A 54007-nucleotide genomic window follows, 5' to 3' on the forward strand; every position below is an offset into this window, starting at 1 on the left:
TCCATCTCGCCCTGGAGCGGTTCCAGGGCGGCGGCGAGTTCCGGGTCGAACGGTGGCGGGTCCATGGTCATGATCGTGCGCCTTCCCTCGCTCGCGGGCGATTCACCCCTTCAGGATCGGTGCGGGAGCGGTCCGGCGCGCCCCGGTCCACCGCTTGACTTCGAGAGCACTCCAATTCGTAGCGTTCCGGTATGAGCACTCCTGCACAGCACAAGATCGGTTCGGGTTTCGGGGCGGACAGCACCGCCGACGAGGTCCTGCGGGGCATCGACCTCACGGGCAGGCTGGCGATCGTCACCGGCGGCTACTCGGGTCTCGGTCTGGAGACCACCCGCGCGCTGTCCAAGGCCGGCGCCCATGTGGTCGTCCCGGCCCGGCGGCCCGACGCGGCCCGGGAGGCGCTGGCCGGGATCGACGACGTCGAGGTGGACGAGCTGGACCTCGGCGACCTGGACAGCGTGCGCGCCTTCGCCGAGCGGTTCCTGGCGTCCGGGCGCACGATCGACTTCCTCATCGACAACGCCGGGATCATGGCCTGCCCGGAGACACGGGTCGGGCCCGGCTGGGAGACGCAGTTCGCCACCAACCACCTCGGCCACTACGCCCTCGCCAACCGGCTCTGGCCGGCGCTGGCGTCCGGTGACGGAGCCCGTGTCGTCTCGGTGTCCTCGCGCGGCCACCACCTCTCGCCGATCCGCTGGGACGACGTCCAGTGGACCGAGGGCTACGACAAGTGGCAGGCGTACGGGCAGGCCAAGACGGCCAACGCGCTGTTCGCCCTCCAGCTCGACACCCTGGGCCGGGACGCCGGTGTGCGGGCCTTCTCCCTCCACCCCGGCGGCATCATGACCCCGCTCCAGCGGCATCTGCCCAAGGAGGAGATGGTCGAGCGCGGCTGGATCGACGAGCAGGGCAACCCGCTGAACCCGGCCGGTTTCAAGACCCCGGAGCAGGGCGCCGCCACCCAGGTCTGGGCCGCGACCTCGCCCCGGCTCGACGGTCTCGGCGGGCTCTACCTGGAGGACTGCGACATCGCGGAGCCCGCCCCCGAGGACGGCACCTGGGCCGGCGTCAAGGACTGGGCCACCGACCCGGAACAGGCGGCCCGCCTGTGGACCCTGTCGGCGGAGCTGACGGGTGTGGACGCCTTCGCCGAGTAGGTCCGGCACGCGCGAGAGGGCCGGGGTCCAGTGGACTCCGGCCCTCTCGGGTACGGAAGGTCAGGCGGCGATGACGTCGCCCACGGTGCCGTGGAGGCGGGAGACGACCTCGGTCAGCTGGCCGGCGACCTCGGCGTCGTCGGACGGGTGGGTCTCGGCGAAGCGGGTCACGGAGCCGGGGATGGAGAGCTTGATGTCCTCGATCACCTTGCCGCCCGCGATGCCCACGGCCTTGCGGGTGTCGTCCTGCGCCCACACGCCGCCGTACTGGCCGAAGGCGGTGCCGATGACGGCGACGGGCTTGCCGCCGAAGGCGCCGGCGCCGTACGGGCGGGACAGCCAGTCGATGGCGTTCTTCAGCACGGCCGGCATCGTGCCGTTGTACTCGGGGGAGAAGACGAGGAACGCGTCGGCGGCCTGGGCGGCGGCACGCAGCTCGGCGGCGGCGGCCGGGACCTGGCCCTCGATGTCGGTGTCCTCGTTGTAGAACGGCACGTCGGCCAGACCCTCGTAGATCACGACCTCGGCGCCCTCGGGGGCGAGCTTGGCGGCCGCCTCGGCGAGCTGGCGGTTGTGCGAACCGGCGCGGAGGCTGCCGACGAGCGCGAGGATGCGAACGGACATGAGGTACTCCAAGGGGTGGTGAAACACGCTGGAAACGATCCGGACCGGGGTCCGTTTAATTTTCTACCACCTTAACCGGACCGGGGTCCAGTTTTGTTCCCGATGCTTTACGCTGACTTCATGTCCAGCGCTCTGCCGCCCTGCCCGCCGCCTCAGGAGCCCCTCGACACATCCCCTCTGCTGGAGGTCGGCAACGGCCCCGACGAGCCCTGCCTGCGCGCCGACGCCGCCCGCAATCGGGCCCGGCTGCTGGAGGCCGCCGCCCGGCTGATCGCCGAGCACGGGGTGGCCGGGGTGACCATGGAGGCCGTCGCCAGTGCGGCCCAGGTCGGCAAGGGCACCGTCTTCCGCCGCTTCGGCGACCGCACCGGACTCCTCACCGCGCTGCTGGACCACTCCTCCGCCCGGCTCCAGGCCGACTTCCTGGCCGGCCCGCCCCCGCTGGGCCCCGGCGCACCCCCGCGCGAGCGGCTGCACGCCTTCGGCGTCGCCGTGCTCCACCTCTGTGCCGACCAGCTCGACCTGCAACTGGCCGCGCTGCCCGAGCCGACCCGGCGCCATCTGCACCCCTCCCACCAGGCGATGCGCGCCCATGTCCTTGTCCTGCTGCGCCAATTGCTGCCCGGCGAGGACTGCGAACTCCTCGCCCCGGTCCTGCTGGCCTACCTCGACCCCGCCCTCATCCACCACCTGACCCGCCAGCTCGGCATGCCGATGGCGCGGGTGGAGGCGGGCTGGCGCGACCTGGTCGACCGGGTGACGGACGCGGAGCGGGCCGGCTGAGCGCCGACGCGCAGCTCCGGCTTTCGTTCACGTGAACCCCGTACAACCTTTCGGTGACGGCCTGGGTCGAAGCGGTCGGCCCCGGGGATTTCCAGGGTGTCCTTGACGCACCGAAGGAAGCCTGCATGAGAGCGATTCCGGACCGAGCCAGGACCGCCGGCAAGGGGAGGGCACGGGCGGCCGCGTCCGTCCTCGCGGTGGTGACCGCGCTGACGGGAGCGTCCGCCGGATCGGCGACGGGGGCACCGGCTCCCGCCGGGACCGGAGTCGTGCTGGACGGTCCGGAGACCGTGGACGCCTATCCGTACGAGCGCTTCGATGATTCGCTCCAGATCAGCGTGCGCAACCAGGGGACGAAGGAGACCGGTCCCTTCTCCCTCACCCTCGACACCACGTCGCTCAAAGGCATCGCCGAGGTGACCACGTGTCCGGAGAAGGCCGACCACATACTGGTCTGCAAGCGGGGGTACGCGATTCGGCCGGGCATGTCGGAGGAGTTCAAGCTCCAGCTGCGGCGCGTGAAGGGCGCACCGGTCGGGGCCTCCGGCGAGATCCGGATGACCGTCGAGTCGAACGGGGCCCGGTTGGCGTCGCGGACGGTCAAGGTGACGGTTCCGGACGCCGGTCTGCTGCCCGACCGCCTCGACCGCACTCCCGACACCAAGAAGGTGAAGCCGGGGAGTTCGATGAAGCTGACGGGTGGCTTCACGAACTACGGTGCCGCGCCCCGCAACGGCACGATCGCCGTCCTTGGCTACGACGGCATGCTGCCCGACGAGGAGTTCGGCAACTGCGAATACAGCTCCTACGGCGATGCCACGCACGGCGGGGGCATGATGCAGTGTGACGTCAGGGGCCTTGTGGAGGCCAACGGTTCGTACGATCTGGACTTCGGTTCGATGACGGTGTCCAGCACCGAGGTCTCCGGCGGGGCCCACGTCTCCTACCGGGACGGCTTCGAGTGGGGCAGGCAGCCGCACCACCGCGGCACCGGACGCGAGTTGAAGATGACGCCGCGCCCGGCCTCCGCACCTCAGGGGGATCCGAAGGAGACCCATGTGGGCTTCGGGTTCGATGTCGACACCACCGCGGACCTCCAGGCCGTGGGGGCGACCGCGGAGCAGAAGAAGCCCCAGGACCGGGTGAAGGTCACGGTCGGCGCACGCAACAACGGCCCCGCCGGCTTGGTGGCTTGGAATGGGCCCGAACCGGGTGAGGAAGCGGCGTACGAGGCCATTGTCTACCTCCCGGCCGGGACGGAGGCGGTCACCACCCCCGACAACTGCCTCAAGTCCAAAGACAGGAGGGGCGCCGTCTACTACGGCTGCCACCGCGCCTACGACCGTGACAACCCGGACTTCTGGATCGAAGCCGGCGAGTCCAGGAGCTGGGACTTCGACCTGCGCGTCGTCGATCGGGCCGCGCTGAAGCCGGGCAGGATCCAGGTGACCGAGCTGAAGACCGATGGAAACACGAGCAACAACACCGCGGCGATAGTGGTCCGCGTTCCCGGCGGCCACGGCTCCGGAACGGGCGGTACCGGCAACGGTCCGGGCTCGGGCGGCACGCCGGGTCCCGGCGGCACGTCCGCGGGTGGCAGCGGCGGTGGTCAGGGCAGCGGCCCCGCTGCCGGCGGCAGCACCGCCACGGCCACCGGTGGCACGGGGCACGGCCCCCTGGCGAGCACCGGCGCCGGCCCCACGGTGACGATGGCGGCCGTGGCGTCGGCGCTGGCCCTGCTCCTCGGCGGGGGGCTGTTCCTCGGTCTCCGTCGCCGCGGCCGGAGCTGAGTCACCGCGCCAGGGCGGGGCGCCGCGTCAGGATCACGGCTGCTCCGCCCACGGCTGATGCCCCCCGAACATCGCCGCCAGCCGCTCCGGCGCGTCCGGCCGGAACAGCATCCCGCCCATGAGCGCCGAGTCCGCGGCCGAGTTCTCCGCGCGCCGGAACATCCGCTCCTCGTAGGCCGCGAGCGCGGCCTCCGTGTCGGCAGGGTGGGCGAGGAGGGCGCGGGCCAGGTCGGCGCCGTCGATCAGCGCCAGGTTGGCGCCCTCGCCGGCGAACGGCGACATCAGGTGGGCCGCGTCACCGAGGAGGGTGACGCCCGGCGTGCGCGGCCAGCGGTGGCCGACCGGGAGGGCGTGGATGCGGCGGGGCACCAGGGGGGCGTCGGCGTCCGCGACCAGGGCCCGCAGATTCTCGTGCCAGCCGTCGAACTCCTTGAGAACGGCCTGCTTGGACGCCTCCGCGTCCGTGAAGTCGATGCCGTCCAACCAGTCTTCCGCGGCCTCGACGGCGGCGTACACATGCAGGCTGCCGTCCGGTTCGCGGTGGGCGAGGAAGCCGTGCCCGGCGCCGAGCGCGAACAGCATGCCGCCGCCCACCACTTCGGCGCTGACCGGGTGCCGGGTGTCGGCCGAGTGCAGGTCCGCCTCGACGAAGGACATCCCGGTGTAGGCGGGGACCGCGTCCGACAGCAGGGTCCGTACCCGCGACCAGGCGCCGTCCGCGCCGACGAGCAGGCCGGTGGTGAAAGCGGTGCCGTCGGCGAGCGTCACCTCGTGCCGGCCGCCGTCCAGGGCACGTGCGCCGGTCACCTTGGCGCCCCAGCGGATCAGCCCCTCGGGCAGTGACTCCAGCAGCAGCGCGCGCAGTTCACCCCGGTCGATCTCGGGGCGGCCGCCCGTGCCGTCGTCCGCGTGCGACCAGTGCACCTCGGCGTGCCGGTCGAGGACGCGGGTGGCCTGACCGCCCGCGTGGACCCGTGCGAGGAACGCCTCGTGCAGCCCGGCCGCGCGCAGCGCCTCCTGCCCGGTGTCGTCGTGGATGTCGAGCATCCCGCCCTGTGTACGCGCCGCCGCCGAGGCGTCGAGGTCGAACACCGCCGCCTCGACGCCGTGCGCGTACAGCACCCGCGCGAGCGTGAGCCCGCCGAGTCCGGCGCCGATCACGGCTATCGGGTGGTGGGGCGGCGGGGTGGTGCCTTCGGTCATGGGAGTCTCCTGGTGGCTCATTCGGGTACGGCGGTCCGCTCGATGCCGTTGATCAAGGTCTGGAAGGCCCACGACACCCGGTCCTCGGGCGTGCCGGAGAGCAGCGTGTCGGCGCTGCCCGCGATGTGCGGGTGGGTGCGCGCGGACACCTCGCGCAGCGCGCCGACCAGGTTCTGCCAGTCGTCCGCCGGCTCCTCGCCCGCGTGCTCGGCCGCGGTCGCGGTGGCGTGCTGGAGCAGCAGGTCGACACCCCAGGCCGCGCGCTCGCGCGGCACCCCGCCCTCGGCGAGCAGTCCGAGCAGGGTCTCGATCAGGTTCAGGTAGTGCGGCCCGCTCGGCCGCGCGGTCAGCGCGGAGCGCGCCAGCTCGGGGTGGGCCAGCAGCATCTTCGTGCAGGACGTGAGCACCTGCTCCAGGCGCTCCCGCCATGTGCCTTCGGCGGGGACGGGAGGGAGCGTGCCGAGCAGTTCGTCCAGTACGGCCGCGTGCAGTTCGTGGGTGCTGCGGACGTAGACGTAGAGCGAGGCGGGGCCGGTGTCGAGTTCCTGCGCCAGCCGCCGCATGGTGACCTTGCGCAGCCCCTCGGCGCGCAGGACGGTCAGCGCGGCGGCCACGATGCCCTCCCGGGTGAGGGCGGGCTTGGCGGGTCGCTCCCTGCGGGAGCCGGGGGGAGGCGGTGTCATGGTCCGACCGTAACGAACATGTTCGCTCCGAACAAGTTCGAGACGAACATGTTCGTCGGTCTCGCCAGGTGCCCGTCGGCCCGCGTCGGGCATTCGTCCGGTCCTGTACGACCTCGCCCCGCCGGGAGCCGCTCCCGCCGCCTCTGCCAGGATGCGCTCTGTCATGGTGCAGATACCGAACACGCCCACGAGCGCCGACGTGGCCCGCCTGGCGGGCGTCTCGCGCGCGACCGTGTCCTACGTCCTCAACGACACCGACGCCGTACGGATCAGCGAGCCCACCCGACGCCGCGTCCACGCCGCCGCCCGGGAACTCGGGTACGTGCCCCACGCCGCCGCCCGCACCCTGCGCGCCGGACACAGCCGGATGGTCCTGATGCCGGCCCCGGCCGTCCCGGCGGGCCCCCTCTACCACCGCTTCCTCGGCGAACTCCAGGCCGCCCTCGGCCGGCTCGACTACACCGTCGTCCAGCACGGCGCCGTCGGCCAGGGCGACGAAGCCGCCCGCGCCTGGGCCGAGTTACGTCCCGTCGCCGTCCTCGTCCCGGGCTCCGGGCTCGGCCCGCGCGGGGTCGCGGTGCTCAAGCGGGCCGGCGCCCGCGCCGTGGTGACCCTCGGCCCCGCGCGCGTCGAGGGCGCGCACGCCCTGCTGATGGACCACACCGTCGTCGGTCACCGCGCCGGCGCCCACCTCCACGACCGGGGCCGCCGCCGCGTCGGGGTGGTCCTCCCCGAGGAACCCGGCCTCGCGTTCTTCTCCCGCCCCCGCCTCACCGGGGTCCGCCGCGCCCTCCAGGGCACCGACGCGACCGTGACCGGTCTGCCCCTCGCGTACACGGAACGGGCGGCCGCTGAACTGGCCGCCCGTCTGCCCGAGTCGGGCCTCGACGCCGTATTCGCCTACAACGACGAGTACGCGATGCTCCTGATGCGCGCCCTGCAGGACGCGGGGCTGCGCGTCCCGGAGGACATCGCCGTGGTCGGCGCCGACGACCTGATGCTCGGCCGCCTGCTACGTCCCCGGCTCACCACCGTCCGCCTCGAACTGCCCTCCGGCCGTGAACTCGCCGAACTCGTCGACCACGCCGTGCGCCGGCCCGGCACGGAACCCGAGGTCCGCACCGTGCTGGACGCCACGCTGATCCACCGGGGGTCGAGCTAGGAGGAGACGCGCCCTGTGAGGCGACGTCCCTCGGATCACTCGCCGCCCGGCTGCTGGTCCTGGCCCTGGCCCTGACCCTGCTGGGCCGCGATGTCCTTGCGGACCTCGTCCATGTCCAGCTTGCGGGCCTGGTCGATGACGTCCGTCAGCGCGGGCTCGGGCAGCGCGCCCGGCTGCGCGAAGATCGCCACCTGGTCGCGCACGATCATCAGGGTGGGGATCGACTGGATGCCGAACGCCTGCGCCAGCTCGGGCTGGGCCTCGGTGTCGACCTTGGCGAACACCAGGTCGGGGTTCTCCTCGGCCGCCTTCTCGTACACCGGCGCGAACTGCTTGCACGGTCCGCACCAGTCGGCCCAGAAGTCGATGAGGACGAACTCGTTGTCCGCCACCGTCTGGTCGAAGTTCTCCTTGGTCAGCTCCACGGTGCCGCTCATGGTGTGATCCCTCTTCCTGGTGTGGAGGTAGTGCCACCGGCGGAAACATGCCCGCCGGGGTGCCTATTCCGGGTCGTAGCGCCCCGTCTTCCCTGCATCCGTCCCCTACAGCTTCCCCTCAGGGAAACCTTTCGGCATTCCCGAGCCCCGGGATCATGTGGCCCTCGGGACGCCCACCCACCACACTGGCCGCATGACGGAAACGGAAACCATCGCGTACGACGTCGTGGTGCTCGGGGCCGGGCCCGTGGGGGAGAACGCCGCCGACCGCGCCCAGGCGGCCGGGCTCAGTACCGCGATCGTGGAGAACGAGCTGGTCGGCGGCGAGTGCTCGTACTGGGCCTGCATGCCCAGCAAGGCGCTGCTCAGGCCGGTCATCGCCCAGGCCGACGCCCGCCGCCTCCCCGGCCTCGCCCCCGCGAACCAGGGCCCGCTGGACGCCGGGGCGGTGCTCGCCCGCCGCGACTACTTCGCCTCCCACTGGAAGGACGACGGCCAGGTCCACTGGCTGGAGGGCGCCGGGATCGCGCTCCACCGGGGCCACGGGCGCCTCGCCGGCCCCCGCACGGTCACGGTCACCGCCGAGGACGGCACGGTCACCACGCTCACCGCCCGGCAGGCGGTGGTCGTCGCCACCGGCACCCGGGCCCAGCTACCCGGCCTGCCCGGACTCGACGGAGTACGGCCCTGGACCAGCCGGGAGGCGACCAGCGCGCAGACCGTGCCGGGCCGCCTGATCGTGGTCGGCGGCGGGGTCGTCGCCGCGGAGATGGCCACCGCCTGGCAGGCGCTCGGCTCGCGGGTCACGCTGCTGGTCCGGGGCAAGGGCCTGCTCAGCCGCATGGAGCCGTTCGCCGGGGAACTGGTCGCGCAGGCGCTCACCGAGGCGGGCGTGGACGTGCGCACCGGCACCTCCGTCGAGTCCGTGAGCCGCGAGAACGGCACCGTCGTGGCCGTCACCGGCGACGGCGCGCGCGTCGAGGCCGACGAGATCCTGTTCGCCACCGGCCGCGCCCCGCAGACCGACGACATCGGCCTGGACACCGTCGGTCTCGAACCCGGCTCCTGGCTGGACGTGGACGACACCCTCCTGGTCCCCGGCACCGACTGGCTCTACGCGGTCGGTGACGTCAACCACCGGGCGCTCCTCACCCACCAGGGCAAGTACCAGGCCCGCATCGTGGGTGCCGTCATCGCCGCCCGCGCCGCGGGCACCCCGCTGGACGAGGCGCCGTGGGGAGCCCACGTGGCCACCGCCGACCACCACGCCGTACCCCAGGTCGTCTTCACCGACCCCGAGGCCGCCGCCGTCGGGCTCTCCCTCGCCGAGGCCGAGCAGGCGGGGCACCGGGTCCGCGCGGTCGACGTCGACTTCGGCTCGGTCGCGGGGGCGAGTCTGTACGGCGACGGCTACAAGGGGCGCGCCCGCATGGTGGTCGACCTGGACGAGGAGGTCCTGCGCGGGGTCACCTTCGTCGGGCCGGGCGTGGGGGAACTGGTCCACTCGGCGACCGTCGCCGTCGCCGGCCAGGTGCCGCTGGACCGGCTGTGGCACGTGGTCCCGCCGTTCCCGACGCTCAGCGAGGTGTGGCTGCGGCTGCTGGAGGCTTACCGGGACAACTGAGTCTTCACTGAGGGGAGTTCGAAGCCCAGTGCCTCGGCCGCGGCCTCCGGTGAGGGCTGCGCCCAGCGGGCTGCCACCGCCTCGTTGGTCGACAGCGAGCGGAGTTCGGCGCGGTCGAGGTAGAGGGTGCCGTTCAGGTGGTCCGTCTCGTGCTGCACGATCCGGGCGGGCCAGCCGGCGACCACCTCGTCCAGTTCCCGCCCGTGCTCGTCCTGCCCACGCAGCCGCACGCGCGCGTGCCGGGTCACCACCGCCTGCCAGCCGGGCACACTCAGGCAGCCCTCGAAGAAGGAGGCGCCGTCGGTGCCCTCCGGCTCGTACGACGGGTTGACCAGCACCCGGAAGGGCTGGGGCACCCGGCCCCGGACCGCCGCGATCTCCTCCGGCACCGGTGCCGGGTCCTCGATCACGGCGATCCGCAGCCCCACCCCGACCTGCGGCGCGGCGAGACCGACGCCGGGAGCGGCGTGCATGGTGTCGCGCAGGGCCGCCACGAAGCGGGCCAGCAGCCCGGGGGCGAGCTGGCCGTCGTACGGCTCGGCCGGGTGGCGCAGTACCGGGTGGCCGGCCGCGACGATGGGCAACGGGCCGCCCGCCGCGAGGAGTTCGGCCACCCGCTCGGCCAGGGGAGCGTGATCACTGACAGGTGTCATCGCGCCAGGATGCCACGCCGGCCTGCGGGAAAGCGGGGCGCGCCGCACCAACGGCCGGTGCGAAACCGGCCGTTCACACGACGCGCCCCAGGGCTCATCCTTGCGGGAAGTCACCCGCGAGGGCGGCGGCGATCCGCAGATGCGGCGCGGCCTCCTCGTGACGGGACTGGCGCTCCAGCGTGCGGCCCAGCATCAGCCGGGCGTAGTGCTCCACCGGGTCCCGCTCCACGATGATCCGCAGTTCCGCCTCGGCGCGGCCGAGCTGGGCGGAGTGGTAGTAGGCGCGGGCCAGCAGCAGCCGGGGCGCGGTCTGCTCCGGGACCTCCTCCACCAGCCCGGTGAGCACACGGGCCGCGTTCGTGTACTCCTTGGCGTCGAAGAACATCCCCGCCCGCTCCCAGCGCTCGGCGGCGGTGCCGTGGTCGTAGTACTCGATGTCCACCTGAGACCTCCTTCGGGGGATACAGCAGCCAGGGTTTGTTGAATATTCCACCAAAGTCGGGGGTGTCGCCGTAGGCTCCCGCGGAGGCAAGATCGTCGGTGTCCCGCTTGTCCACCGGACCCGGAAGGAACGAACGAGATCATGCGCGTCATCGTGGCCCACGGCCCGCTGGAGGCGATCGGATGACCGGCGCCGACGCCCCCGTACTGGTGCACACCCTCGGCCGGGCCGCCCACCTCACCCTGAACCGTCCCCGAGCGCTCAACGCGCTGAACCACACCATGGTCCGGCTCATCGACGAAGCGCTCACCGAGTGGGAGCGGGACCCGACCGTGAGGACGGTGGTCGTCACGGGGGCGGGGGAGCGGGGGCTGTGCGCGGGCGGCGACATCCGCGCCGTCCACGACGACGCCCGCGACGGCGACGGCACCGCCTCGGCGGAGTTCTGGCGGGACGAGTACCGGCTCAACGCGCGGATCGCCCGTTACCCCAAGCCGTATGCCGCCGTCATGGACGGGATCGTGATGGGCGGCGGTGTCGGCATCTCGGCGCACGGCAGCGTCCGGATCGTCACCGAGCGCTCGCGGATCGCCATGCCCGAGACCGGCATCGGGTTCGTCCCGGACGTGGGCGGCACCTACCTGCTGTCACGGGCTCCCGGCGAGCTGGGCACCCACCTCGCGCTCACCGGCGCGCAGATCGGGGCGGGGGACGCGCTGCTGTGCGGGCTGGCCGACCGCTACGTACCGTCCGCCGCGCTTGTCGACCTCGTGGCCGACCTCGACGCGCTCGACGTCGAGGAGGCGCTCGCCCGGCACGCGCGTCCGGCTCCGGAGGGCGAGTTGGCTGCGCAGCGGGAGTGGATCGACGCCTGCTACGCCGCCGACACGGTCGAGGAGATCATCGCCCGGCTGCGGGAGCACGGCTCTCCCGAGGCCAAGTCGGCCGCCGACACCCTGGTGACCAGGTCGCCCACCGCGCTGAAGGTCACCCTGGCCGCCCTCCGCCGCGCCCGCCGGCTCCGGTCCCTGGAGGAGGTCCTCGACCAGGAGTACCGCGTCTCCTGCGCGGCCCTGAGCACGCCCGACCTGGTCGAGGGCGTCCGGGCGCAGATCATCGACAAGGACCGCTCGCCGCGCTGGTCGCCCGCGACCCTGGCGGAGGTCACCGATGTGGAGCGGTTCTTCGCCCCGCTGGGCGAGCGGGAACTCGGGCTGGGGGACGCCCCTCGCTCCGGGTGAGCGACCGCCTCCTTCCGGAGCTCCACCGCCGTCAGCGGGCCGAGGGCCGGCTCGGCGCCGCGCAGGGCTCGCAGGGCGGCCATCGAGACGATGTCACCGGTGCAGCCGTTGCCCGGCCGGCCGGGTACGGACCCGGCGGGCGTACAGCGCGTCCTCGGAGGCGGCGGCGGTGGACTCCACGAGGGCGACGGCCCGCCGGGTCCGTCAGCTCGCGTGGACCGACTCCACGCGGAAGAGGCGGGGCTGGACGTGGGTGGCGATGGTGGCCGCCTTGTCCATGTGCACCCTGGCCTCCGGGTCGGCCAGCATCGCGCGGTAGTGCTCCTCGGTCTCCCACTGGGCGTAGTTGACGACGCTCTCGCCGTCCAGGGAGGCGTGGAAGTTGGCGCAGAGGAAGCCGGGCTGATGCTTCATCGTTTCCTCCGTGGCCCGGGAGAGGAGGTCGATCAGCTCGACCTGGCGGTCCGGGGCGACGGTGAACACGTTGATGAGCGTGGCGACCGGGCGCGTGGTGTCGATGTGTGCGGTGAGGGTCATGCCTGAAGGCTCCCCGGCGCGGCACGTCCGGCTTCCTTCCGGCCCTCCGGATTCGCCCGTTCTCCGTACACTGGCGCGCATGGCATGCCGTATCAGTGAGCTGGTCCTCGACGCGGCCGAGCCGGAGCGGCTCGCCGCGTTCTGGAGCGAGGTACTCGGTTACGTGGAACTCGGCCGGGAGGACGACGGCAGCATCGAGATCGGCCCGCCCGGCGCCGGGTTCGGCGGCCCGCAGCCCACGCTCGTCCTCAGCCCCACCGCCGATCCCCGTCCCGCCAAGCTCCGCCTCCACATCGACGTCAGCCCCACCGACCGGGACCAGTCCGCCGAACTCGACCGCCTCCTCGCCCTCGGCGCCCGGCCGGCCGACATCGGCCAGACCGGCGACGAGAACTGGCACGTCCTGCTCGACCCCGAGGGCAACGAGTTCTGCCTCCTGCGCCGGCGGCTGAATCCGGCGTAGCCCCGGCCGGCGAGGGCTACTGCGTCTGCTCCACGCGGTCCTCCGTCGCCTCCCGTTCCTGTGGGGCCCGTTGCTCACGGGACAGCTTGCTCGGCCACCACACCGCCGGCCCGATGTCCCGGACCAGGGCCGGGACCAGGAGGGAGCGGACCACAAGGGTGTCGAGCAGCACGCCGAAGGCGACGATGAAGGCGATCTGCACGAGGAACGCCAGCGGGATGACGATCAGTGCGGCGAAGGTGGCCGCGAGGACGACGCCGGCCGAGGTGATGACTCCGCCCGTGGCGATCAGACCGCGCAGGATGCCCTCACGCGTGCCGTGGCGGACGGTCTCCTCGCGGACGCGGGACATCAGGAAGATGTTGTAGTCCACGCCGAGCGCGACCAGGAACACGAACCCGTACAGCGGTACCGACGCGTCCGTACCGGAGAAACCGAAGCCGTGGCGGAAGACCAGGCCCGCGATGCCCAGTGTGGCCAGGTAGTTGAGCGCGACCGTCGCCACCAGCAGCACCGGTAGCAGCAGGCAGCGCAGCAGTGCGATCAGGATCACCAGGATGATCAGCAGGACGACGGGGACGATCAGGTTCCGGTCGTGCGCGGCGGTGCGCTCGGTGTCGTACTGCTGGGCGCTGTAACCGCCCACCAGCGAGCCGGGGTCCAGCGCGTGCAGCCTGTCGCGCAGCCGCTCGACGGTCGCCTTGGCCGCGTCGCCGTCCGGCGCGTCGGTCAGGGTCGCGTCGACGCGTACGCGTCCGTCCACCACCCGAGGGGTGCCGCCCGGCTTGCCGGTCGCGCTGAGCGGGGCGGCCGAGGCGACGCCGGGCGTCTTCGCCGCGGCCGCGGCCACCTCCGCGCCCTTGGCCGCGTCCGCGATGACGACCACGGGCTGGCCGGAGCCGCCCGGGAAGTGCCGGCCGAGCGTCTGCTGGGCGGAGACGGACGGGGCGTCGTTGACGAAGAGTTCGTCCAGCGGAACCCCCTTCGACTTGAGCGCCGGGAAGAACGCCGCGCCCAGGACCAGCACCACACAGGTCGCCAGCCACACCTTCCGGGGGCTGCTGTCGACCCGGTGCGCCACCCGGCGCCACAGGCCGTGGCCGCCCGTCGCCGCGTCCGCCGGGCGGGGCTTGGCCGGCCAGAACGCGGCGTGGCCCAGCAGGGCGAGCACCGCGGGCAGGAAGGTGAGCGTGGACAGCACCGCGCACCCGATGCCGATCGCGCCCACCGGGCCCAGCGCCCGATTGTTCGTCAGGTCGCTGAGCAGCAGCGCCAGCAGCCCGAGCGCGACGGTGGCCGCGCTGGCGGTGATCGCGCCGAACGAATTGCGCAGCGCGCCCCACGCCGCCTCCGCCCGCTGGGCGCCCCGCGCCAGTTCCTCGCGGAAGCGGGCGGTGAGCAGCAGGGCGTAGTCGGTGGCCGCGCCGATCACCAGGATCGACAGGATGCCCTGCACCTGCCCGTCCACCCGTACGACACCGTGGTCGGCGAGGACGTAGACGATCGCGCACGCGATGCCGAGGGCGAACACCGCGCTGAGGATGACGACGAAGGGCAGCAGCACGCTGCGGTACACCAGCAGCAGGATCACCAGTACGGCCGCCAGCGCGACACCCAGAAGGATGCCGTCGATACCGCCGAACGCGTGAGTGAGGTCGGCCTGGGTGGCGGCCGGACCGGCGACCTCGGCACGCGTGCCGGCGACGCCCGCAGCCGTCCGCTCGACCCGGTCCACCACATCCGTGACCTTCTTGCCCAGCTCCGGGCTGAGCGGGACCACACCCTCCAGCGCGGCCCCGTCCTCGGAGGGGAGCGCGGGCGACGGGCGGCCCACCACACCGTCGGTGCCGGCGAGCGACGCCAGCGCCCGCGTGGCGGCCTCCCGCTGGGCCGGGCTGATCTTCCCGCCGTCCTTGCCGGTCCAGACCACCACGGCCGGGAGCGTCTCCTGCCGGTCGAAGGTCTTCTGGAGGGCGACGGCCTTGGTCGACTCGGCGCTGCGCGGCAGGAACGCGGTCTGGTCGTTGGTCGACACCTCGCCCAGCTTGCCCGCGTAGGAGCCGAAGGCTCCGCCGAGGCCGAGCCATACGAGGACGAGGACGAGGGGGACCAGCCAACGGACCGGTCGGCGTACGGGGTTCATGCGCTCCCCAGGGAGGAGTGGGCGGATGCCGGGCAAGGTACCTCAACCATAAAGTATCTCAACGGTCGAGGGATTCGGAGATCATATCCTTGGAGGTATGCAGCCCGAACGCCCGGAGGAGCGTCCTCCCAGCGACCTCCAGGGGTACGCCGTCCTCCTGCGCACCCTGAACAGCGAGATAAACCGCATCGCCCACGCGTTCGCCCAGGCGCACGGCCTCCATGCCACCGACGTCCACGCGCTCGCCGCGATCATGGACGCCTCGGCCCTGGACGGTGCGCCCATGACCCCTTCCCGGCTGCGCGAGCGCCTGAACCTCACCTCGGGTGCCGTGTCGGCGTGTCTGGACCGCCTCGAACGCGCCGGCCACATCACCCGCGCCCGCGACAGCGCCGACCGCCGCGTGGTCCACCTCCACTACAACCCCGCCGCCCGTACGCTCGCGCGCCAGTACTTCACCCCCCTCGCCCGCGGCACCGAGGCGGCCCGCAGCCGCTTCACCCCGGAGCAGCTGGAAACGGTCGCCGAGTTCCTCGGCGCCCTGAACCACGAACTGGCCGCGGAGCGCTGAGACCGGGCGCGCACCGGGGTGACCGAGGGGAAGGGGCACGGGAACGGGCCACCCCGGCGGATGCCGCCCGTGCGCTGCCGGGTACGCACCTGGCCAAGTACCGCCTGCCGAGAGGCGTGTTGCTGGCCGCGCGGCTTTCGGCACGGTTCTGTCTCACCTGCCGGGCGGCGACCCGACCGGCCGGCCGGCGACTGTGCGAGCGTGCCGGTGCGCCCGCCCAGGCGGCGTGACCGGGTCAGCGGGCGGGGGGCGGTCCCATCGGGCCGGGCGTGTGCGACCCGTAGCCGGGCAGACCGGTGCCGGGGGGCATCACCCGCGCCAGGTCGCGGTGTATGCGGTCGGCTTCGCCCCGCACCTCGGCGGGGACGTCACCGCGTTCGGCGACGAGACGGCTGAAGATCGGGGTGTCGGTGAACATGGCGGAGGCTGCTCTTTCCAGTGGGTCGCCGGGGTGGGGGGAGCGACGGGACGGGTGACGGTCACCTGCCGTGGCCGGACCGTCGGCGGGCCGGAAGACGTCGGTCCCGAGGAACGCCCGGCCAGGAACGGGCACACGACACCTTAAGGGGCGGTACCGGCAACGCGTGTCCGGGGACCCGGTCCAACTGGTCAGCTTAGATGATCATGTCTTACGTATTCGAGGGTAGGCGCGGCCGACAAGTCCGAAAGTCGTCGAATACGGAGTAGTCGTGCCGACACCGCACCTTTCCCCACAGCCCAGCGCGTCCGGAGCCGTGGATCTCGCCGCGTCCTGGCCGAACTGGCTGGAGGCGCACACCACGGCACTGGTCGAGGTCCCCCTGCGCATCGCCCTGATCGTCGTCGTCCTGGCGGTGATCCGCTGGGTGGCCAAGCGCGCCATCACCCGCGTCGTCCAGCACATCCTGCAGCCCTCCGGCGACGACCACGAGTCCCGCCCGCCGCGCCGCGCCGGACGCGGGGCCGCCGTCCTTCTGCGCGACCGCACCCGCTCCTCGCAGCGCCGCGAACAGCGCGCCCGGACCATCGGCTCGGTGCTCAGCAGCGGCGTCACCATCGTGCTGGCCCTGCTCGGCACGGCCATGATCCTGGACCAGGTCGGCATCGCCCTCGGGCCGCTGCTGGCCAGTGCCGGAGTGGTCGGCCTCGCCATCGGTTTCGGCGCGCAGAGCCTGGTCGCCGACTACCTCTCCGGCCTGCTCATCATGGTCGAGGACCAGTACGGCGTCGGAGACACCGTCGACCTCGGCGAAGCCGTCGGCGAGGTCGAGCACATCGGCCTGCGCCTCACCCACGTCCGTGACCTCAACGGCGGCCTGTGGCACATCCGCAACGGCGAGGTCCTCCGCGTCCGCAACGACAGCCAGGACTGGGCCCGTGCCGTCCTGGACGTCGCCGTCGCCTACGACGCCAACCTCGACACCGTCTACCAGGTGCTGGAGGACGCCGGCCGCGGTCTGCGCCAGGACCCGGCCTTCTCCGCCGTACTGCTGGAGGACCCCAGCGTGTGGGGTGTGCAGTCGCTGGACGCGGACGGTGTGGTCGTCCGCCTCGCCGTGAAGACGATCCCGCTCCAGCAGTGGGGCGTCACCCGCGAGCTGCGCCGCCGTGTGAAGGAAGCGCTGGACGAGGCCGGCATCGACATCCCCTTCCCGCAGCGCACCATCTGGCTGCGCAACGAGGAGCCGGAGCCCCGGCTCACCCCCCGCTGACCCTGCCCGCGCATGACGAAGGGCCCGGCCTTGGGAAGGCCGGGCCCTTCGTCATGTCCCGCGGTGTGCGGGTGCTGTCCTACCAGCGGTACCAGCGGCCACGACGGCCACCGCTGCCCGCGGGGCGCACGAAGAAGCCGACCAGCCACACGACCAGGACGATCACCGCTATCCACCACAGCGCCTTCAGGGCGAAGCCCGCGCCGAAGAGGATGAGAGCCAGCAGAAGAACCAGAAGCAAGGGAACCATTGTCATAACCTCCTGACCGCCGATTGCCCCTGACCGGCGAATACACGCACACAACTGCCATGTTATCCACGCGACTTGAAGGGTATGTGGACGTGTTGCCGTGCAGGCTGCCCGGGTGGCGATGCTCCGTTCGGTGCAGCGCGGACGCGCAAGGAGGCTGACCGGGCCGGTGAAGAGGGATTCTCCGCGTGCGCGGGGGTAACCGCCCTGCATGAACATCGCTGCTGAATTCCTCGCCGCGTCCAGCAAGGGCGCGCTCTGGCTCCTGGTCGTGGGCGTGATCGTCGCCGTGATCCTGCTGGGCGGATTCCTGCTCGGCAGCCGACGGGCGCGCTCGCGCCGTATGTCCACGCCGCCGCCCGGCGCCGACACCCGCCGGGGTCCGCAGGACCAGTCGGGTGTCGGCTGGCAGACTCCGGAGGACAACCCGGAGAACCACACCCACCACCGTCACTGACGGCTCATCCCGCGGGCTGCCGCTCCAGCTCCCGCTTGAGGTTGGCCAGGGTCCTGCGGATGTTGCGGATCTGGAAGTCGGGGAAGGTGCTGCCCGAGGTGACGATCCGGTCGAAGACGCCGGCCACGAAGTCGGGCCACGTACGGCGGTCGTCGGTCCAGGTCTCGGTGACGCGAGTGCCCTCACCCGCCGGCTCGAAGCGGTACTCCCAGGTGGCGATCGGGCCGCGCAGACGCGGGCGGCCGACGCCGATGGCGTGGACCCGGAAGGCGAAGCGGCGGCCGGGCTCGGCCGCCGTGACCGTGCACCGGGTCACCCAGCGGAAGCGTCCGCGCTTGTTCCGTCCGACGAAGCTGGTGCCCACCTCGGCCGGCCCCGCCGCCGAGCCGGGGGTGGTGCCCAGGTTCTCCGGGCTCCAGCGGCCCATGTCACCGGGGTCGCTCACCGCCCGGTAGGCGGCGTCCGGCGAGACGTCTATGACGATGCTGTCGCTGACACTCAACACACGGGCCACCGCGCTGCCTCCTACCGCGAACCTGTAGCTACTGCCGAGTAGGAATCATGGCACGGCTCCCCGGCCGGGTCAGTACCCGAGGGCCGACAGGGCGGCGGTGACCCGGTCGCACACCTCGGGCGGGGTGGAGGCGTGCGGGGAGAACCGCAGCGAGTCGGTGCGCACCGTCGGCGTGACACCCTCGGCGTGCAGCGCCTTCGCCACGAGCGCCGGGTCGCGGCCCGGCACGGTGAAGGAGAGGATGCCCGCCCGCCGGGCCGGGTCGGTGGGGGAGAGGACTCGGCCGCCGTACGCCCGGACGGCCTCGGTGAGTTCACCGACCCGCTCTGCGATCGCGGCCTCGATCGCACCCACGGTGTGCCGCTCCACGAGGTCCAGCGCGGCCGCGAACCCGGCTGCCGCCACCGGGCTCAGATTGGTGACGGACCAGCGGCCCGCGTCCGGGGCGGGCGGATGCTCCGCCCCGTCGAAGAGGCCGACCTCCGCCACGCCCGTCCAGCCGGTGAGCACTGGTTCCAGTGTTTCCAGCGCGCGGTCGGAAAGGGTGGCGAAGCCCGTCGCCCACCCCGCCCGCAGCCACTTCTGGCCGCCGGTCACCACCACGTCCGCCGCGTCCCACGGCAGCTCGGCCACGCCGAACGCCTGGATGGCGTCCACCACCAGCAGCCGGTCCGGCCCGATCGCCTCGCGCAGCCCGGCCAGATCCGCCCGGAAGCCGGTGCGGAAGTCCACCGCGCTCACCGACAGCGCCACGACGTCCCCGGTCAGCGCGGCTCGCACCAGCTCCGGAGTGACCCCGCCGCCCGGCTCGGGGTCCAGCCAGCGGGGCGCCACCCGGCCGAGGCCGGCGGAACGGCGCCACGGGTACTGGTTGGCGGGGAAGTCGGTACGCGGGACGAGGACCGTGCCCTCCCGGATGCCGAGCGCGGCGTGGAAGAGGCCGGTGGACGCGTTCGGCAGCAGCACGGTGTGCCGGGGGTCGGTGCCCGCGAGGCGGGCGGCGGTGTCCCGGGCGGTCACCTCGGCGCGCATCAGACCGTCCACCGTGGTGTGGTCGGCGCGGGCGGACTCCGCCAGGGCCAGCGCCGTGGCGTCCACGGCATCCCGCGACGGCGGTCCGAACCGGGCGAAGTCGAGATACCCGGGCGGTGTGTCGAAGTGAGCTGCGTACGAAGTGAGCACGGGTCCATCCTCCCCGGTACGGACATGGGCCGGGCGCCCCCGCGCTGGGACGCCCGGCCCGTGCCGTCCGCTCAGTGCCCGGCGGATTCCTCGGGACGCGCCTGGCGCGGCAGGAGGAAGGCGAGCAGGAACGTCAGGACGAGCATCCCGTCCACGATCCACAGCACGGTCTTCATGACGGAGCCGAAGCCGCCCTGGAAGGCCGACGTGGCGGTGGACCGGAGCGCGGCCGGTATCCGCGCACCGTCCTGCGGCGAGGTGACGACCGACCGGGTGTCCCTCTCCAGCGTGACGCAGGAGGCCGGGGTCGCGGCCGGGTCCTTGGCGACCGCGCGGTCCGAGGCGCAGGTCCGCAGATCCGCCACGACCCGGTCCTGGGCGGCCGGTGCGACATGGGCGGCGGTCAGCTGCTCGCGCAGACCGTCGGAGTGGTGGTCGACGGCGGTGGCGATGCCGCCGCCCAGCAGGCCGAAGAAGACGGTGCCGAGGATGGCCACGCCGAAGGCGCCGCCGAGCTGTTGGACCGCCGTCATCGTGCCGGACGCCGAACCGGTCTCGTGCTGCTCGACGCTGGCCAGCACGATGTCGAAGAAGGGGGCCATCAGCAGGCCCATCCCGATACCCGTCACCAGCAGCGAGGGCAGGAGCTGCCAGGGGCCGACGCCGCTGCCCGCGAGGTCCAGGGTGAGCCACACCGCGAACACGCCGAGCGCCATGACCAGCGCGCCTCCCTGGAGCACGGCACGGCCGAACCGGGTGACCGCCTGGGCGAGCCCGAAGCCGACGATCATGCCGCCCGACCAGGGCACCATCACCAGTCCCGCCTTCAGCGGCGAGTAACCGAGACCGATCTGGGTGTACAGGTTGAAGACCAGCATGAAGCCCTGCATGGCCGAGAAGAAGACCAAGCCGAGGATCATGCCGCCGCTGAAGCCGCGCTTGCGGAACAGGCTGATGACCACCAGCGGGTCCAGGCCCGCCCGGCTGCGCCGCGCCTCGTACACCGCGAAGGCGGCGAAGACGACGACCGAGGCCGCCATCATCACGAAGGCCCACACCGGCCAGTCGTACTCACGGCCCTGGACCAGCGGGAAGATGAGGAGCAGCGCGGCCAGGGAGACCAGCAGCATGCCGGGGATGTCGAGACGGGGCCTGCTCTCGGAACGGGTCCTCGGCAGATAGCGCACGGCACCCAGCAGGGCGGCGGCGCCCAGCGGCAGGTTGATCAGGAAGATCATGCGCCAGCCGGTGCCGAAGTAGTCGGCGTCCACGAGCCAGCCCGCCAGGATCGGCCCGGAGACCGCGGAGAGGCCCATGACCGGGCCGAACATGCCGAACGCCTTCTGCGACTCCTTCGGCGGGAACATCTCCTTGATCATGCCGAGGCCCTGCGGCAGCATCACCGCGCCGAAGAGCCCCTGTACGACACGGGCGCCGATCAGCATCGCGGGCGACACCGAGACCGCGCAGAGCAGCGAGCCCGCGGTGAAGCCGGCGGCGCCGACCAGGAACATGGTGCGCCGGCCGTGGATGTCGCCGAGACGGCCGCCGGTGACCAGGCCGACGGCCATCGAGAGCGTGTACGCGGCGGCGAGCCACTGGAGGGTGGACGCACCGCCGCCGAGGTCGGCACGCATGGACGGACCCGCGATGTTCGTGACCACGGCGTCCAGGAGGTCCATCACCTCGGCCGCGAGGATCACGAAGAGCGCAGCCCAGCGCCACCGGTAGGGCGCTGGTGAGTCAGTGGGCGCCTCGGCGGACGCGACACCGGTGGTGGACATCGAAAACTCCTCGCGGAAGGGGCCGAAGCCGGAGAACACTGTTCACCGTAGCAGAACAGTGCTCACTCGGAGAACGCTGTTCATGAAGATATAGCGCAAGTGGATCGCGAGAACAAGATATATCGCGTCTCGCACCGTCGGGGGCCCTGTGGACAACCGCTCCGGACATCGCGCGCCTCGCGGGCAGACCCCGCTCACCAGCCGTGAACACTGTTCTCCGGCAGCCCTAGACTGTCCCCATGAGCGACGAGGCCGCCGGCAACCCCGCACCCCCTCCGCCGTCCCCCTGGGAACGCGAGCGTCCCGCCCGTCCGCAGACGGCGCCCCACCGCGCCCCCCTGTCGCGTGAGCGGATCGTCGAGGCCGCCTTCACCGTGCTGGACCGCCAGGGGCTCGACAGGCTCTCGATGCGCCAGGTGGCGGCCGAACTGGGCGTCACCGTCTCCGCGCTCTACGCCTACGTGAGCTCCAAGGACGACCTGCTGGAGCTGATGTACACCCGGCTCTTCGACGGCTTCACGATGCCGGCGCCCGACCCCGAGCGGTGGCGCGAGCAGGTCCGGGACTACGCCCGTGCCGGACGCGAGCGGCTGCTGTCGCACCGGGACGTCGCCCGGATCTCCATGGCCCACGTCCCCTTCACCGCCGAACTGCTGCCGCACGTCGAGGGGTTGCTCGCCATATTCCGCACGGCCGGGCTGCCTGACCGGATCGCGGCGGAGGCCGGGGACCTCATCTCCACCTACATCGACGGCTTCGTGCTGGAGGAGGGCATGTGGCAGGACCGGGCCGCCGCCCGGCCCGACGGCGGCGACTCCTCACTGGCCCGCCCCGACTGGCGCGAGATGGCCGGCGAGATGCAGGACTACTTCGCCTCCCTGCCCCCGGCGGACTTCCCCCACCTGCGCGCACTCGCGGACGTGATGGTGACCGACTCCGCCGACGAGCGGTTCGACATCGGCCTGGAGATCATCCTGCGGGGCCTGGCGAGCTATCTGCCGGACAAGGCGCCGGACGCCTGACTCAGCGCCCGCCCGCCGCCCGCGCCTTCGCGGCGTCACCGAACGGCAGCGCGCCACCGCTGAGGTGCGCCCGGATGCCGTCCCGCTCCACCGTGATCCGCTGGATGCGGAGATCACCGGGCGTCCTCGGCAGCTCGAACGACAGATTGAGCCGATCCGCGAGCTGCGGCTCGGTGACACCCCGTACCGCCCCCATCAGCTGGGGGTCGACGCCGAGCTTCGCCGGCAGGTCGGGCTGGTCGGCGACCACGTCGAACAGATTGACCTTCATCAGCTTGCCCACGAACCCCGGCGTGCCGGTGAGCCGCTCCAGGGCCGGCTCGCTGCGCATGGCCTCGCGGATCTGCGACCGGTCGATCCCGGCACGCTCCGCGATCACCGGTACGGCCAGCATGGCGCGCACCTTGTCCCGCTGTTCCGCCACCGCGCGCGCACCCTTCGGGGTGAGCTGGAGCCCCCCGTGCCGGCCGGGCCGGAAGACGGCCACGTCCCCGATGTCCAGCCGCATGCGGCTGATGTCGGTCGCGACCCCGTGGTCGCCGGACCGCCCGATGCGGGCCTGTGCGTGCAGCCCGAGCCGCTGCCCGCCGATCGGCACCTGGCCCTCCGCCTTGATCGCGCCGGGCCCCAGCTTGCTGAACTCCACCTGGGAAGCGCCCAGTTCACGGTCGAGGTCTTCGAAGGAGAGCAGTACGTCGCCGTCGAGGGACTGGATGATGCCGCCCCCCAGGTGGGAGGGGAGTTCGCCGTCGAGCCGCACGTCGTGGGCGGTGGCATGGACCCGCGCCAGCGACACCCGGTCGGCGGCGAGGTCGGGGACGGTGACGTGAGCGGTGTCGATCCGCTTGTCCAGGACCTGGGTCAGGAACGGGAACCCGTCGATCTCCACCTGCGGCGCCGCCTCCAGGCGCAGCGACTTCTGCAACTGGTCCTCGGCCTCGCGCTCCGCGAACAGCACCGCGAACCGGTCGCCCAGCACCAGGAAGGCGAGCGCGACGACGACCGCGATTCCCGCCTTCACCAGGCGCCGCAGGTTCTTGAACCGCCGGATGCGCTTCCGTCCGCGCCCGCGGCGACCGGCGCGCCGCCCGTCACCTTCCCGGTAGGGACCGGCGTCCCCGGTCGGGCCGGGCCGGCCCGCTGACGGGCTGTCGGGTTCGGCGGGAGTCCGGTGGCCGGTCGAGCGGTGGGACGCCATGCGAGTGGAGGAGCGCATCACGCCACCCAAACACGTCACCGCAGGTCGGACGCAAGTTCAGTCCGTGGGGCGCGACGGTTCTCACACCGTGGTGACGGGACCGCGCGGCGTGGGTGAAGAAGCGTGACCGATCATGTGGCGACCGTGTGCGCGAACCCGGTGGGCTGAGGGACCATGGGAGGCAGAGCAGTGTTCCGCCTCCGGCTGCGAGGAGGTCACCATGGCAGCCGAACCGCCCTTCGAGCCGCCCATCGGGCCTGTCCTGACGGTCTCGGCCGCCGACGTCCGGCTGCCGGAGCTGATCTTGGCCGGCGACATCGGCGCCGAAGCCCTGCGCGATCTGGAGGAGGTCCTCGGCTCCCCGCCACTCCACACGGCCACCGCCTGGACCGTCGACATGAGCCAGGTGACCCGTATCGACCTGGCCTGCGCCTACGCCCTCCTGCGTGGAGCCACCCTGAGGCCGGAACCCGCCGAACTCACCATCCGCGGCCCCCGCCGGGCCGTCCAGCGCATCCTCCGCAACGCGGGGCTCGACGTGGTGGCCGTCATCGAGGAGTGAGACGCGCCCGGCGGCCGTCGGACGACTGCCGGCTGCCGCGCTACACCATGCCCGCACTCTCCCCGCGCGTCCGCCCTCCTGGCGACGGCGCGCATTGCCGGACAGGCCCTACGCCGACCCCTCCGCGACCTCGGCCGGCTCCCCGCCGGTGATCCGTACCAGCTCCGGGGATGTCGTCCGGAACACCGTGTGCGGCATTCCGGCGCCCGCCCACAGATGCTCGTGCTCGGCCAGGGTCGCGTCGACGAGCGTGCGGACGGGCCGCGGGTGGCCGACCGGTGCCACACCGCCCACCTCCTGGCCGGTGGCCGTGAGGACGAAGACCGGGTCCGCGCGCCGGATCCGCTTGCGGGCCACGCCCAGCAGACCGGCGAGGCGCCGGGTCGCACGTCGGCCGCGCCCGGAGGGTGCCGACCCGGAACAACTCGCCACCCTCTCCGCCGCGTTCACCCGCGGCCTCGTCGTGCGGGCTCCTCTCCCTCCGGGCCGATTCCACGGTGAAGCCCAAGTCGGCGTGCGTGGGGGCTTCTTGGCGTCTCTCGCCGTGTCCTGAACCCACCCCTTCCAGTAGCACCGCCGTTCGATTCGATCGCTCACGCATATGTGCGAGACCCACGGGCAACCGAAGCGGAAGGCGTAGAGGACAGGTGAAGGACCTCCTCGAAGACTCCCGTTCAGGGGAGGGGATTGTGGACAGAACAGACAGCAAGAGCGAGAAGAGCGGTCAGGACTCCGACGAGCGCATGGACCTGCCGAGCGTGATGCGGCAGGCAGCCGCACAGCTCGCCGGACTGCTCCAGCGTGAGGTGAGCTCGGTCTCGGCCGTGAAGGCCACCGACGACGGCTGGATGGCGGACGTCGAGGTCGTCGAGGTCGAGAAGGTGCCGGACACGATGAGTGTCATGGCGTCCTACCGCGTCGAACTCGACAAGCAGGGACGGCTCATGGCCTACGAGCGCGTGCGCCGGTACGCCCGGGGTCAGATCGACCGCCGCTGAGTCAGCGGGCGGCCGCAGCGAATCGAGCGCGCGGCGCCCTGAATCGATCAACGGAAAGAAGTCAGCATGGCACTCGTACAGCAGTCCAGCACCCAGTCCGGCGGAAGCGGCGGCGGTGGAGGCAATCTCTACGACGTCCTCGAACTCATCCTGGACCGAGGGCTCGTGATCGACGCGTTCGTGCGCGTCTCCCTCGTCGGCATCGAGATACTCAAGATCGACGTCCGGGTGGTCGTCGCGAGCGTCGACACCTACCTGCGCTTCGCCGAGGCGTGCAACCGCCTCGACCTGGAGGCCGGCCGCAAGGCGCCGGCCCAGCTCACCGACATCGTCGGCGACACCGTGGAGAGCGGGGCGAAGGGGAAGTCGAAAGGAGCACTGACCGGAGCCGTCGAGGCGTTCACCGAGTCGCTCGGGAGCAAGGGCGACGACTCCGAGCAGGAGTCGCAGCCCCGTAAGCGCGCGCCGCGCAAGTCCACGTCCAGCCGGCAGTCCAGCCAGAACCGCGGGGAGTAATCCGTGCCCACTTACGTCTACGGCATCACCGGAGCCGACCACCCGCTGCACCTGGAGGAGGTCTTCGGCGTCGGCGAGTCCCCGGCACCGCTGCGCACCGTGCGCACCGACAGCCTGACGGCCGTCGTCAGCGACGCGCCGGAGGGCCTGCGGGCCAAGCGCCGCGACGTCCAGGCCCACCAGCGTGTGCTTGAGGTCCTGATGAGCGACGGCGCGACCCTCCCCATGCGCTTCGGCCTGCTCGCCCCCGACGACGAGCAGGTGGCGAGCGCGCTGGACGCCGAGGGCGACCGCTACCGCGCCCGCCTCGAGGAACTGGACGGCCACGTCGAGTACCACCTCAAGGTCTCCCGCGACGAGGACGACCTGCTGCGCGAGATCGTGGCCGAGTCCGACCAGGTCCGCGACCTGCGCGAACGCACCCGGGACCAGCCCGGCGCGCACGACGAGCGGGTCGCGCTCGGTGAGCTGATCTCCCACGAGGTGTCCGCCCGCAGCAGCGCGGAGGCCGACGACCTCTCCCGCCGGCTCGAGTCCGCGGCGACCCGTCTCTCGGCGGGCGAGCCCAGCTCGACGCACTTCCTGAACGTGTCCTTCCTCGTCCCCGAGGACGGGGTGGACAGCTTCGTCCAGGCCGTGGAGCGGGAGTCGGACCAGCGCGGGGACGCGTACACCTTCACCCTCACCGGGCCGCTGCCGCCGTACAGCTTCGTCTGAACACGGCCGCCCGGCCGACGACGGAAGGGAGCGCCGGAATGGGACTCATCACCGGCATCGTGACCTTTCCCCTCGCCCCGCTGCGCGGCTCGCTCTGGGTCATCGACCAGGTGCTGACCGCGGCGGAGGAGGAGTACTACGACCCGGAACCCGTCCGGCGCGAACTGGCCGCACTGGAACGGGCGTTGACCAGCGGCCAGATCTCCGACGAGGAGTACGACCGCCGCGAGGACGAACTGCTCGACAGGCTGGACGAGATCGACGCCCACCGGCGAGGGGACGGAGGAAGCCGCTGACCGGACCGCGCACTCGACGACCCGCAGAGACTGAGGTGCTCAACGAATGACCAAGAACGCCAAGATAGCCGCCGCCCTGGTGGGCGGATACGTACTCGGACGGACCAAGAAGGCCAAGATGGCCATCGGCCTGGGCATGTTCCTGGCCGGCAAGAAGCTCGACCTCGACCCGCGCCGCATCGGCACGCTGCTCGCCGAGTCGCCCGCCCTCGCCGGTCTCAACGCCCAGGTCCGCAAGGAGCTGGTGGAGACCACGAAGGCCGCGGCCACCGAGGCGCTGACCAAGCGCGCCACCGGCCTCGCCGACTCGCTCGCCGACTCCATCTCCCAGCGCACCAAGGCGCTGGACGGCCCGCAGGGCGACGAGGCCGAGGACGAGGAGGGCGACGAGGAGGAGAAGCCCGCCAAGCGGCAGCGCTCCTCCGCCTCCGAGGGCACGCGCCGCAAGACCGCGGCCGCCCGCAAGAGCACCGGCGCCGCCAAGTCGGCCGCCTCCCGCGGCGGCGCCTCCCGCGCCGGCGGGGCCGCCAAGAAGCGGGCCTCCTCCGCCACGCGCAAGAGCGGCGGTAACGGCAATGGCTGATTCCGTGCTGAGCAAGGCCAAGGACGAGGTCGTCCACAACGAGTCGACCGACCGCCTGAAGGAAGCGCTGGGCAACTATCTGCGCGCCCGCGCCGAGCACACCGTCAGCCAGCTCGGTCACAAGCTCGGTGAGAGCGTCACCAGGCTCGGCACGCCGGGCGAGGGCGGCCCGCTCAAGAGCCTCGCCAAGGGCGGGCAGGCGCTCGCCGACGGCAAGTCACCGGCGCAGGCGGCCATGTCGGCGGGCGTCTCCCACCTGAAGGACACCGTGAAGGACAAGGTCAAGGGTCTGTTCGGCAAGGGGCGCAAGTCCGGCGGCGGCAAGTCCAAGAGCGTGACCATCGTCGAGGACATCGAAGTCGGCGTGCCGGTGCGCGAGGCGTACGACCAGTGGACCCAGTTCCAGGAGTTCTCCACCTTCGCCAAGGGCGTGGTGAGCGTGGAGAAGGCGGACGACACCACCAGCAACTGGAAGGTGAAGGTCGCCAAGTCCACCCGGAGCTGGAAGGCGAACGTCACCGAGCAGGTGCCGGACGAGCGGATCACCTGGACGACGGAGGGCGCCAAGGGCACCGTCAAGGGTGTCGTCACCTTCCACGCGATCACCGACAACCTCACCAAGGTGCTGCTGGTCCTCGAGTACTTCCCCAAGGGGCTGTTCGAGAAGACGGGCAACATCTGGCGCGCCCAGGGCCGCCGGGCCCGGCTCGACCTCAAGCTCTACCGCAAGTTCATCATGATGCGCGGCGAGGCGACCGACGGCTGGCGTGGGGAGGTCCGCGACGGTGAGGTGGTCGTCAGCCACGAGGACGCCATCGAGCAGGAAGAGGCGGAACAGGGCGAGGAAGAGCAGGAGGAGCCGCCCGCCGAGGACGAGGGCGAGCTCGCCGACGCGCCCGACACCGACGAGGACGACATCGAGGACGCCGAGGACGACGAGCCCGTCGAGGACGGCGAGGAGGAGTACCTCGACGAGGCCGACGAGGACGTCGACCCCGAGGACGTCGAGGAGTACGAGGCCGAGGCCGGCGAGCCGGAGGACGAGGAGTCCTACGACGAGGCCGAGGACGAGCCCGAGGCGGACGAGGAGACGGCTCCCCGGTCCTCGCGGCGCCGGCGCACCGCCGACGCCGGCGCCTGATCCGGGAAACAGCCGAAAGACAGGGTTGAGAACGTGTCCGATTCACTCGCCGGTCGAATGCCGGCCCCTCCGCGCACCTCGCCGTCCTATGCGGGGCAGGGAAACGGCGCCAATCTCGCCGACATTCTGGAGAGGGTCCTCGACAAGGGAATTGTGATCGCGGGGGACATCAAGATCAATCTGCTCGACATCGAGTTGCTGACCATCAAACTGCGCCTGCTCGTCGCATCCGTCGACAAGGCGAAGGAAATGGGCATCGACTGGTGGGAGCACGATCCCTCGCTCTCCTCCCGTGCGCAGCCCTCCGTCACCGCTCCCGCCGCGTCCGACCCGGCGCTGAGCGAGGAGAACGAGCGGCTGCGGGCCGAGATCGCCCGACTGCGCGCCGCCGCCGAGCTGCCCGCCGGCCACACGGCCGACGGCGACGCCCGGCCGGAGCCCGCGGAACGGGAGGCCGGCCGTGAGTGAGACGGAGATGGAGTACGTGTACGCCGTCGGCCTCGGGGACCTGGTCCTCGACGGGACGGCCCCGGTGACCGGGGTGGACGGCGGCACCGTACGCACGGTCGGCGGCGGACGGGGGCTCACCGCCCTGGTGTCCACCGTCCCCGCCGACCGGTTCGCCGAGGAGTACCTCGCCCGCCAGCTGGAGGACCTGGAGCGGCTGGAGGCGATCGCGCGGGCCCACCACGCCGTGGTGGACGCCGCCTTCGCCACCGCCACGGTCCTCCCGATGCGCCTGGCCACGGTCTACCGCGACCGGGCGCGGGTGGCGGCGATGCTCGACGAGCAGCACGCCTGGTTCGAGGAGCTGCTGGGCACCCTGGACGGCCATGTCGAACTCGGGCTGAAGGTGTACGCCGAACCCAAGGCCGCCGAGCCCGCCGAGGAGCCCGAGGCGGCGGACGCCAGCCCCGGCCGCGCGTATCTGCAGCGCCGCCGGGCCCAGCGCCGCCGGGCCCAGGACACCTACGGCGCCGCCCGCGACACCGCGGAGCGGGCGGTGCAGGCGGCCTCCGCGCTCGCCTCCGCCCGTGCGGTCCACCGCCCCCAGCAGGGCGAATGGTCGGCCGGGCGGGGCGAGAACGTGGCCAACGAGGCGTACCTCGTGCCCCGGCGGGACGTGGAGCGGTTCCGTACCGAGCTGGGCGCGCTCGCCTCGGACCTGCCCGGTGTCACCATCGAGGTGACCGGGCCCTGGGCGCCGTACTCCTTCGCGGGCGGGGTCGCGAGTTGAGCATGCGGCCCGCGAACGGACAGGGCGCCGAGCCGGTCGGCCGGCCCCCCGTCGCCCTGATCGACCTGCTGGACCGGCTGCTCAACGGCGGGGCGGTGCTCACCGGCGACATCGTGCTGAGCATCGCCGACGTCGACCTGGTGCACATCAACCTGCGTGCGGTCATCCGCTCGATCACGGCGGACGCGCCGGGGCCCGCCATCATCCCGCGTGCCGCACCGAGCAGGCCTGAGGAGAGCTGACGATGCCGGAGACACCCGCCAACGCGCTGGCCGCCCATCTGCGGACGGACCCCGACACGGTGGAACGGGATCTGATGAAGCTGGTACTCACCATTGTCGAATTGCTGCGCCAGCTGATGGAGCGCACGGCAATTCACCGGGTGGACCAGGGAGATCTCGACGACGACCAGGAAGAACGCATCGGTATGACGCTGATGATTCTCCAGGAACGCATGGAAGAACTGTGTGAGCGATACAACCTGACAATGGACGAACTGAATCTGGATCTCGGGCCGTTGGGGTCGTTGCTCCCCCGGGACCTGTGAATTCCGAAAACCTGTTTCGGCGCCGGGGGAAAGGACAGTAGGGCACTATGACTGACGACAAAAAGAACACCAGGAGCACCACCGCGGCGAGTGCCAAGAAGGCCGCCTCCTCCCGCACCGCCACGGCGCGGGCGACGGCCGGCGACGCCAAGGAGCAGGCGCAGGAGGCCAAGAAGTCGACGGTCTCCACCGTCCAGTCGGTCGGTGACACCACCCAGCGCGTGAGCCGTGCGGCCGTCGCCGGTCTGCAGAGCGGCCAGCAGGTCGTCGCGGCCAACACCGCCAAGGCCGTCGAGGCCGCGGGTACCGCGTGGACGGTCATCAAGCACCGCAGGGCGGTCGCCGCAGCGGCCGCGGCCGGTGTGGCCGGGGTCGCCGGAGCCGCCTTCGCGATAGGCCGTTCGACGGCCAAGCCGCAGATGGGCCCTCTGACCCGCCTGGCCCGGGGCCGGATCTGAGCACACTCGCTCCGCGAGAACAGCACCACCCACGGCGACCTCCCCCGCGTCCGCCGACGCGCGGGAGGTGCCCGTGTGTCCGGGGTGCTTTCTGTGACGAACCGCACCTTACGGACGAAGGCGCAGGCAGACGCGGGTGCGGTGGCTGACCGTACGCGGACGTCACCGGCGGCGGGCCGGGAGAGGGGCGCTGGTCTGCCACGATGGTCGGGCCGCAGGCCGGGCAGGTCCCCTGGTGACACCCGCCGAGGCAGCCGACCGTTCCGGCGGAACGACCGCGCAGGCCGACGAGGGCCCGCGGCTCCGCCGCCCCCGCCGCAACCCGCGCGCGTCACCGCGACCGGGCCTGTCCCATCAGGTACGCCACCATGCCCTCCTCCTCCGCCGGTGCCCCGCGCCCGCGTGCGCTCACCGACGCCTCCTCGCCCTGGCGTTCCCTGAAGTACCGCAGCATGCGGTGGTGGTCCGTCGCCCATCTCGTCTCCAACACCGGCACCTGGATGCAGCTCACGGTCCAGAACCTGCTGGTGCTCCAGATCACCGGCTCGGCCGCGGCGACCGGCCTGTCCATGTCCGTACAGGCGGCCCCCGGCTTGCTGATGGGCCTGGCGGGCGGCACCTTCGTCGACCGGTGGCCGCGCAAGCTGACCGCCGCCGTCAGCCAGGCGCTCCTCGGTGTCGTCGCCCTCGTCACGGCCTTCCTCGTCGTCACGCACCGGCTCGACCTGCCCGCGCTGATGGCGCTGGCCGCCGTCACCGGCCTCGTCGCCACCGTCGACGGACCGGCCTGCTCGCTGCTCGGCAACGACCTCGTCCGAGCCGAGGACGTGCCCTCCGCCATCGGCGTGGGCTCCCTCGTGCACAGCGCCGGACGGCTCGCGGGCGCCGCGCTCGCCGGAGTCACCGTCGGCCTGCTCGGGACGGCCTCGGCCTACGCGGCCAACGCGCTGTCCTTCCTGTTCGTCGCGGCCGTGATCCCCTTCCTGCGCCCTCAGCGCCACACGGAGCCCGTCGCCCTGGACCGCGTCTCGAAGGACGCGCCGGACATGAGCGCACGACAGGGCCTGATCTTCTTCGCGCGGCGCCCGCGCCTGGTCGCCCTCGCCGGCATCACCGGGATCAGCGCGGTGTTCGGCCGCAACTACGCCCTCACCCTGGCGGTCCTGGTCACCGGGCCGCTCGCGGGCGGGGCCGGGTCGTTCGGCACGGTCTCCACGGTGCTCGCCGCCGGGGGCATCGTCGGCGCGGTGCTCGCCGCCCGGCTGCGCAAGCCGTCGGTCCGGCTGGTCGGCCTGCTCGCGGCGACCGGGGGCCTGCTCCAGGTGGTCGCCGGACTCGCGCCGTCGCTCGCGGTGCTGCTGGTGCTCGTGCTGCCCATGGCCGTGGTCGAGTCGGTCTCGGACACCGCCGGGACGACCGTCCTGCAGACCGACCCGCCGCCCCACCTGAGGGGGCGTGTGCTCGGCGTCTGGAGCACCGTCTCCACTCTCTGGGGGCTCGCGGGCCCGCCCGTGCTGGGCCTGCTGATGCAGCACGCCGGTGCGCGGGGCGCCCTCGTCGCGGGCGGGCTGCTCATCGCCGCCACGGTCGGCGCGGGTCACCTGCTGCGCGGCCGGCGGGCGCGGGTCCCGGTGGCGGTGGCCAAGGACCAGCCCGCCGCCCTCGTCACCGCCGCCTGAGGGTCATTCCTCGCCGGTGCGGCGCACGCACTCGCTGACGACCGCGCGGAGGCTGTCCGTGCGGGCCAGGACCGCGCGCTGGACCATCGCGCCGTTGCCGTGCTTCAGCAGGCCCGCCAGGGTGTCCTGGACGCCCTTGGCGTCGCCGTGGTCGTCCAGGGCGTCGCGTACGTGGTCGAACAGCGCGCGCACCACCGTCTCCGCCGGGGCGGGACGCATGGTCAGGGGGTGCAGCAGATGCTCCTCCAGGCCGTACCGGGCGGCCTGCCAGGCGGCGAGCCGGACCAGGGAGGTGCCGAGCCGGGCCGGGGGCTCGCCCGTCTGCCACTCGCGGGCGGCCGTCTCCACCAGGGCGCGGCACAGCAGGGCCAGCAGGACCGTGGTGTCCGGGTCGAGGCAGACGTCGGCGACCCGGATCTCCACCGTCGGGTACTGGGCGGAGAGCCGGGCGTCGAAGTAGATCATCCCGGCGTCCCGCAGCACCCCGGTGCCGATCATGTCCCGCACCCGCTCGTGGTACCGGTCGGCGGAGCCGAAGAGGTCCGTCGGCCCGGCCGAGGGCCAGCGGCCCCACATCTGGCTGCGATAGCTGCTGTAGGAGCTGTCCTGCCCCTGCCAGAAGGGGGAGTTGGCGCTCAGGGCGAGGAGGACGGGCAGCCAGGGGCGGATGCGGTCCAGTACGGCCACACCCTCCTCGTCGGAGTCCACCGAAACGTGCACATGACACCCGCAGGTGAGCTGGTCCGACAGGGTCAGCCCGAAGCGGTCGGCCATCCAGTGGTACCGCTGGTCAGGGGTGAGCGCCGGGCTGACCGGCAGGGGAGAGGTGGCGAGAGCGGCCACCGCCGCGCCGGTGCGCCCGGCGAGCCGTCCCGCCTCGGCGCGGCACCTGCGGATCTCGGCCGCCAGCTCGTCCGCCCGGGTCTGCGGGGCGGTGGCGAACTCCACCTGCTGGCGTTGCAGCTCCGGCTCGAAGACCTGCTGCTCGTCCGCCCCGGCGGCCCGGCCGGCCTGCGCCAGCACCGCCGCCGCGACGGCCCGCGGCTCGCCGCTCTCCGCGTCCACCAGGAGGAGTTCCTCCTCCACTCCCACGCTGCGCACCCGGCCCGTCCTCCCTGCCCGGTCCGGGGACCGGCCCTCTTCTTTGTGTCCCGTCGGTCATTCGGCGCCCGAGCCGGGTTCGGCCATCCTGCGATGGGCCTCGGCCTTGAGCTTGTCGGGTACCACCTTGGCGGCCATACCCTGCGCCTTCGTCCTGGCGGACCCCGCGACTACTTTGTCCTTGCCCTCGAAAAGCGCCTCCAGTCCCTCACGCGCGACCTCGGCGGGGTCGTCCTTCTCCTGCCGGCCGACCTGCGTGTCGTCCATGTCCGCGCGGTGGAAGAACTCGGTCTCGGTGGGGCCGGGCATCAGCGCGGTCAGAGTGACGCCGGTGTCCTTCAGCTCGCTCTGCAACGCCTGGGTGAAGGACTGCACGAACGACTTCGACGCGTTGTACACCGCCTGGAAGGTTCCGGGCATGGTGGAGGCGACGGACGAGGTGACGAGGATGCGGCCCCGGCCACGGGACACCATCTCGCGCACCACCCGCTTGCCCAGGTGCACCGTCGAGCGCACATTGAGGTCGACGATCTCCAGCTCGTCCTCGAGGTCGGTCTCCGCGAACGGGCCGCCCTGGCCCACCCCGGCGTTGAGCACCGCGACATCGAGGGGACGGCCCGTCGCGGTGACCGCCGTCCACAGCTCCTCCGCCTGGTCGTAGTGGCGCAGGTCGGCGCGGACCGGCTCCACCGACGCCCCGGTCTCCGCCCGGATGTCCTGGGCCGCCTGCCGCAGCCCGGTGTCGTTCTCGGCGTTGACGATCAGGTCGAAGCCGCGTTCGGCCAACTGCTTGGCCAGCTCGAAGCCGATACCGCTGGACGCGCCCGTGACCAGGGCGAGAGGCTTGAGATCGTTCATGGCCGGGTCTCTTCCTGTACGACTTCTGCTGTGAAGGGCCGGTGCGGGGCGCGCCTCGCGTACCTCCCGCAGTTCCCCTCTCGGCCGTTCCTGAACGGCCCGGGGACACGGTGACCCCGATCGGGGGCGTTTTCCGTGCTCCCGTCGGGGGGACTCGCCCTCCATCGACATGGAGGCCGGACATGAGTGAGCAGACCCCGACCCCGTCCCAGGCAGAGGGCGAGCGGGAACCGGACCCGGAGGAAAGCCGTACCCGCGCGGTCCACCGCGACGTGCCGCGCACCACACCCTCGCAGGCCGAGGGGGAACGGCTGCCGGAGGACGACGAGTAGCCGCCCCCCGCTACCGGAGCGCGTGCACCGCCGCCGCGAACACCGGCGGCAACCGGGACGCCACCGGCACGATGAGCCGGGCGGTCCCCGGACGGCTGCTCGCGGCCAGCAACGCCCTGGTCAGCAGCCGGTGCCGGCGCGTGGCCAGCGTCCACTCCCGCTCGTACCGCTCCGGCCGCCCGGCCGCGAGGCACCGCACCGCGGCCTCGGCCGTCGCCAGGGCGAGCGCGATGCCCTCGCCGGTGAGCGCGTCCACGTAGCCGGCCGCGTCCCCGACGAGCAGCACCCGGCCCGCGACCCGGCGCCGCACCCGCTGGAGCAGCGGCCCGGCACCGCGCACCTCGGTCGCGGCCGCGCCGCGCACGGCGTCGGCCAGGGCCGGGAAAGCGGCCAGGTGCTCGTCGTAGCCGCGCCGGGCCCGGGTCAGCACCGCGACCCCGACCAGGCCGTCGGCGACCGGGGTCACGTACGCCTCGCCCTGACCGGACCAGTGGACCTCCACGAAGTCCGTCCACGGGGCGAGGCGGTAGTGGCGGCGCAGTCCGTACCGGCCGCGCGGGCCGCCGGGCAGCTCCAGGCCGAGGCGGCGCCGGACGGGGGAGTGCAGGCCGTCGGCGGCGATCAGCCAGCGGGCCGTGATCCCGGCGGCGGTGACGGCGTCCCGGGTCTGGACTACCTCGCCGACCTTGCCGGGCACGATCCGCACGCCGAGACCGAGAGCGCGCTCGTGCAGCGCGCGGTGCAGGGTCGTACGGCGGACGCCCAGCCCCGGCCGGTCACGGAAGGGGGCCTCGGCGCACCGGACGCCGTCCACGTAGCGGATACCGGCGAGCTCCCGGCCCGCGGGCTCCACGCCGAGCGCCCTGAGCGAGGCGACCCCGCCGGGCATGACACCTTCCCCGCACGCCTTGTCCACGGGCGCGGTCCGCGGCTCGACCACCACCGCCGTCAGCCCGGCCAGCCTGGCGTGCGCGGCCGCCGCGAGACCGGCCGGGCCGCCCCCGGCCACCAGCACGTCGATCACGCCGACACCGCGGCGGCCAGCGCCCGGTTCTCGCACCGGACGCGCACGGTCAGCACGGCGGCGTTCAGCACCGTGAAGGCGACGGCGGTCACCCAGGCCGTGTGCACCAGCGGCAGTGCCACCCCCTCGGCCACCACGGCCACGTAGTTCGGGTGCCGCAACAGCCGGTACGGCCCCCGCGCCACCAGCGGCAGACCGGGTACGACGATCACGCGGGTGTTCCAGCGCGGCCCGAGCGTCCCGACGCACCACCAGCGCAGCGCCTGCGCGCCCATCAGCACGGCCAGCATCGGCCAGCCCAGCGCGGGTACGAACGGCCGCCCGCCGAGCCACACTTCGAGCGGGCAGCCCACCAGCAGACCCACGTGCAGGGCGACCATCGCCGGATAGTGCCCGTCGCCCGCCACGATCGCCCGACGGGCCCTGCTCCACCGCTCGTTGCGCCGGGCCACGACGAGTTCGCCCACCCGCTCACCCGCGACGGCGGCCACCAGCAGCGCGTACCAGATCATGTGTCCTCCTGTCGTGCTCACCAGCTCAGCAGCACCAACTCGCAGGCCAGTCCCGGCCCGATGGCCAGCAGCAGGCCCGGAGTGCCGGGAGGTGGGCGGCGTTCGGCGAGGGTGTCGCGCAGGACGTGGAGCACGGAGGACGAGGACAGGTTGCCGACCTCGGCCAGGTGGCGCCAGCTGAGCGCGAGTTCCTCGGCGGGGAGGTCGAGTGCCTCGGTGACGGCGTCCAGGACGCGGGGCCCGCCGGGGTGGCACACCCAGGCCGTCACGTCCTGCGGCTTCAGTCCGTGGTCGGCGAGGAACTCCCTCACGTCGTCCGCCAGACGGTGCCGGAGCACCTGCGGGATGCCCGGATCGAGGACGACCCGGAAGCCCGAGTCCCCGATGTCCCAGCCCAGCACTCCGACCGCGTCCGGGTACAGACGGCTGCGCGAGTCCACGATCGCCGGGCCCGGGGCCGCGCCGGCGCGCTCCGACCCGCAGACCACCACCGCGGTCGCACCGTCGCCGAAGAGACCGGTGGCGACCAGGTTGGCCGTCGAGGCGTCGCCGCGCTGGAGGGTGAGCGAGCACAGCTCGACCGACAGCAGCACCGCCACCTGGTCGGGCCGCCCCAGCAGGAAGTCGTGCACGCGCGCCAGCCCGGCCGCGCCCCCGGCACAGCCCAGCCCGAACAACGGCACCCGCCGCAGGTCCGGCCGCAGCCCGAGCCGGCCCGCCACCCGCGCGTCGACCGACGGCACGGCGACCCCGGTCACCGAGGTGAAGACCAGCAGGTCCACGTCGGCCGCCGACAGACCGGCACCGCGCAGTGCCTCCCGGACCACGCGGGTGCCCAGGTCGGTGGCGGTGGTGATGAAGAGGTCGTTGGCGGCGCCGAAGCCCTCCAGCGTCTCGTACCGGTCGAGCGGCAGGGTCATGTGCCGGGCGCGGACCCCGGCGTTGCGGTGCAGCCGGTCCAGAACCCGGCGGTCGGCGCCCTCGGGCAGACAGGCGCGGGCCACCATGTCGGTGATCTCGGCCTGGGCGAAGCGGTACGGCGCGAGGGCACCGTGCACGGCGGCGATCCGCGTCATGAGGCTCCCGTACGTCGACCGATCCGGGGGGACTCAGCAGCCCTTCCCTGCACCGCCGGCCCGGCACCAGAGATCGCCCGTCCGGCCGTTCCGGATCGTGACGCGCGGGGGCGGGCCCCTACGATCGCCGGGTGGTGAACCCCGAGCAGTCGACGATCCCGGCCCGCAAGGTGTCCGCACTGGCGGGGGCCTGCCACCCCGGTCCGCTCGTGGTGGTCACCGCGCTGACGGCGGCACTGGCCGTGACGGCGGGGCAGGGACCCGGCCGCTGCCTGCTCACCACCGGCGCGGTCCTGACCGGGCAGCTCTCCATCGGCTGGTGCAACGACGCCTTCGACGCGCGCCGGGACATGGCCACCGGCCGCCGGGGCAAGCCCGTCGCGGACGGTGCGATCGAGGCCGGGCAGGTGTGGACGGCGGCCCGGACCGCGCTGGCTCTGTGCGTGCCGCTCTCCCTCGCCTGCGGGTGGACGGCGGGTGCCGTGCATCTGACCGCCGTCGCGGCCGCGTGGGCGTACGACCTGCGCCTCAAGGCCACCCGCTGGTCCTGGGCGCCCTACGCGGTCGCCTTCGCCGCGCTCCCGGCGTTCGTCACGCTGGGGCTGCCGGGGCGGCCGTGGCCCGCCTGGTGGGTGCTCGCCGCCGGGGCGCTGCTGGGCGTCGGCGCCCACCTCGGCAACGTGCTCCCGGACATCCGGGGCGACCTGGCGACCGGGGTGCGGGGCTGGCCGCAGCGGCTGGGCCCCGACCGGGTACGGCTGCTGCTGCCGGTGCCCCTGGTCACCGCCTCCGCCCTGCTGGCACTCGGGCCCGCCGGACCGCCGGGCGCCCGGCAGACGGCCGCGCTGGCCGGGGGCGGGCTGATCGCGGTGGCCGGGACGGTGCTGGGCCGGCGCCGGGAACGGGCCGCGTTCGCGGCGGCGGTCGCCGTGGCGGTGCTGGACGTGGCACTGCTCCTGAGCGGCGACGGACTCGGGACCGGGGCATCCTGAGACAGGGGAGCCGCGTCCGAGCGGCGCCCCGGACCGAAGTACTCCATGTGCCGCCCGCTGCCAGGAGGTGGATCATGCCCGACTCACTGCCGCCGCCCGGTGAGACCCCGCCCGTCGAGGGATCGACCGCCGAGGCCCACCCCGAGCGGCCGGACGGCGGTCCCTTCGAGCACCCCCGGCTCTGGCTGGCCCTCATCGTCCTCGGCTGCGCGCTCGTCGCCGCCTACTTCCTGTTCAGGATGATCGACCTGTGAGAGCCGCTCACTTCAGGCCGCTGAGCATGATCCCGCGCACGTAGTGCCGCTGGAGGAGCAGGAAGAGCACCAGGACCGGCAGGATGCTCAGCACCAGGCCCGCCATCACGATCGGCATCGTGCGCGTCGGGTCGACGTAGTCCTGGAGCGTCTGGATGCCGACCGGCAGCGTCATCACGTCCGGGTTGGCGGTCGACACCAGCAGCGCCCAGATGTACTCGTTCCACGCGTCCACGAACGTCAGCAGTCCCAGCGTCACCATGACCGGCTTGGTCTGCGGCACCACGATCCGCCACCACACCGCGAACTCCCCGGCGCCGTCGATCCGCGCCGCCTCCAGCACCTCGTCCGGGATCGAGACCATGAACTGGCGCATCAGGAAGATCCCGAAGCCGTTGACCAGGAACGGCATCGCCAGCGCCACGATGCTCACGGTCAGCCCAGCCCCGCCCCGTCCCAGCAGGTCGTTGCCGCCCGCCAGCGGCCAGTGCACCAGGATCAGGAAGTGCGGGACGAAGAAGAGGAACGGCGGGAACATCATCGTGGACAGCACCAGCCGGAAGATGAAGTCCCGCCCCGGGAAGCGGAGTTTGGCCAGCGCGTAGCCCGCGAGGGACGACGTCAGCAGCACCGACGCGTTGATCACCGTCGTGGCGACGACACTGTTGCGGAACAGCACCGGCAGATCGAGCTGATCGACCGCCGCCCGGTAGTTGGACAGGTCGAACGCCTCGGGCAGGAACCGGTACGGCAGCGTGCCCGACTCGCCCGGCCCCTTGAACGAGGTCATCACCATGTCCAGGAACGGCACCACCGTGAGCACGGCGCCCGTCACGACCAGCAGATACGACAGCCACGGGAAACGGCGGCGGATCACGCGTCCTCCCCCTTGCGCCGGAAGATCCACAACTGCGCCAGGGTGACCAGCAGGATCACCACGAACAGCACGAAGGCGGCGGCACTGGCGGTGCCCCAGTCGCCGTAGGAGAACGCCTGCCGGTACATCTCCAGCGCCGCCACATCGGTCGCGTCACCGGGGCCGCCCCTGGTCATCACGATGATCAGCGCGAAGGACTGGAGCCCGGTGATGAACTGCGTGACGCACACGAACAGCAGCGCCGGCCGGAGCAGCGGCAGCGTGATCCGCCGGAAGACGGTCACCGGACCGGCGCCGTCCAGCGCGGCGGCCTCGTAGTACGACTCCGGGATGGACTTGAGCCCGGCGGTCAGGATGAGGATCGCCGTGCCGACCGACGCCCACGCCTGCACGACCACCACCGCGGGCAGCGCGGTGCCCGGGTCCTGGAGGAAGGCCACCGAGTCGAGCCCGACCGCGTTGAGGGCGCCGTTGACCAGGCCGCCCGGCTCGTACATGTACTTCCACACATTGCCGACGGCGACCACGGTCGTCACGATCGGCAGCAGGTACAGGGTGCGCCAGAGTCCCTGGAAGCGCAGGTTGTCGATGCAGGTGGCGACCAGCACCGAGCCCGCCAGCGCCAGGGCCACCGTGCCCAGCGCGAACAGCAGGGTGTTGGTGAGGACCGGAGTCAGGAAGGTCGAGCCGTCGGCGAACAGGCTCGCGAAGTTGTCCAGGCCGACCGGCTGGATGTCGCCGAGGTCGAACCCGGCCCAGCGGGACACCGACAGCAGCAGCGCGAAGCCGAGCGGCAGGATCAGGAAGACGGCGAAGAACAGCAGCACCGGTGCCAGGAACAGATAGGCGACGACCGCCTGATGGCGGCGGGCGCGGGCGCGGGGGCCGGCGGCCGTCCGGGCCGGGGCGGCGGAGCGCGGGCGCGGGGGGCGCGCGGTCGTCTCCGGGGTCAGGGCGTTCACCATGAGCGCGACACCTCCTGGTCGACCTGCCGGCGGATGGTGCGCAGCGACTCGTCGACGGACTGCTGACCGGTCCACAGCGCCTCGACGTTCTTCCGCAGCAGCGACTTGGCCTGCTGCGCGCCCGGCACGTTCGGCTCCGGCACCGCGTACCCCAACGCGTCGAGGAACGGGCGGAGGTTGGGGTCGCCGCCCTTGCCGAGCAGCGTCCGCATGTCGTCGGCGCGGCCGGTCAGCGACCCCACCGACACCTGGAGGGCGCTCATGCGGGTCACCGTCGCGCCCTTGCCGACGCCCACCCGGTCGGTGTTGAGCCAGCGCAGGAACTCCCATGCCGCACGCGGGTGCCGGCTGGCGGCGTTGACTCCCAGCATGAACCCGGTGGCGAGGGTGGCGGGTCTGTCGCCCAGCTCCGGGACGGGCACCGGAGCCACGGCCACGTCCCGGTAGGCGTCGCCCATCTGGGACTTCAGACTGCCGGTCCACCATCCGGCGCTGATCACCATCGCCACCTGCCCGGACTGGAAGGCCTTGTAGACGTTGACGCCGGGTTCGCTCGCCCCTTTGCTGACCAGCCGGTGCTCCAGGTCCAGCACGGCCCGCCCGGCCGCCGAGTCGATGGCGGTGCGCCTGCCGTCCTCGGACACGAAGGTGCCCCCGGCCGCGTTGAGCAGGGCGAGGGTCTGGCCGACGGTGGTGGAGTCGTCGTAGGTGGAGAGGCCGAAGCCCTGCACCAGGCTGTTGCCGTACCGGTCGCGCCGGGTGGTGCGGTACGCGGTGTCCTCCAACTCCCGCCAGGTGCGCGGGGGGTGGGCGATGCCGGATTCCCGGAGCAGACGCCTGTTGTAGTAGAGGGCGTACGTCTGCGCCTCCGTCGGGTAGCCGTAGACCTTGCCGCCGACCGAGGCGGAGCCGACGGCCGCCGCCCCGTAGCCGCGGGTGATCTCGGCCGCGTCCTCGGGCGGGGCGGGGCGCAGGACACCGGCGCGGACGAGCTGGCCGTTCCACAGGCAGTACGGCTGGAGGATGTCGGCGCCCTGTCCGGCCGTCTGCCGGACCATGAACGTGGTCAGCAGGTCGTTGAACTCCACCGCCTTGGTGCGCACCTTGACCCGGTCGTGCGTGGCGTTCCACTCGTCCACCGGCCCCTGGAGGGCCGCCTTGAGCTCGCCGCTCGCGTAGTGGGAGAGCAGGGTGAGGACGATCGGGTCGCCGGGCCGTCCGGTGCCCTGGCGCGGTGCGGCGCAGCCCGCCGCGAGCAGGGTCGCGGCGAGCGTGAAACGGCGGCGGCTCGGCCCGTACGGTGCTCCGGTCACCGGCCCGCCTCCCGGCGCAGCACCCGGAACACCCGCGTCGTGCCGAACCCGGCCCTGCGGTAGAGACGGGCCGCCGCCGAGCGGTGGTCGGTCCACAGGAACCACGCCGACCCCGCGCCCAGCGCCCGCATCCGCTCCAGGGCCAGGTGCAGCAGCACGTTGCCCAGCCCGGTCCCGCGCATCTCGTCCAGCACCCCGAACGGGCCGAACCGCTCGATCGCCGACTCGTACGCGCCGTGCATCGCCCAGCCCACCAGCCGGCCCGAAGGGTCCCGGGCGACCACGATCCGGTCCAGCGGGGCGCCGTTCAGCAGGCACTCCCGGATCGCGCGCGCCCAGTCCGGGACGAAGTGGACCGCGGCCAGGGCGAGAAGTGCGGGCAGCTCGTCGTCGGTGGGGGTGCCGAACGCGTAACCCCGCGCGGTCAGTTCGGCGGCCCGGCGGCCGACCTCGGCAGGGAGGGCGTAGTCGGTCAGCGAGCGGTCCATCGCCACCGCCTCGTCCACGGTACGGAAGTCCAGGGTCTCCAGCAGGGCGGATGCCTCCGGGTACCTCTCGGCGTCCAGGCCGGGAAGGAAGTAGTTCGGCGTGTACGGGGCGAAGTCGACGCGGGTGCGGCCGTGGGCGAGCAGCCAGTCCAGGGCGTCGGTGAGCAACTCGCGGCCCACCCCGCGTCCCCGGGCGGCCGGGTCGACGAAGAAGAAGGGGAGCCACCCCTGTTCCGGTTCCAGGTCGGTGCCGGTCATCGGGGTCAGCCGCCGCACCGCGTAGGCCGCGCCGACGAGTTGCCCGTCCTCCACGGCGACCCGGAGGCCGGCCGGGTCGAAGTTGGCGTCGAGCAGCACCAGGGAGCGGAAGCGGTCCGCGGTGACGGGGTCGGCGGGCGCGCTCCGGCACCACGCCGCCACCAGCGGCGGACCGTCACCCGGCCGGAACCCGCGGATCAGGGTCCGGGCTCTCGTCGTGGGATCGGTCATCGACGTCCTTCCGTCTCAGGGGTAGAGCAGTACGTCCTCACCGGCCCACCGGCCGGGCGGTGCGGGCGGTTCGCACAGCCGCAGCGGGTCCTCGCCCGCGTCGACCGTCCGCCGCAGTTCGTCGGAGCCCCAGAGGCGGTCGATGAAGTCGCCGGACCAGGCGAAGTCGTCCGGGTACAGCCGCCGCAGCGTGCCGAGCATGGCGACGGCGGTCCGTACGGGGGCGAACGCCTCGCGGTCCGTGACGTGGAGGTGGACCCCCCGCACGGGGCGGCCGGCGTGCTTGTCGAAGGTCGGCACGTAGCGGACCTCCCTGAAGTGCACTCCGGGTAGCTCGAGTTCGGCGAGCGCGGGGGCGAAGCGGGCGTCGACGTACGGAGCGCCGACGGTCTCGAAGGGCTGAGTGGTGCCCCGGCCCTCGGAGACGTTGGTGCCCTCGAAGAGGCAGGTGCCGGGGTACACGACGGCCGTGGCGTACGTCGGCATGTTGGGGGAGGGCGCGATCCAGGGGAGGCCGGTGGCCTCCGCGTCCATCTTCCGCTGCCAGCCTGCCGCCTTGATCACGGTCAGGTCGGCCTGTCGTCCGGCCGCTTCGGCCACCGCCGACCTGTTGAGACACCAGGCGAGCTCCCCGCAGGTCAGTCCGTGGCGGATCGGCACCGGCGCCCGGCCGACGAAGCTCGCGAACGCCGGATCGAGCACCGGCCCCTCACTGACGAGTCCGCCGAGCGGATTGGGCCGGTCGGCCACGACGAACCGCACGCCGGTGCGTGCGGCCGAGACCATCAGGTCGAACATCGTCCAGACATAGGTGTAGAAGCGCGCCCCGACATCCTGGAGGTCGTACACCAGCGCGTCCACGCCGCTGTTGATCAGCACCTTGTCGAGCCGGTCGCCCTCGCGGCGATACGTGTCGTAGATCGGCAGCCCGGTGGCCGGGTCGGCGCAGTCCGGCTCGCCGGCGCCCGCCTGGGCGGTGCCGTACAGCCCGTGCTCCGGGCCGAACAGCGCGGCCAGGTTCACGCCCGCCTCCAGCAACGCGGGTGCCGTCGGGGTCAGGTCGGGCAGCACGCAGGCGTGGTTCGTCACCAGTCCGAGCCGGCCCGGCCCGGCGAGACCGGGCACCGCGCACAGCCGGGCGATCCCGGTCGTCACCGTGAAGCGGTCGTCCGCACTACTCATTCTTCGCCCCTTATAGGAAATTCCCTTGAATGTCCCGAAATTGGGCAATGCAGCGGACACTACCTCCCGGTCGCGGCGCCCTCCTGACGACGACATTCCCCGTTCGGGTGAAAACCCGTTCGACTCCACCCGCTTCGCGGCCGATCATCAGCTCATGCCACTGAGCGACACCCTTGCCCGAGTCGACGAGGACCTGGCCGCCGGCCGTGTCCCCCTCGCGCGCCAGCGTCTGCGCGGACTGGTGTCGTCCTTCCCCTGCGATCCGGCGCTCCGCCGCCGCCTCGCCGAGGTGTACCGGCTGTACGGGGAACCCGCCCAGGCGGGCCGGTGGATGTACCTGGAGGAGGACCGCGACCCGGCCGAGACCGCCGCCTTCGAGGCGCGCTACCGCACTCCCGCGGAGCGCAGGGCCGCGCTCGGCTGGATCGGCGCCGACTCGCTCGCCCCGACGGACTTCGCCAGGGTGCAACTGGCGGCACTGTCCGCCGCTTCCCCGGAGGACGTGGAGAGTTCCGGCCCCGCGGACGTCAAGGGCTCCTTGGCGGCCCTCGGATGTCTGGTACTGGCCATCGCATTTCTGGCCATCTGGGTGATCGGTGTCATCGCTCTCTTCCGGTGAGCGCGTTCGGTTGGCCTAAAAGGGCTCCCTCGGGAGGAGGTTGACGCGCTTCGTGGGGTTTGCGGGTGCTACCGCGAGGGCGGGGCATCGAGGGCGGAACGGGTCTTTCCGGGCTCGGCACCAGCGGTGTGGGCCGGTGGTTCCTCTACCACGTCCCCTCGTCGCAATGGTTGCTTCACGACGACTTCAGGTCCGGGGGGTCAGGAGGGGCTATTCGGAACGTGGCGCACTCCGGTGTGACTAGCATGTGGGCGTAACCGGACTGGAAGATCGCCTTCCTCCGAGGCGGCCGCTTCCGGACCCGCGATCGAGGCGTTCGGTCGCCGATTCTTCTGCTCGCAGACCGAGGGACCGCGGAATGTCAGTTCCTGCACCGTCCGTTCAACACCGCTCGACGGCCGTACAGCGCAGTTCGTGGGCGGTGCCCGCGGCCGTGGTCGCGGTGACCGCCGTCGCGGCCGCCGTCGCGGTCGGGGCGGCGCCGTCCGGCACCCGCAGATGGACCCTGATCGTGGCGGGCGCGGGCTGGGCGTGCGTCGCCGTCGCGGTGCTCGTCGGACACCTTCTCGTCCGCCGGGCCAGGCTCGCGGCCGCCACCCAGGCCGCCGAGAACGACCGGCTCCGCGCGCAGGCGCAGCAAACGGCCGCGCAGACCGGCCACCTGGTCAACGTCACGCTGCCCTCCCTGCACAACCTGGTGCTGGCCGGCAGCGGCGCCGCCGACGCCCTCGCCGGGGTGTCGATGCCCAACGACCAGAACCTGCGCCGGCTCGCCCAGCTCTCCGCCGGCGCCCTGGAGGAGGCCGTGGGGCGCGCGGCCGCCGCCGACGAGGAGTCCCGGCGGACCCAGGAGGCGCTGAACGACGTGTTGGCCGAGGTGGACCGGCTCGGCCGCGAGACGCTGCCCGCCGCCGTCGCCCGGCTCGCCGAGGGCCGCTCGGCCGACACCGTCCTCGGTGAACTCGCGCTTCCCCAGATGCCGTTGATGCACGACCTGAGCGAGCTGGTCGTCCGCGAACTGGCGCGCAGCGAGCGGCGCGCGGGCGGTGCCCGGATCGCCTCCACCAAGGCACTCAGCCGCGTACAGGCCAAGGCCGTCAGCATGCTCGCCGACCTGCGGGCGATGCAGGACGAACACGACGGCAAGATGCTCGGCGACCTGATGCGGCTGGACCACAAGACCTCCCAGCTGGTGCTGATCGCCGACCGGCTGGCGCTGCTCATGGGCGGCAAGACCAGCCGTACCTGGAACAAGCCGATCCGGATGGAGAGCATCCTCCGGGGCGCCATCGGCCGTATCGCCGCCTACCAGCGGGTGCGGCTGCACTTCACCTCCCAGGCCGCGATCTCCGGGTTCGCCGCCGAGGGCGTGATGCACCTCCTCGCGGAACTGATCGACAACGCGGCCAACTTCTCCCCGCCCACCGACGAGGTGCACGTCTACGTCGAGGAGCACCGGGCCGGGGTCGTCGTCACCGTCGAGGACAGCGGACTGACCATGTCCGAGGCGGCGATGCGGCACGCCGAGGGCGCGGTGGCCGGCAGCATGGCCGACCTCGCCTCCCTCCAGGGCACCCGGCTCGGCCTCGCCGTGGTCGGACTGCTCGCGCTCAAGTACCGGATCAACGTCAGCTACCGCCCCTCCTCGCGCGGCGGCACCGGCGTGGTCGTCCTGCTGCCCCGGCACCTCATCGCGCAGCAGCGCGACCCGTGGCCCGCCCAGCGGGAGGCGGCCCAGGCGGCCACCGTCCGTCCGGTCCCGGCGCCCGAGGCACCGACGCCCGCCCCGGCCCCCGTCATCGAGGCATCCGTGCGCCCCGATCCCCCCGTGAAGCTGCGGGAGGTCCCCGAGCAGACCCGGCACGAGCCGCCCGCCGCCGCGCCCGCCGCCGCCACTCCGAACGGCCTCCCTGTCCGCAAACCCGGCCGCACCATGAGCGACGCCGAGCGCGCCCAGCGTCCCGCGAGCGAGCCCACCCCGCCGCGCAAGCGGCCCGTGCACGACGTCGGCTCCCGCTTCGGCGCCTTCCACCGCTCGCGCAAGTCCTCGGGCGACACCCTGGGCGGCCGCCCCGACCCCCAGCCGCCGACCGCCGGCTGAGCCCCTCAAGCCCCCGCCGGGCCGAGCCCGGCAGCCACGCCCCCCTCGTGCCCATGAGATTGGAGGAACGGGCCGGTGACCGAACAGCCGGACACCACCGTCCCATCACCCATCATGCAGACCACCGACAACAGCCTCGTCTGGCTGCTGCAGAACCTGCTGGAGCAGACGCCCGGTGCCCGGCACGCCCTGGTCCTCTCACGCGACGGCCTCAAGCTGTGCTGGACCCCCGACCTGGCCGCGGACCAGGCCGACCAGCTCGCCGCCATCTGCTCCGGCCTCCAGGCCCTGTCCCACGGCGCCTCGGTGGAGTTCGGCGACGGCTCCGGCGGTGTGCTCCACGCCATGACCGCCTTCCACGGCGGCCTGCTGTGCATCGTCGGCGCCGGTGAGGGCGCGCACCTCGCGGTCGTCGCCGCCGAGGACGCCGACCCCGGCCGCCTCGGCGAGGAGATGACCGGGCTGGTCGACAAGATCGGCGAGCATCTGCGGGCCGCGCCCCGGCAGCCGTTCCAGGGGAGTACCCGGCCGTGACCCGCAAGCCGGTGGACACCGGTGCCCCCGACCGGCTCTACACGGTCACGAACGGGCGCAGCAGCGTCGACGACACCCTGGACCTGGTCACGCTCATCGTCGCGGAGTGCCAGCCGGCCACGGGCATGCAGTCGGAGCACAGCCGCATCCTGACCCTGTGCCGGCATCCCACCTCGGTGGTGGAGATCTCCGCCGAGCTGGAACTGCCGATCACGGTCGTCCGCATCCTGCTGGCCGACCTGCTCGACACCGGCCGGATCACCGCACGCCACCCACCCGTGAACCCCTCGCTCCCCGACCCCGCCCTTCTCAAGGAAGTGCTCCATGGGCTCCGCAATCTCTGAGCTGCCCGCCCACCGCACGCCACTGGCCGACGCGGCGGAAACCGGGCTGAAGATCGTCGTCGTGGGCGGCTTCGGCGTCGGCAAGACCACGCTGGTCCGCTCCGTGAGCGAGATCCGGCCGCTGAACACCGAGGAGGTGATGACGGAGGCCGGCGTCGGTATCGACGAGACCAGCGGCGTCGCCGCGAAGTCGACCACCACCGTCGCCTTCGACTTCGGCCGGATCAGCCTCAACGACACCATGGTGCTGTACCTGTTCGGCGCGCCTGGCCAGAAGCGCTTCTGGTTCCTGTGGGACCGGCTCTTCTCCGGCACCCTCGGAGCCGTCGTCCTCGTGGACACCCGCCGGATGGACGACTCCTGGTACGCGATAGACCGGCTGGAACACCACGGCACGCCCTTCGTGGTGGCCGTCAACCGCTTCGACGACGACGCGAACCACCACTCCCTGGACGAGATCCGGCAGGCCCTCGCGCTCCCGGATCACGTGCCGATGCTCGACTGCGACGCACGGGTCCGGCAGTCGGGCAAGGACGTGCTGATCACTCTCGTGGACCATGTGTACACGCTGGCCACGGCCCAGGAGGCGACCCCGTGACCGACCCCGGCCCCTTCTCCGCGCACCAGGCCCCGCCGCCCGGCTGCCCCGCCCACACCGACGCGGTGCGCCTGGCGGGACTGGAGTACCAGCAGACGCCCTCGCAGATGTACCGGGCGCTGCGCCGCGAGCACGGCGCGGTCGCACCCGTCCTGCTGGACGGCGACATCCCGGCCTGGCTGGTGCTCGGCTACCACGAGGTCGCCCAGGTCACCAGCCATGACGAGTTGTTCGCACGGGACTCGCGCCGCTGGAACCAGTGGGACAGCATCCCGCCGGACTGGCCCCTGATGCCCTTCGTCGGCTACCAGCCCTCGGTGCTGTTCACCGAGGGGGAGGAGCACCGGCGGCGGGCCGGGGTGATCACCGAGGCGCTGTCCGGGGTGGACCAGTTCGAGCTGGCCCGCGACTGCGAGCTGATCGCCGACGAGCTGATCGGCCGCTTCGCCGGCAGCGGCCAGGCCGAGCTGATGTCCTCGTACGCGCACGCCCTGCCGATGCGGGCCGTGGTGCAGATGTGCGGTATGCCGCTCTCCGGCGCCGACACCCAGCAGCTCGTCGACGACCTGCGCATCTCCCTGGACGCGGCCGAGGGCGACGACCCGGTGGCGGCCTACGGGCGGGTGGGCGAGCGGCTGGTGCGGCTGGTCCAGGACAAGCGGGCCGACCCCGGCAAGGACGTCACCTCGCGGATGGTGCTGCACCCGGCGGGTCTCGGCGACGAGGAGATCGTGCAGGACCTGATCTCGGTCATCGCGGCCGCGCAGCAGCCCACCGCCAACTGGATCTGCAACGCGCTGCGTCTGCTGCTCACCGACGAGCGGTTCGAACTCAGCGTGTCCGGCGGCCGGGTCAGCGTGGGCGAGGCGCTCAACGAGGTGCTCTGGCTCGACACGCCCACCCAGAACTTCATCGGCCGCTGGGCGGTACGGGACACCCAGCTGGGCGGCCGTCAGATCCGGGCCGGCGACTGCCTGGTCCTCGGCCTGGCCGCCGCCAACACCGACCCGAGTCTCTGGCCCGAGGGCCACGTCGGCGCGGAGAACGCCGCGCACCTGTCGTTCAGCAACGGCGAGCACCGGTGCCCGTACCCGGCCCCGCTGCTCGCGGACGTCATGGCGCGCACCGCCGTGGAGACGCTGCTGGAGCGGCTGCCCGACCTGGTGCTCGCGGTGGACCCGCACACGCTGACCTGGCGGTCGTCCATCTGGATGCGGGGGCTGACCACCCTGCCGGTCCGGTTCACGCCGGTCGACGGATAGCCGGTGGCCCGCTGGGCCCCCGGGGGGAGGGGGCCCAGCGGGCGCCGCTCAGGCGGTGGGGGTGAAGCGCACCGGAAGGGCCTGGGGGCCGCGGGTGAACACGCCCTGCTCGACCGGGTCGAAGCCGTCGGCGAAGCGCAGGTCCGGCATGGCGTCCAGCAGTTGGGCGACGCCGATCTCGACCTCCGCCTTGGCGAGCAGCGCGCCCACGCAGAAGTGTCGGCCCAGCGCGAACGCCAGGTGGTCGGCGGCCGCGGAGAAGGCGTTGGTGGCGGTGAGGTCCTCGCGGAAGATGTCGAAGCGGTCCGGCTCGCGATAGCGGTTCCCGTCCCGGTTGGCCGAGCCGATCAGGCAGGTGACGGTGACCCCGGCCGGGATGGTGCCGCCGCTGAGCTTCACCTCGGTCGCGGACTGCCGCATGATCATGTGCACCGGCGGGGTGAAGCGCAGGGTCTCCGCGAACGCCCGCGGGATCAGGCTGTGGTCGGCCCGGACGGCGGCGAGCTGGTCGGGGTGGCTGAGCAGGTTGGCGAAGATGCTGGCGATCGCCTTGTCCGTGGTCTCGCCGCCGGCGGCGAGCAGCAGGCTGCAGAACGCCTTGATGTCCTCGTCGCTCATCCGCACCCCGTCGACCTCGGCGGCGCACAGCACCGACAGCAGGTCGTCGCCGAGGTTCTCGCGGCGTTCGCGGATGATCGGCAGCATGTACTCCGCGAACTCCACGCGGGTGCGCTCGCCGGCCGCGGCCACCTCCTGGTCGCCGGACAGGTTGCCGAGGAAGGCGATGACGGCGGTGTACCAGCGGTGGAAGCGGGCGTGGTCGGCCTTGTCCAGGCCCAGCATGTCCGCGATCACGTTGACCGGGAACCGGGTGGCGTAATCGGCGACCAGGTCGGCGGAGCCGGAGTGCCGGAAGGCGTCGACCAGTTCGCGCGAGTTGCGCTCGATGACGGGCAGGAACTTCTCCTGGAGGTCCCGGCCGCGGAAGGCGGGGGCGACCAGGGCCCGGCGCACCGCGTGCTCACGGCCGCTGAGCTGGAGGATCGTCTTGCCGTGGACCGGCTCGATCTGCCAGTTGTAGTTGTCGGTGGTGAACTCGCCGTCCTTGTCCTTGAAGACGCGTTCGACGTCTTCGTAGCGCGAGATGATGTAACTCTGCGTGGCCTCGTGCCAGATGAGGGGCGCGGACTCCCGCATCAGCCGGTAGGCCGGGTACGGGTCCGCCGCGAACTCGGGCGAGAGTATGTCGGGTATCTGTGCCGCAGTGGTCATGATGCTCCGTCGAGACCGGGAATGGCGTGTTCCGTAAGGTTATTGATCATTCGTCAGCCAAGACAGACCCTCAAGGCTTCAAGTGAGGCCGGTGCGTACCTTGGCCGGATACCGGTCGTCCAAAAGCGGGGTGTGCGGTCTGTTCTCCGGCCCTCGTGTCCTGATCCGGTCGGTGCGCCGCGGCGTCATGGGTGGAAACGGGGCGCACGGTCGGCGCACGGGTGCGTGGTGCGGAGTCATCTGCGCTCAAGTGAGAGCGTGACGGCACATGCGCCGGGACGGCCGGATCGACGCGGGTCATATGCGGCAGTAACGCTATATTCCGGACGCGTGTTGGCCGGATGGCAAACGCTGAATACCGTGGGGCATATGCCAAAGGCAGCGAAGGCGATTATTGCGCGCTCTATTACCCGCCGGTAATCGATCGAACGAGTACCTCCGATCGTGGACTTTCCCTTAGTGTGATGAGTGTGAATGAACAGGGTCCGGGCAGTCTGGTTCCGACCGGCCGCACGGGAACTGTCATCTCGGGGACGGAGCGCTTCGCTCCTTCGTTCGATCTGACGCTCCGTGCGGATCGGGCAAGCAGTCCGGGAGCCGCGGAAACGGAATGCGCGGCGGCTCGGAAAAACAAGCTGATGTATGTGCCGCCTAGGGGGGCGTCGTGGTCAATCCTTTCGACGATGAATCGGGCAAGTTCCTGGTGCTGGTGAACGAAGAGGGCCAGTACTCGCTCTGGCCGGCGACGCTCGCCGTGCCGGGCGGCTGGCGGGCCGGGGGCCCGGAGGGGTCGCGCCAGGAGTGCCTGGACGCGATCGAGGCCCAGTGGACCGACATGCGGCCCGCCAGTCTGGTGCGGGCGATGGCGGCCGACGGATAGGTCGGCCCGCGAACCCCGGCCCGTTCGGGGTGTCCTGCCTGGTCGTACGGCATTCGCCGCCATGTGACCCCCTGGGCGCCGCTCTCGCCCGGGGAGGCCGTCGCGCCGTCTCGCCGGACGATCGTCACCGCCGGCGAGACGCTCGCGCCGGTTCCCGTTCCCGCTCGCGGAGGTCCCGGCGGCCCACCCCGCCGCGGGGTCGACGCGCGTGGATGCGGCGGGCACCCGCGCGCCGGTAAGCGGGAGTGCGGATGGGCGCGGCCGGTTCGACATCTCGCTGACGCACTCTCTTCCTTTCACCGTCACGGAAAAGCCATGGGGCGAGCCGCCGTGGGCGCGTTCGTTATACCCAGGCTTTCCTTACCGTCCCCGGAACCTCTCCCCAAAGGTTGATCCCGCATGCGTGAAAACCCCTCGGTCGCGTTCCCAGTGGCGCCCGAAGAATCGTTCGAACTGACCGCCGCGCAACAGGGTGTGTGGTATGGGCAGCTGGTAGATCCGGACAGCCCCAAATACAACATCGGTGAATGCCTGGAGATCCGTGGCGGCCTCGACGAGGATTTATTCGCCGCCGCGGTGGACCGCGCGGTGTACCTCCACGACAGCTTTCACCTGGAGTTCGTCACTGACGGTGAAACGATTCGCCAAAGGGTGGTGCGCCCCGGACCGGACGCCCCGAGCCGGCTCCACCGGGTGGATCTGAGCGGCGAGGAAGACCCGACCGCCGCGGCGGAACGGTACATGGCCGACGACATGGCCACCGTCGATCAACTGGACTCCCCGCGCCACCACTTCGCGCTGCTCCGGCTCAGCCCCACGCTGCACTTCTGGTACATCCGCTACCACCACATCGCCGTCGACGGCCTCAGCGGCGCCCTCTTCGCCCGCACCGTCGCCGACCTGTACACCCGCGCGACACGGGGCGAGAGCACCGACGACATCACCGCCGCGCCCCTGCGCGACCTGGTGGACGAGGAGGCCGCCTACCGCGCCTCCGGCCGCACCGAGGCCGACCGCGCCTACTGGACCGGCCGCTTCACCACCCCGGCCGGGGACGCCTCCGACGACGGGACCCGCGCCGCCGCCCCGCTCGTCCGCCGCCGCACCGATGCGCCGGCCCCGCGCGCCGGTGACGCGCCGGTGGAGCTGCACTCCGGCGACACCCTCCCCGTCACCGTCCTGGACGAGCTGCGCCGCCTCGCCGGGGACAGCCGCACCACCTGGACCGCCGTCCTCGTCAGCGCGGTCGCCGCCTACGTCGCCCGGGTCACCGGCACGCGGGACGTCAGGGTCGGTCTCGCCTCCCACGGGCGGCACGCGGGGCTGCGCCACATCATGGGCATGACCTCCAACATCCTGCCGCTGCGCCTGTCCGTCAGCCCGGACATGACGGTCGGCGCCCTGGTCCGCGCGGTCGCCGCCGAGATGCGCGGCGCGATGCGCCACCGCCGCTTCTCCCGCGAACAGCTCGCCCGCGAGCTGAACATGGCCGACGACGGGGCCCGCCTCACCGACGTCGTCGTCAACATCATGGGCTTCGAGTACGGCCTCGACTTCGGCGGCAGCACCGCCACCTCCCGGCTGCTGTCCATCGGCCCGGTGGACGACGTCTCCCTCTTCGTCTCCGAACGCTCCGAGGGCCAGGGGCCGCTGATCGGCTTCGACACCAACCCGGAGCTGTACCACCCGGACGACGTCCGGTTGCACCAGCACGCCGTCGTCTCCTTCCTCACGGCCCTGGCCGGGGCGGACGCCGAAACCCCGCTCGCCGCACTCCCGTTGCTCGACGACAGCGCCGCCGCCGAGGTACTGGCGCGGGGGCGCGGGACCGGCCTGCCCGCCGGGGACACCACGCTCCCGCGGGCGTTCGCCGCACAGGTCCGCCGTACCCCGAACGCCCCGGCCGTCGTCGCCGGTGCGCACACCCTCACCTACCGCGAGCTCGCGGAGGCGGCCGGTGAGCTGGCCGGCGCGCTGAGCGGCCGGGGCGTCGGCGCCGAGGACGGTGTCGGCGTGCTGGTGGACCGCTCGGCCGCCGTGATGACGGCCACGCTCGGCACCGTCGGCGCCGGTGCCGCGTACGTGCCGCTGGACGCCGCCTGGCCCGCGGACCGGCTGGACCGCGTCGCCGGGACCGCCGGGGTCCGCGCCCTGATCGTGGACGCGGCCAACGCCGACACGGACTGGGTCAAGGAGCGGGCCGTCACCCTGCCCGTCCTCGTCGTCGACGAGCGCGGCGGCCTCCTCAGGGGCGCCCCCGAACGGCCCGGCACCCCGCGCGCGGTGGACCGGGGCGACCGCCTCGCCTACGTGATGTTCACCTCCGGCTCCACCGGCCTCCCCAAGGGCGTCGGCGTCACGCACGACGACGTCCTGGCGCTGGCCGCCGACTCGGCCTGGCGGGACGGCGTCTCCGACGCGGTGCTGATGCACTCCGCCTACGTCTTCGACGCCTCCACCTTCGAGATATGGGTGCCGCTCCTCAACGGAGGCCGGGTGGTCGTCGCCCCGCCCGGCGGCCTGGAGCCGCGCGTCCTCAAGGAGATGACGGAGCGGTACGGGGTCACCTCGCTGTTCCTGACGACC

62 protein-coding genes (2 of these 62 only partly in view) are annotated in these 54007 nt (G+C 72.4%); 35 read left to right on the top strand and 27 right to left on the bottom strand.

Annotated elements, in window-relative coordinates; genetic code table 11:
* Positions 1-71, bottom strand: the 5' end (the start) of a protein-coding gene (locus tag EV284_RS02555; protein ID WP_130329794.1) for an alpha/beta hydrolase. 931 nt of this gene lie to the left of the window's left edge; 71 of the gene's 1002 nt are visible here — the first part of the coding sequence; it begins with the start codon at positions 69-71; the stop codon falls past the left edge of the window.
* A 120-nt stretch (positions 72-191) separates the two neighbouring features.
* On the opposite strand from EV284_RS02555, the gene EV284_RS02560 reads away from it, so the two are divergent.
* Positions 192-1160, top strand: a complete 969-nt coding sequence (locus EV284_RS02560; protein ID WP_130329796.1) for an SDR family NAD(P)-dependent oxidoreductase — start codon at positions 192-194, stop codon at positions 1158-1160.
* Between the two features lie 60 nt (positions 1161-1220).
* On the opposite strand, the gene EV284_RS02565 is transcribed toward EV284_RS02560, so the two are convergent.
* Positions 1221-1784, bottom strand: a complete 564-nt coding sequence (locus tag EV284_RS02565) for an NAD(P)H-dependent oxidoreductase (protein WP_130329798.1) — start codon at positions 1782-1784, stop codon at positions 1221-1223.
* Positions 1785-1886: 102 nt separating this feature from the next.
* Between EV284_RS02565 and EV284_RS02570 the strand changes: the two genes are divergently transcribed.
* Together EV284_RS02570 and EV284_RS32570 are read left to right on the top strand one after the other, a co-directional pair.
* On the top strand, positions 1887-2567 hold the full coding sequence (locus tag EV284_RS02570; RefSeq protein WP_130329800.1) for a TetR/AcrR family transcriptional regulator: 681 nt from the start codon (positions 1887-1889) through the stop codon (positions 2565-2567).
* Between the two features lie 125 nt (positions 2568-2692).
* The gene (locus tag EV284_RS32570) at positions 2693-4357 is read left to right on the top strand and encodes a hypothetical protein (protein WP_165425413.1); all 1665 of its coding nucleotides are present in this window, start codon (positions 2693-2695) and stop codon (positions 4355-4357) included.
* A 33-nt stretch (positions 4358-4390) separates the two neighbouring features.
* Here the strand turns inward: EV284_RS32570 and EV284_RS02575 are convergent, their stop codons facing one another.
* The gene (locus EV284_RS02575) at positions 4391-5560 is read right to left on the bottom strand and encodes an NAD(P)/FAD-dependent oxidoreductase (protein ID WP_130329802.1); all 1170 of its coding nucleotides are present in this window, start codon (positions 5558-5560) and stop codon (positions 4391-4393) included.
* A gap of 17 nt (positions 5561-5577) precedes the next feature.
* Entirely contained in the window at positions 5578-6243 is a 666-nt protein-coding gene (locus tag EV284_RS02580; protein ID WP_130329804.1) for a TetR/AcrR family transcriptional regulator, read from the bottom strand.
* Between the two features lie 163 nt (positions 6244-6406).
* Here EV284_RS02580 and EV284_RS02585 point away from each other — a divergent pair, with 163 nt between their 5' ends.
* Entirely contained in the window at positions 6407-7405 is a 999-nt protein-coding gene (locus tag EV284_RS02585; RefSeq protein ID WP_130329806.1) for a LacI family DNA-binding transcriptional regulator, read from the top strand.
* A 35-nt stretch (positions 7406-7440) separates the two neighbouring features.
* On the opposite strand, the gene trxA is transcribed toward EV284_RS02585, so the two are convergent.
* Positions 7441-7842: a thioredoxin gene (trxA, locus tag EV284_RS02590; RefSeq protein WP_130329808.1), complete on the bottom strand. Its 402-nt coding sequence runs from the start codon at positions 7840-7842 to the stop codon at positions 7441-7443.
* Between the two features lie 193 nt (positions 7843-8035).
* Here trxA and EV284_RS02595 point away from each other — a divergent pair, with 193 nt between their 5' ends.
* Complete coding sequence (locus tag EV284_RS02595; protein ID WP_130329810.1) at positions 8036-9466, top strand: NAD(P)/FAD-dependent oxidoreductase; 1431 nt, start codon at positions 8036-8038, stop codon at positions 9464-9466.
* Here EV284_RS02595 and EV284_RS02600 read toward each other — a convergent pair.
* Together EV284_RS02600 and EV284_RS02605 are read right to left on the bottom strand one after the other, a co-directional pair.
* Entirely contained in the window at positions 9451-10119 is a 669-nt protein-coding gene (locus tag EV284_RS02600; RefSeq protein WP_130329812.1) for a peptide deformylase, read from the bottom strand. The two genes, EV284_RS02595 and EV284_RS02600, sit on opposite strands and share 16 nt — an antisense overlap.
* 94 nt (positions 10120-10213) lie before the next feature.
* On the bottom strand, positions 10214-10561 hold the full coding sequence (locus EV284_RS02605; RefSeq protein ID WP_207228891.1) for a tetratricopeptide repeat protein: 348 nt from the start codon (positions 10559-10561) through the stop codon (positions 10214-10216).
* Between the two features lie 182 nt (positions 10562-10743).
* On the opposite strand from EV284_RS02605, the gene EV284_RS02610 reads away from it, so the two are divergent.
* A complete protein-coding gene (locus tag EV284_RS02610; RefSeq protein WP_130329814.1) occupies positions 10744-11802 on the top strand; it encodes an enoyl-CoA hydratase/isomerase family protein in 1059 nt (352 codons plus the stop codon).
* 204 nt (positions 11803-12006) lie between these two features.
* Here the strand turns inward: EV284_RS02610 and EV284_RS02620 are convergent, their stop codons facing one another.
* Positions 12007-12339, bottom strand: coding sequence for an antibiotic biosynthesis monooxygenase family protein (locus tag EV284_RS02620; RefSeq protein WP_130329816.1), 333 nt, complete (start codon positions 12337-12339; stop codon positions 12007-12009).
* A gap of 79 nt (positions 12340-12418) precedes the next feature.
* On the opposite strand from EV284_RS02620, the gene EV284_RS02625 reads away from it, so the two are divergent.
* On the top strand, positions 12419-12802 hold the full coding sequence (locus tag EV284_RS02625; RefSeq protein ID WP_130329818.1) for a VOC family protein: 384 nt from the start codon (positions 12419-12421) through the stop codon (positions 12800-12802).
* A gap of 16 nt (positions 12803-12818) precedes the next feature.
* Here EV284_RS02625 and EV284_RS02630 read toward each other — a convergent pair whose 3' ends face one another.
* Positions 12819-14945 (bottom strand): MMPL family transporter, encoded by a 2127-nt coding sequence (locus EV284_RS02630; protein WP_130329820.1) that lies wholly within the window; start codon positions 14943-14945, stop codon positions 12819-12821.
* A 97-nt stretch (positions 14946-15042) separates the two neighbouring features.
* Here EV284_RS02630 and EV284_RS02635 point away from each other — a divergent pair, with 97 nt between their 5' ends.
* Positions 15043-15516, top strand: coding sequence for a MarR family transcriptional regulator (locus tag EV284_RS02635; protein WP_130329822.1), 474 nt, complete (start codon positions 15043-15045; stop codon positions 15514-15516).
* A gap of 235 nt (positions 15517-15751) precedes the next feature.
* On the opposite strand, the gene EV284_RS02640 is transcribed toward EV284_RS02635, so the two are convergent.
* Positions 15752-15934: a hypothetical protein gene (locus tag EV284_RS02640; protein WP_130329824.1), complete on the bottom strand. Its 183-nt coding sequence runs from the start codon at positions 15932-15934 to the stop codon at positions 15752-15754.
* A 271-nt stretch (positions 15935-16205) separates the two neighbouring features.
* Between EV284_RS02640 and EV284_RS02645 the strand changes: the two genes are divergently transcribed.
* Positions 16206-17207 (top strand): mechanosensitive ion channel family protein, encoded by a 1002-nt coding sequence (locus EV284_RS02645; protein WP_242625530.1) that lies wholly within the window; start codon positions 16206-16208, stop codon positions 17205-17207.
* 79 nt (positions 17208-17286) lie between these two features.
* Here EV284_RS02645 and EV284_RS02650 read toward each other — a convergent pair whose 3' ends face one another.
* Positions 17287-17457 (bottom strand): hypothetical protein, encoded by a 171-nt coding sequence (locus tag EV284_RS02650; RefSeq protein WP_030805655.1) that lies wholly within the window; start codon positions 17455-17457, stop codon positions 17287-17289.
* Between the two features lie 211 nt (positions 17458-17668).
* On the opposite strand from EV284_RS02650, the gene EV284_RS02655 reads away from it, so the two are divergent.
* A complete protein-coding gene (locus tag EV284_RS02655) occupies positions 17669-17914 on the top strand; it encodes a DUF6479 family protein (protein ID WP_130329826.1) in 246 nt (81 codons plus the stop codon).
* A gap of 4 nt (positions 17915-17918) precedes the next feature.
* Here the strand turns inward: EV284_RS02655 and EV284_RS02660 are convergent, their stop codons facing one another.
* The 3 genes from EV284_RS02660 to EV284_RS02670 all read right to left on the bottom strand — a co-directional run bounded on the left by EV284_RS02660 (position 17919) and on the right by EV284_RS02670 (position 21394).
* Positions 17919-18428 (bottom strand): SRPBCC family protein, encoded by a 510-nt coding sequence (locus EV284_RS02660; protein ID WP_130329828.1) that lies wholly within the window; start codon positions 18426-18428, stop codon positions 17919-17921.
* Positions 18429-18497: 69 nt separating this feature from the next.
* The gene (locus EV284_RS02665) at positions 18498-19610 is read right to left on the bottom strand and encodes an aminotransferase class V-fold PLP-dependent enzyme (RefSeq protein WP_130329830.1); all 1113 of its coding nucleotides are present in this window, start codon (positions 19608-19610) and stop codon (positions 18498-18500) included.
* A gap of 71 nt (positions 19611-19681) precedes the next feature.
* On the bottom strand, positions 19682-21394 hold the full coding sequence (locus tag EV284_RS02670) for an MFS transporter (RefSeq protein WP_130329832.1): 1713 nt from the start codon (positions 21392-21394) through the stop codon (positions 19682-19684).
* 239 nt (positions 21395-21633) lie between these two features.
* Here EV284_RS02670 and EV284_RS02675 point away from each other — a divergent pair, with 239 nt between their 5' ends.
* The gene (locus tag EV284_RS02675; RefSeq protein ID WP_130329834.1) at positions 21634-22416 is read left to right on the top strand and encodes a TetR/AcrR family transcriptional regulator; all 783 of its coding nucleotides are present in this window, start codon (positions 21634-21636) and stop codon (positions 22414-22416) included.
* 1 nt (position 22417) lies between these two features.
* On the opposite strand, the gene EV284_RS02680 is transcribed toward EV284_RS02675, so the two are convergent.
* A complete protein-coding gene (locus tag EV284_RS02680; RefSeq protein ID WP_242625531.1) occupies positions 22418-23437 on the bottom strand; it encodes a DUF2993 domain-containing protein in 1020 nt (339 codons plus the stop codon).
* A gap of 397 nt (positions 23438-23834) precedes the next feature.
* On the opposite strand from EV284_RS02680, the gene EV284_RS02685 reads away from it, so the two are divergent.
* Entirely contained in the window at positions 23835-24176 is a 342-nt protein-coding gene (locus EV284_RS02685; RefSeq protein WP_130329836.1) for an STAS domain-containing protein, read from the top strand.
* Between the two features lie 108 nt (positions 24177-24284).
* Here EV284_RS02685 and EV284_RS33645 read toward each other — a convergent pair whose 3' ends face one another.
* Positions 24285-24956, bottom strand: a complete 672-nt coding sequence (locus tag EV284_RS33645) for a YbaK/EbsC family protein (RefSeq protein WP_347402169.1) — start codon at positions 24954-24956, stop codon at positions 24285-24287.
* Between EV284_RS33645 and EV284_RS02695 the strand changes: the two genes are divergently transcribed.
* The 12 genes from EV284_RS02695 (at position 24866) to EV284_RS02750 (ending at position 32348) form a co-directional block, all read left to right on the top strand.
* On the top strand, positions 24866-25174 hold the full coding sequence (locus EV284_RS02695) for a gas vesicle protein (RefSeq protein WP_278045804.1): 309 nt from the start codon (positions 24866-24868) through the stop codon (positions 25172-25174). The two genes, EV284_RS33645 and EV284_RS02695, sit on opposite strands and share 91 nt — an antisense overlap.
* Before the next feature lie 66 nt (positions 25175-25240).
* Positions 25241-25690, top strand: coding sequence for a gas vesicle structural protein GvpA (locus EV284_RS02700; protein WP_130329840.1), 450 nt, complete (start codon positions 25241-25243; stop codon positions 25688-25690).
* A 3-nt stretch (positions 25691-25693) separates the two neighbouring features.
* Positions 25694-26407, top strand: coding sequence for a GvpL/GvpF family gas vesicle protein (locus EV284_RS02705; protein ID WP_130329842.1), 714 nt, complete (start codon positions 25694-25696; stop codon positions 26405-26407).
* Between the two features lie 38 nt (positions 26408-26445).
* Positions 26446-26703, top strand: a complete 258-nt coding sequence (locus EV284_RS02710; RefSeq protein WP_130329844.1) for a gas vesicle protein GvpG — start codon at positions 26446-26448, stop codon at positions 26701-26703.
* Between the two features lie 46 nt (positions 26704-26749).
* Entirely contained in the window at positions 26750-27286 is a 537-nt protein-coding gene (locus EV284_RS02715) for a hypothetical protein (protein ID WP_130329846.1), read from the top strand.
* The gene (locus EV284_RS02720; protein ID WP_130329848.1) at positions 27279-28427 is read left to right on the top strand and encodes an SRPBCC family protein; all 1149 of its coding nucleotides are present in this window, start codon (positions 27279-27281) and stop codon (positions 28425-28427) included. The genes EV284_RS02715 and EV284_RS02720 overlap by 8 nt, the downstream gene beginning before the upstream one ends.
* A 57-nt stretch (positions 28428-28484) precedes the next feature.
* A complete protein-coding gene (locus tag EV284_RS02725; RefSeq protein WP_130329850.1) occupies positions 28485-28895 on the top strand; it encodes a gas vesicle protein in 411 nt (136 codons plus the stop codon).
* Positions 28888-29664: a GvpL/GvpF family gas vesicle protein gene (locus EV284_RS02730; protein WP_242625533.1), complete on the top strand. Its 777-nt coding sequence runs from the start codon at positions 28888-28890 to the stop codon at positions 29662-29664. The genes EV284_RS02725 and EV284_RS02730 overlap by 8 nt, the downstream gene beginning before the upstream one ends.
* A gap of 2 nt (positions 29665-29666) precedes the next feature.
* Positions 29667-29906 (top strand): gas vesicle protein, encoded by a 240-nt coding sequence (locus EV284_RS02735; protein ID WP_130329852.1) that lies wholly within the window; start codon positions 29667-29669, stop codon positions 29904-29906.
* Positions 29907-29908: 2 nt separating this feature from the next.
* Positions 29909-30211, top strand: coding sequence for a gas vesicle protein K (locus EV284_RS02740; RefSeq protein WP_130329854.1), 303 nt, complete (start codon positions 29909-29911; stop codon positions 30209-30211).
* A 47-nt stretch (positions 30212-30258) separates the two neighbouring features.
* Positions 30259-30669 (top strand): hypothetical protein, encoded by a 411-nt coding sequence (locus tag EV284_RS02745; RefSeq protein WP_130329856.1) that lies wholly within the window; start codon positions 30259-30261, stop codon positions 30667-30669.
* A 452-nt stretch (positions 30670-31121) separates the two neighbouring features.
* The gene (locus tag EV284_RS02750; protein WP_242625594.1) at positions 31122-32348 is read left to right on the top strand and encodes an MFS transporter; all 1227 of its coding nucleotides are present in this window, start codon (positions 31122-31124) and stop codon (positions 32346-32348) included.
* Between the two features lie 3 nt (positions 32349-32351).
* On the opposite strand, the gene EV284_RS02755 is transcribed toward EV284_RS02750, so the two are convergent.
* The gene (locus EV284_RS02755) at positions 32352-33449 is read right to left on the bottom strand and encodes a glutamate--cysteine ligase (RefSeq protein ID WP_130329861.1); all 1098 of its coding nucleotides are present in this window, start codon (positions 33447-33449) and stop codon (positions 32352-32354) included.
* A gap of 57 nt (positions 33450-33506) precedes the next feature.
* A complete protein-coding gene (locus EV284_RS02760; RefSeq protein WP_130329863.1) occupies positions 33507-34307 on the bottom strand; it encodes an SDR family NAD(P)-dependent oxidoreductase in 801 nt (266 codons plus the stop codon).
* A 182-nt stretch (positions 34308-34489) separates the two neighbouring features.
* Here EV284_RS02760 and EV284_RS32575 point away from each other — a divergent pair, with 182 nt between their 5' ends.
* Positions 34490-34639, top strand: coding sequence for a hypothetical protein (locus tag EV284_RS32575; protein WP_165425443.1), 150 nt, complete (start codon positions 34490-34492; stop codon positions 34637-34639).
* 10 nt (positions 34640-34649) lie between these two features.
* Here EV284_RS32575 and EV284_RS02765 read toward each other — a convergent pair whose 3' ends face one another.
* From EV284_RS02765 to EV284_RS02775, 3 genes are read right to left on the bottom strand one after another with little or no spacing between them, the layout of a single operon-like run.
* Entirely contained in the window at positions 34650-35663 is a 1014-nt protein-coding gene (locus tag EV284_RS02765) for an FAD-dependent monooxygenase (RefSeq protein ID WP_130329865.1), read from the bottom strand.
* The gene (locus tag EV284_RS02770) at positions 35660-36175 is read right to left on the bottom strand and encodes an isoprenylcysteine carboxyl methyltransferase family protein (protein ID WP_130329867.1); all 516 of its coding nucleotides are present in this window, start codon (positions 36173-36175) and stop codon (positions 35660-35662) included. The genes EV284_RS02765 and EV284_RS02770 overlap by 4 nt, the downstream gene beginning before the upstream one ends.
* Positions 36176-36192: 17 nt before the next feature.
* On the bottom strand, positions 36193-37251 hold the full coding sequence (locus EV284_RS02775) for a 3-oxoacyl-[acyl-carrier-protein] synthase III C-terminal domain-containing protein (protein WP_130329869.1): 1059 nt from the start codon (positions 37249-37251) through the stop codon (positions 36193-36195).
* A 131-nt stretch (positions 37252-37382) separates the two neighbouring features.
* Between EV284_RS02775 and EV284_RS02780 the strand changes: the two genes are divergently transcribed.
* Positions 37383-38243, top strand: a complete 861-nt coding sequence (locus tag EV284_RS02780; protein ID WP_130329871.1) for a UbiA family prenyltransferase — start codon at positions 37383-37385, stop codon at positions 38241-38243.
* Between the two features lie 74 nt (positions 38244-38317).
* On the top strand, positions 38318-38497 hold the full coding sequence (locus tag EV284_RS02785) for a DUF6480 family protein (RefSeq protein ID WP_130329873.1): 180 nt from the start codon (positions 38318-38320) through the stop codon (positions 38495-38497).
* Between the two features lie 7 nt (positions 38498-38504).
* Here the strand turns inward: EV284_RS02785 and EV284_RS02790 are convergent, their stop codons facing one another.
* The 5 genes from EV284_RS02790 to EV284_RS02810 are packed head-to-tail and all read right to left on the bottom strand — an operon-like array spanning position 38505 to position 43811.
* Positions 38505-39374 (bottom strand): carbohydrate ABC transporter permease, encoded by an 870-nt coding sequence (locus EV284_RS02790; RefSeq protein ID WP_130329875.1) that lies wholly within the window; start codon positions 39372-39374, stop codon positions 38505-38507.
* Complete coding sequence (locus tag EV284_RS02795) at positions 39371-40339, bottom strand: sugar ABC transporter permease (RefSeq protein ID WP_130329877.1); 969 nt, start codon at positions 40337-40339, stop codon at positions 39371-39373. Before EV284_RS02795 ends, EV284_RS02790 begins: the two co-directional genes overlap by 4 nt.
* On the bottom strand, positions 40333-41652 hold the full coding sequence (locus tag EV284_RS02800) for an ABC transporter substrate-binding protein (RefSeq protein ID WP_130329879.1): 1320 nt from the start codon (positions 41650-41652) through the stop codon (positions 40333-40335). The genes EV284_RS02795 and EV284_RS02800 overlap by 7 nt, the downstream gene beginning before the upstream one ends.
* The gene (locus EV284_RS02805; RefSeq protein ID WP_130329881.1) at positions 41649-42629 is read right to left on the bottom strand and encodes a GNAT family N-acetyltransferase; all 981 of its coding nucleotides are present in this window, start codon (positions 42627-42629) and stop codon (positions 41649-41651) included. Before EV284_RS02805 ends, EV284_RS02800 begins: the two co-directional genes overlap by 4 nt.
* Before the next feature lie 15 nt (positions 42630-42644).
* Positions 42645-43811: a DUF1343 domain-containing protein gene (locus EV284_RS02810; protein ID WP_130329883.1), complete on the bottom strand. Its 1167-nt coding sequence runs from the start codon at positions 43809-43811 to the stop codon at positions 42645-42647.
* A gap of 154 nt (positions 43812-43965) precedes the next feature.
* Here EV284_RS02810 and EV284_RS02815 point away from each other — a divergent pair, with 154 nt between their 5' ends.
* The 6 genes from EV284_RS02815 (at position 43966) to EV284_RS02840 (ending at position 49269) form a co-directional block, all read left to right on the top strand.
* Positions 43966-44430, top strand: a complete 465-nt coding sequence (locus tag EV284_RS02815) for a DUF6584 family protein (RefSeq protein ID WP_130329885.1) — start codon at positions 43966-43968, stop codon at positions 44428-44430.
* Between the two features lie 358 nt (positions 44431-44788).
* Complete coding sequence (locus tag EV284_RS02820; RefSeq protein WP_242625534.1) at positions 44789-46531, top strand: ATP-binding protein; 1743 nt, start codon at positions 44789-44791, stop codon at positions 46529-46531.
* 114 nt (positions 46532-46645) lie between these two features.
* Positions 46646-47065, top strand: coding sequence for a roadblock/LC7 domain-containing protein (locus EV284_RS02825; protein WP_051887871.1), 420 nt, complete (start codon positions 46646-46648; stop codon positions 47063-47065).
* Positions 47062-47409 carry a DUF742 domain-containing protein gene (locus EV284_RS02830; protein WP_086696503.1) on the top strand — a complete coding sequence of 116 codons (348 nt, stop codon included), beginning with the start codon at positions 47062-47064 and terminating at the stop codon, positions 47407-47409. The genes EV284_RS02825 and EV284_RS02830 overlap by 4 nt, the downstream gene beginning before the upstream one ends.
* A complete protein-coding gene (locus EV284_RS02835; RefSeq protein WP_130329887.1) occupies positions 47390-48007 on the top strand; it encodes an ATP/GTP-binding protein in 618 nt (205 codons plus the stop codon). Before EV284_RS02830 ends, EV284_RS02835 begins: the two co-directional genes overlap by 20 nt.
* On the top strand, positions 48004-49269 hold the full coding sequence (locus EV284_RS02840) for a cytochrome P450 (RefSeq protein ID WP_130329889.1): 1266 nt from the start codon (positions 48004-48006) through the stop codon (positions 49267-49269). The genes EV284_RS02835 and EV284_RS02840 overlap by 4 nt, the downstream gene beginning before the upstream one ends.
* Before the next feature lie 48 nt (positions 49270-49317).
* Here the strand turns inward: EV284_RS02840 and EV284_RS02845 are convergent, their stop codons facing one another.
* Complete coding sequence (locus EV284_RS02845) at positions 49318-50541, bottom strand: cytochrome P450 (protein WP_130329891.1); 1224 nt, start codon at positions 50539-50541, stop codon at positions 49318-49320.
* 664 nt (positions 50542-51205) lie between these two features.
* Here EV284_RS02845 and EV284_RS02850 point away from each other — a divergent pair.
* Positions 51206-51421, top strand: a complete 216-nt coding sequence (locus EV284_RS02850; RefSeq protein ID WP_130329893.1) for an MbtH family protein — start codon at positions 51206-51208, stop codon at positions 51419-51421.
* Positions 51422-51820: 399 nt separating this feature from the next.
* Positions 51821-54007 carry the 5' end (the start) of a non-ribosomal peptide synthetase gene (locus EV284_RS02855; protein ID WP_130329895.1) on the top strand. 12117 nt of this gene lie beyond the right edge of the window, so the window shows 2187 of its 14304 coding nt (coding positions 1-2187); its start codon is at positions 51821-51823; the stop codon falls past the right edge of the window.

The organism is Streptomyces sp. BK022, assembly GCF_004217355.1.
GTDB classification, from domain to species: Bacteria; Actinomycetota; Actinomycetes; order Streptomycetales; family Streptomycetaceae; genus Streptomyces; species Streptomyces griseoluteus.

Excerpts from the sequence above, each read along its gene's own strand:
- EV284_RS02635 (WP_130329822.1), top strand. The coding sequence starts at position 15,043 with ATGCAGCCCGAACGCCCGGAGGAGCGTCCTCCCAGCGACCTCCAGGGG.
- EV284_RS02775 (WP_130329869.1), bottom strand. The coding sequence starts at position 37,251 with ATGACGCGGATCGCCGCCGTGCACGGTGCCCTCGCGCCGTACCGCTTC.
- EV284_RS02810 (WP_130329883.1), bottom strand. The coding sequence starts at position 43,811 with ATGAGTAGTGCGGACGACCGCTTCACGGTGACGACCGGGATCGCCCGG.
- EV284_RS02820 (WP_242625534.1), top strand. The coding sequence starts at position 44,789 with ATGTCAGTTCCTGCACCGTCCGTTCAACACCGCTCGACGGCCGTACAG.
- EV284_RS02845 (WP_130329891.1), bottom strand. The coding sequence starts at position 50,541 with ATGACCACTGCGGCACAGATACCCGACATACTCTCGCCCGAGTTCGCG.
- EV284_RS02740 (WP_130329854.1), top strand. The coding sequence starts at position 29,909 with ATGCCGGAGACACCCGCCAACGCGCTGGCCGCCCATCTGCGGACGGAC.
- EV284_RS02640 (WP_130329824.1), bottom strand. The coding sequence starts at position 15,934 with ATGTTCACCGACACCCCGATCTTCAGCCGTCTCGTCGCCGAACGCGGT.
- EV284_RS02585 (WP_130329806.1), top strand. The coding sequence starts at position 6,407 with ATGGTGCAGATACCGAACACGCCCACGAGCGCCGACGTGGCCCGCCTG.
- EV284_RS02685 (WP_130329836.1), top strand. The coding sequence starts at position 23,835 with ATGGCAGCCGAACCGCCCTTCGAGCCGCCCATCGGGCCTGTCCTGACG.
- EV284_RS02725 (WP_130329850.1), top strand. The coding sequence starts at position 28,485 with ATGCCGGCCCCTCCGCGCACCTCGCCGTCCTATGCGGGGCAGGGAAAC.
- EV284_RS02565 (WP_130329798.1), bottom strand. The coding sequence starts at position 1,784 with ATGTCCGTTCGCATCCTCGCGCTCGTCGGCAGCCTCCGCGCCGGTTCG.
- EV284_RS02785 (WP_130329873.1), top strand. The coding sequence starts at position 38,318 with ATGCCCGACTCACTGCCGCCGCCCGGTGAGACCCCGCCCGTCGAGGGA.
- EV284_RS02700 (WP_130329840.1), top strand. The coding sequence starts at position 25,241 with ATGGCACTCGTACAGCAGTCCAGCACCCAGTCCGGCGGAAGCGGCGGC.
- EV284_RS02670 (WP_130329832.1), bottom strand. The coding sequence starts at position 21,394 with ATGTCCACCACCGGTGTCGCGTCCGCCGAGGCGCCCACTGACTCACCA.
- EV284_RS02620 (WP_130329816.1), bottom strand. The coding sequence starts at position 12,339 with ATGACCCTCACCGCACACATCGACACCACGCGCCCGGTCGCCACGCTC.
- EV284_RS02815 (WP_130329885.1), top strand. The coding sequence starts at position 43,966 with ATGCCACTGAGCGACACCCTTGCCCGAGTCGACGAGGACCTGGCCGCC.
- EV284_RS02715 (WP_130329846.1), top strand. The coding sequence starts at position 26,750 with ATGACCAAGAACGCCAAGATAGCCGCCGCCCTGGTGGGCGGATACGTA.
- EV284_RS02825 (WP_051887871.1), top strand. The coding sequence starts at position 46,646 with ATGCAGACCACCGACAACAGCCTCGTCTGGCTGCTGCAGAACCTGCTG.
- EV284_RS02625 (WP_130329818.1), top strand. The coding sequence starts at position 12,419 with ATGGCATGCCGTATCAGTGAGCTGGTCCTCGACGCGGCCGAGCCGGAG.
- EV284_RS02630 (WP_130329820.1), bottom strand. The coding sequence starts at position 14,945 with ATGAACCCCGTACGCCGACCGGTCCGTTGGCTGGTCCCCCTCGTCCTC.
- EV284_RS02595 (WP_130329810.1), top strand. The coding sequence starts at position 8,036 with ATGACGGAAACGGAAACCATCGCGTACGACGTCGTGGTGCTCGGGGCC.
- EV284_RS02600 (WP_130329812.1), bottom strand. The coding sequence starts at position 10,119 with ATGACACCTGTCAGTGATCACGCTCCCCTGGCCGAGCGGGTGGCCGAA.
- EV284_RS02675 (WP_130329834.1), top strand. The coding sequence starts at position 21,634 with ATGAGCGACGAGGCCGCCGGCAACCCCGCACCCCCTCCGCCGTCCCCC.
- trxA (WP_130329808.1), bottom strand. The coding sequence starts at position 7,842 with ATGAGCGGCACCGTGGAGCTGACCAAGGAGAACTTCGACCAGACGGTG.
- EV284_RS02805 (WP_130329881.1), bottom strand. The coding sequence starts at position 42,629 with ATGACCGATCCCACGACGAGAGCCCGGACCCTGATCCGCGGGTTCCGG.
- EV284_RS32570 (WP_165425413.1), top strand. The coding sequence starts at position 2,693 with ATGAGAGCGATTCCGGACCGAGCCAGGACCGCCGGCAAGGGGAGGGCA.
- EV284_RS02710 (WP_130329844.1), top strand. The coding sequence starts at position 26,446 with ATGGGACTCATCACCGGCATCGTGACCTTTCCCCTCGCCCCGCTGCGC.
- EV284_RS02770 (WP_130329867.1), bottom strand. The coding sequence starts at position 36,175 with ATGATCTGGTACGCGCTGCTGGTGGCCGCCGTCGCGGGTGAGCGGGTG.
- EV284_RS32575 (WP_165425443.1), top strand. The coding sequence starts at position 34,490 with ATGAGTGAGCAGACCCCGACCCCGTCCCAGGCAGAGGGCGAGCGGGAA.
- EV284_RS02575 (WP_130329802.1), bottom strand. The coding sequence starts at position 5,560 with ATGACCGAAGGCACCACCCCGCCGCCCCACCACCCGATAGCCGTGATC.
- EV284_RS02560 (WP_130329796.1), top strand. The coding sequence starts at position 192 with ATGAGCACTCCTGCACAGCACAAGATCGGTTCGGGTTTCGGGGCGGAC.
- EV284_RS02835 (WP_130329887.1), top strand. The coding sequence starts at position 47,390 with ATGGGCTCCGCAATCTCTGAGCTGCCCGCCCACCGCACGCCACTGGCC.
- EV284_RS02750 (WP_242625594.1), top strand. The coding sequence starts at position 31,122 with ATGCGGTGGTGGTCCGTCGCCCATCTCGTCTCCAACACCGGCACCTGG.
- EV284_RS02610 (WP_130329814.1), top strand. The coding sequence starts at position 10,744 with ATGACCGGCGCCGACGCCCCCGTACTGGTGCACACCCTCGGCCGGGCC.
- EV284_RS02795 (WP_130329877.1), bottom strand. The coding sequence starts at position 40,339 with ATGGTGAACGCCCTGACCCCGGAGACGACCGCGCGCCCCCCGCGCCCG.
- EV284_RS02735 (WP_130329852.1), top strand. The coding sequence starts at position 29,667 with ATGCGGCCCGCGAACGGACAGGGCGCCGAGCCGGTCGGCCGGCCCCCC.
- EV284_RS02760 (WP_130329863.1), bottom strand. The coding sequence starts at position 34,307 with ATGAACGATCTCAAGCCTCTCGCCCTGGTCACGGGCGCGTCCAGCGGT.
- EV284_RS02580 (WP_130329804.1), bottom strand. The coding sequence starts at position 6,243 with ATGACACCGCCTCCCCCCGGCTCCCGCAGGGAGCGACCCGCCAAGCCC.
- EV284_RS02650 (WP_030805655.1), bottom strand. The coding sequence starts at position 17,457 with ATGGTTCCCTTGCTTCTGGTTCTTCTGCTGGCTCTCATCCTCTTCGGC.
- EV284_RS02720 (WP_130329848.1), top strand. The coding sequence starts at position 27,279 with ATGGCTGATTCCGTGCTGAGCAAGGCCAAGGACGAGGTCGTCCACAAC.
- EV284_RS02655 (WP_130329826.1), top strand. The coding sequence starts at position 17,669 with ATGAACATCGCTGCTGAATTCCTCGCCGCGTCCAGCAAGGGCGCGCTC.
- EV284_RS02570 (WP_130329800.1), top strand. The coding sequence starts at position 1,887 with ATGCTTTACGCTGACTTCATGTCCAGCGCTCTGCCGCCCTGCCCGCCG.
- EV284_RS02745 (WP_130329856.1), top strand. The coding sequence starts at position 30,259 with ATGACTGACGACAAAAAGAACACCAGGAGCACCACCGCGGCGAGTGCC.